The organism is Halorubrum sp. Atlit-8R (genome assembly GCF_003666025.1).
In the GTDB taxonomy this organism is placed as follows: Archaea; Halobacteriota; Halobacteria; order Halobacteriales; family Haloferacaceae; genus Halorubrum; species Halorubrum salinarum.
In genome coordinates this window covers 1-55,518 of record NZ_QPLV01000006.1, presented here as the reverse complement: position 1 = coordinate 55,518, position 55,518 = coordinate 1, and the positions used below count along the sequence as shown (strand labels likewise).

Below are 55,518 nucleotides of genomic sequence, written 5' to 3'. Positions count from 1 at the left end.
GCCCGAACGGTCGGGTATGCAACCCTCCAAGGAGCGCGAGTCGTCCGACGACGACCCGATGGACGACCTCGACGACCTCCTCGACGACGACCTCACCGGCGGCGAGGGGGCGTCCGACGTCGACGCCGGCGGCGCCGCGGCCGCCGAACCGAGCGCACGGAGCGCCGGGAAGGCCGGGGACGCCGGCAGGGTCGGCGTCTCGGGCCGGTGGTTCTCGGCGAAGGCGTTCGGGCTCGCGCTCGCGACCGTCGCGGTCGGCGTGTTCGTCGGCGGGCTGATCCCGCTCATCGGGGGGACGATCGGCACCGCGGGCGGCGTGTTCGTCGCCGCGTTCCTCCTCGGTCTGGTGCTCTCGACGCGCCGGTACGTCGAGACCGGGATCGCCGGCGGCGCGGCGGGCGCGGCCAGCGCGGTGACGAGCGTCCTCGGCGTCGGCTTCCTGCCCATCGGGATCGACTACCTCTCGCAGTGGGGGCTCCCGCTGGTCGCGGTCGGCGGGGGCGTCGGGCTGGCGCTCGCGCTGCTCGGGCACTACTTCGGCCGCGACCTCCGCGCGGGGCTGAGCCGGGACATCGAAGAGTGAATCCCCGCTGACGGCGCGGAGCTTTTCGGCCGGTCGCTATCCGGTCAGTCGGTCGGCGCCGACGTAGTCGGCGATCTCCCGGCGCTCCAAGACGAGGAAGCCCGCGAGGATCGCGACGAAGCCGACCAGCGCCGACGCGTCGACGAGGTGGCCGAGCAGGAGCCAGCTGCCGACCGCGGCGACGACGGGCTCCGCGTAGCCGACGAGGTGGAGCTGCGACGGGCCGACCGCGTCGAGCAGCGCGAAGTACAGGAGGAACGCGACAACGCCGGACAGCACCGTCAGGTACGCGAGCGACGCGATCGACGTCTGGTTCCAGACGATCGCGGCGGGCGACTCCCCGATCGCGGCGGCGGCGACGAGGAGCTGGCCCGCCCCGATCACCATCGCCCACCCCTGAAGCGCGGCGATCGGCAGGTCGGTGCGGAGGGGTCGCAGCAGGACGGCGCCGAGCGAGAAGGCGACCGCGCCCGCGAGCGCGAGACCGACGCCGACGACCGCCGCGCTGCCGAGCCCGGCCGCAGCCGGGTCGGCGACCACGGCCACCCCGAGGACGCCGAGCGCGAACCCGCCGATCTCGACGGGGCCGAGGCGCTCGTTCGGGAGGAACGCGGCCGCGAAGACCGCCGTCAGGACCGGAGAGAGGCTCACGACGACCGCGGCGACCGCGCCGGAGATCCGGATCTCGCCGAGGTAGAGGAGCCCGTGGTACGCCGCGATGACGAACGTGCCCGCGACGGCGACGCCGAGCCACTCGTCGCGGCCCCGCGGCGTCCACCGGTCCGCGGCGACCGCGGCGTAGCCGAGCACGATCGCGCCCGCGACGGCGTACCTGACTCCCGCGAACAGCAGCGGCGGGAAGTAGTGGAGGCCGGCCTCGATGGCGACGAAGGAGGTCCCCCACAGCGTCGCGAGGAGGAGGAACGCGGCGACAATCGATTCCGGAGTAGAGAGGAAGTTTCTGAGATTCACTGGCTGCTCGTTCAAAATACGCGACTGTAGTTAAATTATACTCTCGAAACAGCCAATATCTAGGATGAAGAATCAGACATACGAATCAGATTCGATTCGACACTCGAACCGAGTTCGGATCTTAGAGGAGACTTCAACCCTGTCGGGCGACATATACAACCGATCGGGGGTCGATCCGGGGGTATGGACGAGCGCGACGTGCGGCTGTTGAAGGCCATCTCCGACCTCGGCACCGGGAGCCCCGAGCGGCTCCACGAGGAGACCGGGATCCCGGTGTCGACGATCCACTACCGGCTGAACAACCTGCGCGAGGCCGGCGTCATCGAGAACGACCTGTACGACCTCGACCACGAGGCGCTCGGCCTCGGCGTCACCGTCATCGTCGAGGTGCTCGCCAGCTACGAGGGCCCCTACGAGGAGTTCGCCGAGGGGCTGCTGGCGGTCGAGGGCGTCACGGAGGCGTTCTTCACGATGGGCGAGACGGACTTCGTCGTCCTCGCGCGGCTCTCCTCGTCGGACACCGTCGAGCGGCTGATCAGCGACTTCGAGGCGATCCCGCAGGTCGAGCGCACGAACTCCACGTTCACCATCGCGACGCTCCGCGACGAGTCGCGCGCGCCGGCGACGTACGACGTCGACACGCTGATCGAGGAGCTGACGGACTGACGGCCCGCTCGGACGGCGACAGCGGTCCCCGTACCGGCGCTCAATCGGACAGCAGCGAGTTGCCGACCGAGCGCTCGACGAACAGCAGCGCCACGAGGCCGCCGATGATGATCGTGTACGACACCGCCGCGAACAGCGCGTCCTGCGTCGTCGAGTACTCCGTGGTGCGGAAGATGATCACCTTCCGGACCATCGCAATGACCCCGGTGTAGATCACCAGCCTGACGATCCGGCGCGTGTCGCTCTGCTCGATGTAGGCGACGACCGTCTCGTACACCTCGACGATGATGAGGAGCAGCAGCCCGGTCTCGATGAAGCCGATGACCGTGTTCGGGTCGGTGATCGCGCCGGTGGGGACGGACTCGGCGATCTGGATCGCGAGGTCGATCACACCGATACCGAACAGCAGGGCGAAAAGCGCCGCCGCGGCCAGTTCGACGCCGTAAATGAACCAGTTCGTCGCGTCCGAGACGCGGTCGCCGCGTGTCTTCGCGACGGCCGGGTCGGGCGTGCTCCCCGGCTCGGGCGAGTCGTCGGACGGGTCGGCCGCAGACGAGTCAGCCATCTGTAGTTCTCGGACGGAAACAGGCGCTCCCGCCACGTAAAGAACGGGCCTAACCGGCGGCGAGCGCGCTACGTGCGCTTGCCGATCTCCTCGCGGAGCACGTCGGAGACGACCTCGCCGTCCGCCTTCCCGCGGAGCGCGCCCATGGCCTCGCCCATCAGCCCGGAGAACGCGCCCATCCCCTCGGCCTCGACCTGATCGGCGTTGCGCTCGACGACCTCGACGACGGCCTCGCGGACCTCCGCCTCGCTCACGCCGGAGAGCCCGGCCTCCTCGACCGCCTCGCTCGCCGTCAGGTCGGGGTCCTCGGCGAGCGTCGTCAGCACCTCGGGGACGCCCTCCTTCGCGAGGTCGCCGCCCTCGACGAGGTCGAACAGCGCGAGGAAGTGGTCGTCGGTGAGGTTCTCCACGGGCGCGCCGTCGCGCCGGATCTCCGTCGTCGTCGACTCCAGCGTCGACGCCGCGAAGGTCGGGTCGACGCCGCGCTCCACGGCCGCCTCGAACAGCGGGAACCGCTGGCCGAACGCGACCTGCTCGGCGAGGCCGGCGTCGAGGCCGAACTCCGCCTCGTACCGCTCGGCCTTCTCGTCGAGCAGCTCGGGCGTCTCCACGTCGGAGGGGTCCGGCTCGACCGGGGGCACGTCCGTCTCGGGGTACATGCGCGCCGCGCCCGGCAGCGGCCGGAGGTAGCGCGTGGTCCCGTCGTCGTTCGCGCCGCGGGTCTCCTCCGGGACGCCCTCGATCGCGGTCTCGGCGCGGTCCGCGGCCGCCTCGATCGCGAGGTCGGCGGTCTCCGGGTCGGCCGCGACGATGGCGACCGCGTCGCCCTCGCCCGCGCCCACCGCGTCGCGGAGCGCGTCGACCTCCGCCTCGGTGACGCCGTACGCGGGCAGCTCGTCGGTGTGGAAGATGCCGCCGGCGCCGTGGCGCTTCGCGTGGTCTGACAGCTCCGTGCCGAGCCGGCGGTCCGTCTGGATCTCGCGGCCGACGAGGCCGTCGAAGCCGAACAGCGGGACCGCGGTCACCTTCCCGCCCGAATCGAGCGCGCCGCGGATGACCCCGGACTCCGTGTCGGCGAAGACGTCGGTCACGTCCGAGACGTCGCCGACGCTCGCGTCGCGCTCGCGGAGCTCATCGCGGATTTCGAGCAGCTCCGCCTGCCGCCCGACCTCGCCGCGGACGATGTCCTCGATCCCTTGGAGGTCCTGGACCCCCTTCACCTCGACGCGGGCGCCGTCCGCGATGGAGACGTTCACGTCCTGGCGGATCGTGCCGAGCCCGCGCTTGACCGCGCCCGTCGAGCGGAGCAGCATGCCGATGCGCTCGGCGGCCTGCCGGGCGCCCTCGGGGCTGCGGATGTCCGGACCCGTCCCGATCTCGACGAGGGGGACGCCGAGGCGGTCGAGCGAGTAGACGACGCCGTCGTCGGTCTCCTCGACGCGCTTCGCGGACTCCTCTTCGAGCATGAGGTCGACGACCGACACCGAGCCGGACTCGGTCTCTATCTCGCCGTCCTGCCCCAAGAGAATGGAGCGCTGGAAGCCGGAGGTGTTCGAGCCGTCGATGACGAGCTTCCGCATGACGTGCGCCTGGTCGACAACCGAGAGGTCGAGCAGGTCGGCGATCTGGAGCGCCACCGATAGCGCCTCGCCGTCGACGCGGCGTGGGGGCTCGTCGTCCTCCTCGACGAGGCAGGTGGTGTCGTACGCGAGGTAGGTGAACTCGCGGTCGACCCGGCTCTCCTCCATCGCCGCGTCGTCGAGTTCGCCCAGTTCGCTCTTCGTCGGGTGGAGCTGGCGGGTGATCGACCGGTCGGCCTCGTCCGGGTCGCGCTCGACGGTCGGGGAGTCACAGAACAGCTTCGTCTCCGTGTCGAGCTGCTGGTGGATCTCCAGCCCGGCGACGAGCCCCAGTTCCTCGTAGTCGTACTCGGGGGTCGCGTCCGTACTCATTACGCCTCACTCCGACGGCGCGCGACTAAAAGGGTGGCAGTTCGCGCGAGCGACGAGAGTCCAGACCGCTGCTGCTGATTATAAGTGACTGAGCGGTGGCGCGTGCCTGCGAGCGGCCGCCGAAGGCGGTCGCGAGGAGCACGCGCGAGGGAGTCGCTGGCTCCCGGAGCGAAGCGGAGGGTGCCAGCGACGAGGCTGGGGAGGCGCGAGGCTGCGGTCCTGGGTGGGACTCAAAGGGGCAGCCGCGAGGGCGAAGCACGACGACGCAAGCACCGCAAGGAGCGAGCGGAGCGAGCGACTGAGGAGCACAGCGAGTCGCGCGAGTCCTCGCGGCTGGGGCTTTGGAGGTCCCAGTGATCGAACTGAGACCGACGGCTCTGTTGAGATCCTCAAACGGCGACGTGGCCTCAGCTCTCGGGTGACTACAGAGCGCAGAGCCAACACGTAGTGGGAAGTCAGCGAATGGCGGTGAGTAGTCAATACAGGCAGCAATTACTCAGTTGGAATCGATTGCTGACTCGAGATCGAAGGATCTAACATTACTTTCAGATATCGCTTGAGTTCGTGGTTCGGTGTCGTGGACTCGCAGATGGCGGAACTCCTTCTCCCCGGATCTCGTACTGACCGTGGCACGACCGCCGAGGGAAAGTTCGTTGAAGTCGGCCCGTGTGGCCGCCATATTGACCGGCCTCTCATTTCCGCCAACCGGAGCTACGTTAACGAGATACCGAACGTCCCCGAACCGGTTTTTCAGATTCTCATGGAGACTGTCGGAGACGGTAACGGTTCGGTCGTCAAAAGCAGACCCTACGTATTCGGGATCATATTGCCCGTGAAGGATATTTTCCAAGCGTTCGAACAGCACGGTGAGTAGGTCAATTCTGGTCGTGTTCCCATCGTAGGAGGTCGCCTCGACATTGATTGATTTCACGAAAACACGTCCTGTCGTTGTGTCGACCGAACTGACGCAGCCTGTCACCCCGACAGCACCTACGACGCTCACTCCTGCGAGGAAATTCCGGCGGGAGGGCATATTCGGAACGTGTGACATACTGGGAAAATATCTTGTGCCTATTTTTTCAGAATATCCGGGGTGCGGACATGCTATAGTAGAAGCGATTCAGCCGCTCGTAAGGAGGCGGCTGAAGCTTTGAGGCTATAAATGAAGCCGTTGCGTTACCGGTCACAACCGAGCACAGTCGTCACTCCCAGCATAACGTCCGAAAGGAATTGTGCGTGGGTGCTGTCGTAGAGACAACACCGGCATCGTTGGGGGTGTGCCCCGAGCGATGCGTGGGACCGGATTTGAACCGGCGGACCTCTACAGGACAGCGCCCTCAACGCTGCGCCGTTGGCCTGGCTTGGCTACCCACGCTCGCGGTGTTCTGTCGCGTCTCCACCTACCTTTCCCCTGATTAAAAGCCCTTCCATTCGAGGGAGCCGTGCCGGAGTTTCGCAGACTGTCGGGCGGCCCCCGCCGCGACGGGTCGACCGCAACCGGCACGGGTTTGGGGGTCGCGTCCCACCGCACGGACATGACCGACTGGGCCCGCGAGAACGTCTCCGTCCTGACCGCCGTCGCCTCCGTCGTCGCCCTCGCGCTCGTGTTCGGCGCGGTGGGCGGCGTGATCCCGAGTTCGCTGCTGCCGCGCGCGAGCGACGCCGTCCTCGCCGCGATCCCGCACTTCAACGCCGCCGTCTCCCTCACCGCCATCGCGACGATCCTGCTCGGCTGGCGGGCGATCTCCCGGGGGAACGTCGAGCGGCACCGGAACTTCATGGTGACCTCCTTCGCGCTGTTCGCCGCGTTCCTCGGCGCGTACCTCTACCGGCTGATCCACGTCGGCACCACCGAGTTCCCCGGGCCGGAGCTCGTCTACTCGTACGTCTACCTCCCGTTCCTCGCGGTCCACATCCTGCTGGCCATCGTCTGCGTCCCGTTCGTCTTTCACGCGCTCTTCCTGGCCGTGACCCGCCCGTACGCGGACCTCTATCAGACGCGACACTCGCAGGTCGGATTCGTCGGCGCCGTCCTCTGGCTGATCTCGTTCACGATGGGGATCGGCGTGTACCTGCTGCTGTACCACGTCTACTGACCGAAACCGCGACGAGAAGATCGGGGCGGCTACGCGTTCCGCTCGGCCTTCTGATGGGCGGCGTAGAACAGCGGGACGAGCAGCGCGCCGGCGAAGCCGAAGCCGAGCGCCAGCGTCCCGATGTCGCTCGCGGAGAGTCCGCTCCCGCCACCGGAGCCGCCGCTTCCGGAACCGCCCTCGCCGCCGATGAGCTGGTCGTCGACGGAGCCGACCGCGACGGCGCCTTTCATGCCGACCGACTGATGCGGGCCGCAGGCGTAGCGGAACACGTCGCCGTCGCCGGCGTCGTCGAAGGTGTACTCGAAGGTGGTGCCCTCCTCCGCCACCGCCGAGCCGCTGTCGAAGACGCCGTTCTCCTCGACGACGTTGTGGCCGCCGCCCCGGCCGGTCCACTCCCAGACGACCGTCGTTCCCGGGTCGACGAGGATTGCGGGCGGGTCGAACAGGAGGCCGTTCTCGCCCGCGCCGACCGAGACGGTGACCTCGCTCTGCCCGCGGAGGTCGCGCGTCCCCTCGTAGTTGCCGACGTTCGAGAACCAGTCGCCGTAGCCGGCTGCGCCGCCGCTTCCGGAGCCGCCGTCGCCCCCGTCGCCGCCCTCCGCCTGCGGATCGACGAGGTCGTCGTCGACGGAGCCGACCGCGACGGACCCCTTCATCCCGATGGACTGGTGCGGGCCGCAGTAGTAGTTGAACACGTCGCCGTCGCCGGCGTCGTCGAAGGTGTACTCGAAGGAGGTCCCCTCCTCAGCGACCGCCGACCCGCTGTCGAAGGTGCCGTCGTCCGCGACGACGTTGTGGCCGCCGCCCCGACCGGTCCACTCCCAGACGACCGTCGTGCCCGGGTCGATCAGGATGGCGGCGGGACCGAACAGGAGGCCGTTCTCGCCCGCGCCGACCGAGACGGTGACCTCGCTCTGCCCGCGGTAGTCGTGGGTACCGTCGTAGTTGCTCACGTCGTCGAGCCAGCCGTCGTACTGGGCGGCCGCGGTGCCGCTTCCGGCGGCGACGCCCGCGGCGACCGCCGCGCCGGCGGCCCCGGCGCGGAAGAACCCGCGGCGGCTCATCGACGCGGCGTCGTCCTCGGCAGCGTCGGCGTTCCGTGTCATACTCGCACGTCTAACCGTGATCGTATTTAAGCCCCCGATACGTCCCGAGCGGTCGGACCGCCGCCGAACGTGTGCGGGGTCGCGTTGGAAAAGGCGCGGCTCGCGACCGAGCGTTCGAGGCGTGATCCGGTCGTCGAATCCGGGCGTTCGCGGCCGTTAATCGTCGGCCGGCGTCGGGTCCGAGACCGGCGCGTCGACGTCGCGGTCGGTCGCTTCGCCCTCCACGTCGAAGGGATACTCGCCGGTGACGCAGCCGAGACACAGGTCGGCCCGGCTCTCGCCGAGCGCCTCCGCGACTGCGTCGATGGAGAGGTACGACAGCGAGTCGGCGCCGACCTCCTCGCGGATCTCCTCGGTCGAGGCGTCGGCCGCGATCAGCTCCTCCCGGGTCGCCATGTCGATGCCGAAGTAGCAGGGCGCGAGGATCGGCGGCGCGCCGATCCGGAGGTGAACCTCCTCGGCGCCCGCCTCGCGGACCAGCTCGACGAGCTGGGTCGATGTCGTCCCGCGGACGATGGAGTCGTCGATGATGGTGACCGACTTCCCCTCCACCGTCGAGCGGATCGGGTTCAGCTTCAGGCGGACCGCGCGCTCGCGCTCGTCCTGGGTGGGCATGATGAACGTCCGGCCCACGTACCGGTTCTTCATCAGGCCCTCGGCGAACTCCACGCCGCCGTCGTCGGCCGCCCTGGGCTCGCCGTCGGCGGTCGTCTCGGCCGCGGCGTCCGCGTAGCCGGAGGCGAAGGCGCGCCCGGAGTCGGGCACGGGCATCACCACGTCGGACTCGACCGCGGACTCTTCCCAGAGCTTCCGGCCGAGCTTCCGGCGCACCTCGTACACGAGGCTCTCGTCGATGACGGAGTCGGGGCGGGCGAAGTAGACGTGTTCGAAGAAGCAGTGGGCGGTCGACTCGCGTTCGACCAGCTGGTACGTGTCGTAGCCGGTGCCGTCGGGGTCGAGGACGACGAGCTCGCCGGGGCGCACGTCGCGGATCAGCTCGCCGTCGAGCGTGTCGATGGCGGCGGACTCGCTCGCGAGGACGTAGCCGCCGTCGAACTTCCCGAGACACAGCGGGCGGTTGCCGAGCGGGTCGCGGACGCCCAGCACGGTGTCGTCGTGGGTGATCGCCAGCGAGTAGGAGCCGTGGATGCGGTTCATCGTGTGCTTGACCGCCCGCACGAGGTCCTCTTCGAGGAGGTTCCGCGCGAGGTCGTGGGCGATCACCTCGGTGTCGCCGTCGGAGGTGAACGCGTGGCCGGCGGCCGCCAGCTCCTCGCGCACCTCGTCGGCGTTGACGAGGTTGCCGTTGTGCGAGAGCCCGAGCGAGCCGGACTTGAACGAGACGGAGAACGGCTGCGCGCAGCTCTTGTCGAGGCTGCCGGCGGTCGGGTAGCGCACGTGGCCGATCCCGGTGCCGCCCGACAGCGACGCGAGGTCCCCCTCCTCGAAGGCGTCGCCGACGAGGCCGCGCTCGACGTGGCTGTGCTGTTGGAACCCGTCGTGCGTGACGATCCCCGCCGACTCCTGGCCGCGGTGCTGGAGCGCGTACAGCGCGTAGTACAGCGGTCGCGCGGCCTCCCGGTCCTCGAGCGAGACGCCGACGACGCCGCACTTCTCCCGCGGTTCGTCGCCGCCGTAGTCCCCACCGGCGTTCATGTACGCGAGGGTGAGGCGGGCGGCGATAAAAATCCTCGTGTTCGTGGCGTATCCCCCCGCTCCTCACCGCGAGTTATACACCATTGTGGATACTTTCGGCGAGCGGCCCCGCGCGGTCGGGCGGTCCGACCGACGGGACTCACGCCGTCCCGCCGCTCCCGACGAACTCGTCGAGGCGCGCGAAGTACTCCTCTCTGGGCACCTGGTACGCCCCTCGGTAGTCCACGTCGCCGTCGACGAATCGCTCCGCGACATCGACCGCGCCGGCCGCGCCCGCCTCCCGGCTCTCGTGGGTCTCCGTGACCGCCTCGATTTCGGGCTCTAAGAAGAGGACGACGTGCCACTCGTCGGTCGCGTACTGGCCCGATCCGGGCCGGGCGTTCCGGGCGCCGTTCGTCAGGTAGATGGTCGGGAGACACTCGTCGGGGAGGTCGCCGCTCCCGAAGACGTCGGGGCGGTAGACGAGGATCGCCCGCCCGCTGGGCTCCTCGTTCCACAGCCGCCAGCCGTCCGGCAGCGATTCGAAGGCCATGCGCCCCCTCGGTCGCGGAGGCTTGAAAACGTCGCGCTCGGGCCGACGCGGTGCCGCTCCGTCGGCGACGGGATCCGGTTGACGACTGACCTCAGTCGACGATGTCCGACCCGCCCGGCGGCAGGAACTCCTGTAGCCGGTCGGCGCTCGCGACCTTCCGCACGAACGACTGGTCCGCGAACCGCTCTTTCAGGCTCCGGTAGGCCATCATCGCGGCGTCGTTCTGCGCGTACATCCCCGGCTCGAAGGTGACGTGCGCGGCCGCGCGGTCGACGATCGCCGACGGCGGTCCCCCGATGGCGCGGGTGACCGGCTCGCACTGGACGCCGACCGCGATCCGGCAGGGGACGTCCTCGAAGTACGTGCGGTCGCCGCGGATCACGAAGCTCCCCTTCTCGATGTACTCGCCGCTCTCGGGCGTCTTCGACACTTGGTCCGGCTCGACCATGTACGCGTCGCCCGCGCCGCGGCCGTCCTTCCAGTCCGACGAGTAGGAGACGGCGAACTGCGCGGCCTCGCGCAGGGTCTCCTCGGAGAAGTCGACCGGGTCGGCCGACTCCGACGGCCCCGACGCCTTCAGGATCGTCACCGGTCCCCCGTGCGCCTGGGTGTGGAAGAACCGGTCGTGCTTGCTCATGTACTTCTTCACCAGCTCCTCGTTCTGGTCGGCGTTCCGGCCGCCGATGACGAGGTACCCCGTGGAGGTGCGGAACCAGCGGAACCGCTCGAACCAGTCGTCCGGGCTGCGGATCGGGATCGACGACCGCGAGAGCCAGTCGGTCTCGTACTCCTCCTCGTCGGCGTCGCCGTCGTCGTCAGCGTCGTCTCCCTCGTCGGCTGCCTGCTGTTCCTCCCACTCCCGCTTCCGCTCCTTGACGGCCTCCAGCTCCTCGCGGGTCGACTCGATCGCCTCCTTCGCGCCCGCCTTCTTCTCCTCGACACGCTTCGCCTCGCGGTAGAGCCGGTCGGCGTTGACCTCGACGCCCTCGCTGGCGTCGAGTTCGACCCGAGTCGTCCCGCCGTCGTCACCCTCCTCGTCGAGCTCGACCGTCACGGTCCCCTCGCCGCCGTCGACGCCGACGACGGCCTGCGCCGCCTCGATCCCGCGCTCGGCGCCGGCGTCGAGCGTCGCCTCGATCTCGTCCCACGGCACCTCGTTCTCGCGGGCCTCGCGCACGGTCGAGATCACCTCGTCGACGAGGTCGTAGTTCGCGTACAGCAGCTCGGCGCGCTCGCGCTCGGCCTGCGCCTGCTCCTCGAACCCCTCGATCGCCCCCTTCTGCTGTTCGATGATCCGCTCCTGTTTGGCGATCTCCTCCTCAAAGTCCGGGCGGGCGCTGCCGGCGTCGGCGGGCGCCTCGCCGTCGTCGGTCGCCTCGCTCCCCAGCCGGTGGAAGTACTCGTCGACGGCGTCGTTGAACGAGTCGAAGCCGACGCTCGGGAGGTCCTCGTGTTCGGCCAGCGGGAACGGCGTCACGTCGACGACCCGGGGCTCGCCGCCGTCGCCGTCGGTCCCGTCGCCCTCGACCGACTCCTCGTACACGCGGGGGTCGACGTCGCCGGAGCGGAGCCGCTCGTCGATGCGTGCGAGCGCGTCGTGGAGCGCGCGGAGCTGCTCGTCGGTCGCCTCCTCGATGGGCGTCTCCTTCGGCACGCCGGCCCGCGTACACACCTCCTCGGCGTACAGGCCGCCGAGGTTCAGCTGCGTGGCGAGCGTGCGCACCACGTCGCTGTCCGACTCGCGCATGTGGCGCTCGAACCCGCCGTAGCTCACGTCGAGCGGGTTCAGCCGCGACGCGGGGTACTCGTACTGCGAGCCGGGCGCGACGGTGCGGGACTTGAGCCGCACCGTCGACAGCGCCCCGATCACCTCGCCGGTCTCGTCGAGCGCGGCGACGTTCCCCTGGCCGAACAGCTCCGCGACGAGGGTGGTGTTCTGGTCCTCGCGCTCGAACTCGAAGGTGAGGATGCGGTCGAACTCGTACTGCTCGACGCCCGCGAAGTCCGCGCCGGACATGCGGTTCCGCAGCATCTTCGCGAAGTTCGGCGGGCGACCCGGCGCGTCCGCGACGTGATCGGGATCGGCGGCGTGCGCCCGTTTCACGTCGCCTACCTCGATCATGAGCTCGACGCGGCCGCGGTCGAAGTCGCGCAGCTTCAGCCGGAGCAGGTCGTCGTCGTAGAGGTACGCCTTATCGACCTTCGCGCCCTCGTACCGATTGAGCTCGGTGACGAGCGCGGCGAGGTCGATGCTCGACAGCTCCCGCTTCTGGTCCATACCCAAGACAGACCGGCGGGCCGGAAAAAGGCGTGTCGTTGTGAAGACGGCCCGTGACGCGCTCAACGGCGTCGCGTCGTCGCTACTTCTTGCCGTTCTTCTTCGCCAGCAGCTCGACGGTGTTCAGGGCGTTGATGATCCCGGCGCCGAACTTGGAGCTGCTCTTGCCGTTCGCGCCTTCGGCTCCCTTCTGGATGGCCTGCTCGACGCGGCTCGCGTTCGCGTTCGGTTCGAGTTCGCGAACGAGCGCGGCCAGCCCGGCGACCTGCGGTGCGGCCATGGAGGTGCCGGCGATGGCATCGTAACCGGGCAAGCCGATCTCCGATTCCAGATCGGTCGGCCACGTCGAAACGACGGCGTTCAATGGGAAGGGGATGTCATCGGGCTCCCCGGTTACACCCAGCGTCCGTTCGACTGTCTCGTAGTAGCCGCCCGGCGCGGCGATGTCGATGTCGCTCGTGCCGAAGTTCGAGTAGAACGAGAGCGTGTCGGCGGGCGAGGTGGCGCTGACGGTGAACGCCGCCGGAACGCTGTTCGGGAGGGTGAAGCCGCTTCCCTGAAGACTACCCGAGTCGTTGCCCGCGCTCCCGGTGATCACGGTGCCGCGCCGGACCGCGCTCTGGAATACCGTCTGGACCTCCGCCTTCAGCTTGTTCAGGGCCGACCCGGGTTCCTGGACCCCAGGAATGCCGAGGCTGAAGTTCGCGGCATCAGCGCCGATCTCGGCCGCGTAGTCGATCCCGGCGAGGATGTCCCCGAACGTCGCGCCGCCGTCGGCAGGGAAGACGCGGACCGGGATCAGCTCCGTGTCCGGCGCGGTCCCGACGACGCCGACCTCGCCGGTCGCGCCGACGGTCCCCGCGACGTGGGTGCCGTGGTAGCCAGAGTCGTCGGGGCCAATTTCCGGTACGTCGTCGTTGGCGACGAACGCGCGGCCGAGCTCCTCGTTCACGTTGCCGAGGTCCGGGTGGTTGAGATCGATCCCCGTGTCGACGATCGCGACCCGCGTCCCCTCGCCGGTCGCGTACTCGTGGGCCTCAAACACGTCCGTGGTCTGCTTGTCCCACTGGAGGTCGCTGTAGGCGGCGCCGTCGCTCGGAAGCTCTTCGTCGTCCGGCTCGGCGTCGATCTCCGGCTCGTCCAACTCGACGGTCACGTCCGGGTTCGCCGACGAGACGCCGCCGATCGACTCGATGTCGGCGGCCGCGGCCGCCGGACCGGTGACGACGAGGACCGACCCCTCTGCGAGTTCGTGCCGGACCGAAAAGCCGGCGTCCGCGACAGCCTCACGCGTCCCGGTTCCGCCCGCCCCGACGATGTACTGCGTCTCTCCGTTGGCGGCCGAGGCCGTGCCGGTGATAGTCGCCGTTACGCCGATGCCCGCGGCACCTTTGATGAAGGTGCGTCGTCCGAATTTCATGATAACATCCCTCGTGAAACGAGGTACCATTCGTCAGGTATGACGCGTAATAAAAGTTAGAGAACGACACCGACCGTGCCGGTTCCTCGGCGTTCGATCCGCCGACACCGACTGTCAGTTTCGGATCGCCGTCACTTCGCCGCTCGCTTCACCGGTCCGATCAGAGTCGCTTCGACACGTACGGGCCGTCCTGCCGGTAGCCGAGCTTATTGCGGTAGTACTCGCGGGCGCCGATGCCAGAGATGACCGCGATTTTCTCGTAGCCGGCCCCGCGGGCGAGTTCCTCGGCGCGTTCGAGGAGCCGCGTTCCGTACCCCTGGTGCTGCCAGTCGCCGTCGCCGCCGATGCCGACCTCGTTGCCGTACACGTGGAGCTCGCGGACCAGGGCGGCGTCTTCGAGCTCCGGGCGGATCGGGTCGCTCTCGGTCCCGGGCGCGCCGGGCTGGTCGGGCGCGAAGGAGGGGAACCGCAGCCGGCAGAAGCCGACGAGCAGGTCCCGGACGGGGTCCTCGAAGGAAATGAAGTGCTCCGTGCCGCCGCCGGCCTCGTAGGTGAGCACGTCGAGTTCCACGTCGTCCGGGTCCGGGTCGGCGTCGTTGTGCCCGACCTCGCGGGCGCGGATGTCGCGCTGGACGATCCCCTTCTCCTCGGCGCGCTGGGCCGCGAGCTGGCGGAGGTTCGACTTCTGGACGCCGGCGTCGATGAAGTCCGCGGGGATGTCGCGCTGGACGCGCTGGAGCCGCGTGTACTTCGGGATCTGGTCCATCACGTCGGCGACGAGGTCGGCCGCCTCCTCGCTGGTGAGCGGGTCGAAGTCGTCGCGGCGCCAGCGGTCGTACACGCGGGTCCCCTCGACGACGAGGGTGGGGTAGATCTTCAGGTAGTCGGGGCGCCAGTCGGGGTTCTCGAACAGCTGGCGGAAGTCCTCCAGACACATCTCGCGGGTCATCCCCGGCTGGCCGGGCATCATGTGGAAGCCGACCTTGAACGCCGCGTCGCGGAGGCGGCGGTTCGCGTTGCGGGAGGCCTCGTTGCCGTGCCCGCGGTGCATCTCGCGGTTGATCCGCTCGTAGGTGGTCTGGACGCCGACCTCGACCTTCGTGCCGCCCAGGTCGAGCATGCGGTCGATCTGCTCGGGGTCACACCAGTCGGGCTTCGTCTCGAACGTCGTCCCGATGTTGCGGATCGCGTTCGTCTCGTTCTCGGCGATCACGTCTTCGAGGTACTCGAACTCCGTCTCCTCGGGGTCCGGCGCGAACGACTCGCCCTCGGCGGGCTCCGGCTCCTCGTCGAGGTCGTAGTCGTTCATCGCCTGGAGCGCGCGCTTCACGAACCACTCTTGGTAGTCGTGCGAGCGCGCCGTCATCGTCCCGCCCATCAGGATGAGCTCCACCTTGTCGACGGGGTGACCGATCTTCCGGAGCTGTTCGAGCCGGAGCGTGACCTGGCCGTACGGGTCGTAGTCGTTCTGCTCGCCGCGCGCCGCCGCGGGCTCGTGGCCCGTGTACGACTGCGCCGAGGAGAACTCGGAGGCCGGGCCGCCCGGACAGTAGAGGCACTTCCCGTGCGGGCACAGCTTCGGCGAGGTCATGATCGCGACGGGGGAGACGCCCGAGGCGGTCCGGACGGGCTTGCGCTGGACCACCTCGATCACGTCGTCGCGCGCCTCGGCGGGGGCGTGGTCCAGTATCTCGGTGTTCTTCGGCACCTTCGGGGAGCCGAACTCCGAGCAGGCGTCGAGCTTGGCGCGTTCGAGGTCGTCGCGCTCGATCTCGCCCGCGAGGATGCGGTCGACGAGGTGTTCGCAGGTGCGGACGAACGCCTCCGAGTCGGTTCCGTCCCCGGAAGCGGCGTCGTCGGCGTCGCCCGCCGCGTCGGTACTCATTACGCCTCGATCGACGGGTTTCGGAGTTAAGCGTGTCGCACCCGGGAAACCGGCCGGTTTTAGGCCGCCACCCGCGTAGGCGCGGCCGTGCTACGGAAGGACCTCCTGCGCGTCTCCCGGGCGGGCGGCGGCTACCGTCCGCGGTTCGCCGGCCGGGAGCACCGCCCGCTCGCGGCCCGCGTGCTCGGGACGTTCGAGTCGCACGTCGGCGAGCGCCGCGGCGACCTCGACGACGCGCTGGCGGACCTGGAGGCCGACGCGGCCGCGCGGAACGGCGACTTCAAGCTCGTCCGCGGGCTCGCGGCGCTCGTCGAGCGCGAGTGCGAGTTCGAGACGCGCGCCCCGGTCCCGCCGCGCCGCGTCCGGCGCGCGGCGTTCGAGGCCGCGGAGACGGTCGGCGTCGCGAGCGAGGCGGACCGGGAGGTCGCGGTCGACCGCGCCGCGGACGCGCTGGGGATCGAGCCGGGCGACGTGGCGGCGTCGCTGTACGCCGACCGCGACGTAGAGCAGGTGCTCGTCGACGCCGACGTGCGCTGGGGCCCGGACGCCCTGCTGGAGCAGTACGACCTCTCCTTGGCCCAGACGGCGCTGTTCGACGCCACCGAGGTCCGGGTGCGGTCGAACGACCCGAAGCGCCTCGTTTCGGCCGTCAAGCGCCTGCGGTTGATGTACGAGGTCGAGCGGACGCCCGAGGGGAGAGAGCTCGTCGTCACCGGCCCCGACGCGCTGTTCTCGCGGACGAGGCGGTACGGGACCGCCTTCGCGCGGCTGCTCCGGACGGTCGCGGAGTCGGCGGAGTGGTCGCTGGAGGCGACGATAGACGACCGCGGCCGCGAGCGCACGATGCGCCTCTCCGACGGCGACGTGACGGTGCCGGCCGTCGAGCCCGTCGCGGAGCCCGACTTCGACAGCGGGGTCGAGGCGGACTTCGCCGGCCGGTTCCGCGGGCTCGACCTCGACTGGACGCTCGTCCGCGAGCCGGAGCCGCTGGAGACGGGCGCGAGCGTGATGATCCCCGACTTCGCGTTCGACTACGCCCACGCCGACTTCCGGCTGTTCTTCGAGGTGATGGGCTTCTGGACCCCCGAGTACGTGAACAAGAAGCTCGGGCAGCTGGCGGACGTGGAGGACGTGGACCTGCTGGTCGCCGTCGACGAGAGCCTCGGCGTCGGTGAGGAGGTGGCCGCCCGCGACCACCGCGTCGTCACCTACTCCGGGACGGTGCGGGTGAAGGACGTGGTCGACGTGCTCCGCGAGTACGAGGCCGACTTCGCCGCGGACGCGGCCGCGGACCTCCCGGACGCGCTGTCGCCCGACGCGGACGTGATCGGGCTCGACGACCTCGCGGACGAGCACGGGGTGAGTGTCGGCGCGATCGAGGGCAAATCGTTCCCCGACCACGTGCGGATCGGGCGGACACTCGTCCGGCCGGCGGTGCTGGAAGCGATCGAGAGAGAAATCGACGCCGGGATGGCGCTCTCCGAGGCCGAGTCGGTCCTCGACGAGTACGGCGTCGACGACGCGAGCGCCGCGCTCTCGCGGCTCGGCTACCGGGTCGAGTGGGAGGGCCTCGGCGGGGGGACCGTGCGGGAGAAGGAGTCGTGACGGCGGTCGGTCACTCCACGACCGGCAGGTCCGCGCGGCTGCCATTCGGCACCACCGAGCGCAGTTCGTCGTAGAGGTACAGCCCGACGCCGATCGGCACGCTCTCGCCCGCGACCTCGTGGGTCGCGATCAGGTACCCCCAGTCGCCCTCCCACTCGGGGAGGTCCTGGTCGTCCCCGGCGGCGAAGGCGGCCGCCCGTTCCGGGCCGAGCTCGATCACGTTCTTCGTCGCGCGCGACCCGAACCGCGAGACCGCCCGCCCGGTCGGCTTCCAGTGCTCCTGTCGCGTCCGGAGGAACGTCATGCCGACCGCCTCGACCTCGCTGGGGTCGGTCGCCTCGCCGTTGAAGATCCAGATCTTCCCGGCGCCCTTCTCCCAGAAGGAGTACCCGGCGAAGGTGTCCCGACCGATCCCGAACCGCTCTTCCCACCAGTCGAGGACCTCCTCGCGGCTCGCGCGGCCCTCGACCGCGCGGTCGGCGGGAGTCTCCGGGAGCCGGTCGAACTGCTGCCCGTCGTTGGTGGGGGCTGCCGCCGACCCCTCGGCGTCGTCGCTCATGCGGCCACCTCGCCGCCGTCGGCGGCGTCTCCGCTCTCGTCGTCCGTTCCGCCCACGCGCAGCTTCGCGCAGAAGAACCCGCCCGTGTCGTTGCGGTGGGGGTAGATGCGCTTCGCGCGCGTCACCGACTCGTCGTACGTCTCGCCGTCCCACTCGGTCACGCCGGGGTCTGTGTCGAGCGGCAGGTCGAAGTCGACCAGCTCGCAGTCCTCGCTCGCGAGGACGTGGTCGAGGACGGCCTCGTTCTCCTCGGGCGCGAACGTACACGTCGAGTAGACGACGACGCCGCCCCGGCGGGTCGCCTGGACCGCCCGCGCCAGGACGCCCTTCTGGATCCCCGCGACCGCGTGGACGTGGTCGAGCGTCCACTGGTCGAGCACGTCCGGGTTCTTGCGACAGGTGCCCTCACAGGAGCAGGGCGCGTCGACCAGCGCGCGGTCGAACTCGTCGAACGCGAGCGGCTTCGTCGAGAAGTTGCGGGCGTCCTGGTTCGTGACGATCGTGTTCGTGATCCCGAGCCGCTCGGCGTTGTGCCGGAGCGCGGAGAGCCGCCCGAGGTTGTTGTCGTTGGCGACGACGGTGCCCTCGTCGTCCATGGCGTCCGCGATCTGGGTCGTCTTGCTGCCGGGCGCCGCGCAGGCGTCCCAGACGCGCTCGCCCGGTTGCGGGTCGAGCGCGAGTCCGGGCAGCACGGACACCTCCTCCTGGCCGTGCGTCCAGCCGTGGACGTACGGCCAGTTGCCGCCGGGGTTGCCGTCCGGGAGCCGGAACAGGCCGTCGTGCCAGTCGACCGGCTCGTATGCGACGCCCGCCTCGTCGAACGCCTCGCGGACGCGGGCCGGCGTCGCCGCGATGCCGTTCGTGCGCACGACCGAGGGGAGGGGCCGGTCGCACGCCGCCCGGAACGCGTCGACGTCGTCGACGAGCGGCTCGTAACGGTCGAGCGGATTCATAGCCCTCCTTTCGCGTCGGGGCGTTAGACGGTTTCGGGACTCAGGCGCGGAGACTCCTGCGGGACCCGCCCTGCGCCGCACCTTTAGGTCCGCCCCGGGCGTAGGGGCGGCCATGGCACGCATCTCCGTCCTCGACGACGGCGTCTCGCTGGACGCCCCCACCCTGATCGAGGGGTTCCCCGGCGTCGGCCTCGTCGGCAAGATCGCGACCGACCACCTGATCGACGTCCACGGGATGACCCACTACGCGAACGTCCACTGCGACGGGCTCCCGCCGGTGGCCGTCTACCACGAGTCCGAGACGGCCGCGACGACGCCGGTGCGGCTGTACGCGGACCCGGAGAACGACCTCGTCGCGCTCCGCAGCGACGTGCCCGTGAACCCGAACGCGGCGACGGAGGTCGCGGCGTGCCTCGGCTCGTGGTTCGACGAGGTCGACCTGTTCCCGGTCTTCCTGTCGGGACTCGGCCGCGAGAAGGACGAGGCGCCGCCGGAGCTGTACGGGATCGCCACCGGCGACGGCGGCGAGGCGCTGGCCCGGGCCGAGGTGGCCGAGCCCTCCGAATCCGGGCTCGTTTCCGGCCCGACGGGGGCGATGCTCGCGGCCGCGCTGGAGCACGGCCGCGACGCGGTCGGCCTCGTCGTCGAGTCCGACCCGCGGTTCCCCGACCCGGAGGCGGCGCGGATACTCATCGCCGACGGCATCGACCCCATCGCCGAGATCGAGACGCCGACGGACGGGCTGGTCGAACAGGCGACCGAGATCCGGGACGCCAAACAGCAGCTCGCCGAGCGGATGCGGGATGCGAACGAGGAGAGCTCGCAGGCCGAGCCGCTGAAGATGTTCCAGTAGCGGTTCGCGCTCGGGCGGCTACCGGCCGCCCGCGCCGCCGTCGTCGCCCTCCAGCTCGTCGAGTATCGGCCGGTACTTCAGCTGGACCTCGTCCCACTCCCGGTCTGGGTCGGAGTCGGAGACGATGCCGACGCCCGCGAACAGCGTGGCGCGCCGGCGGGTCGCGACCGCGGAGCGGATCGCGACCGCGAACGCGCCGTTGCCCGCGGCGTCGATCCAGCCGACCGGGGCGGCGTACCAGCCGCGGTCGAACGGCTCCGTCTCGCGGATCGTCGCCAGCGCGCGGTCCGGCGGCAGCCCGCCGACCGCCGGCGTCGGGTGGAGCGCCTCGACCAGGTCGAGCACGTGGCGGTCCGCGTCCAGCTCGGCGGTGATCGGCGTGTGGAGGTGTTGGACCGTCGCGAGCCGGCGGACGCGACGCTCGCCCGCCGAGATGGACGCCGCGAACGGCTCCAGCTGGTCCCGGACCGTCTCCGCGACCAGCTCGTGTTCGTGGACGTTCTTCTCGTCGTCGAGGAGCTCCCGCGCGAGCCACTCGTCCTCGCTCGGCGTCTCGCCGCGGCCGGTCGTCCCGGCGAGCGCGTCGGTCTCGACGGTGCGGCCGCGCAGCGAGACCAGCCGCTCGGGCGTGGCGCCGAAGAAGGCGCTCTCGCCGGCCTCGGGCTCGAACCAGTAGCGGTGGCAGTCCGGGTACTTCTCCGCGAGGCGTTCGAGCGTCGCCGCGCGCGGGAAGTCGGCCGCGAGGTCGGCCTCCAGCGCCTGGGCTAACACCACCTTCCGGAGGTCGCCGTCGCGGATCCGGTCGACCGCCGCGACGACGCTCTCGCGCCACGCCTCGGGGCTCGTGGTCCGCCGGCTCTCGCTGATTCCGGGCCGGGGCGGCCGGTCCGCGCGACCGTCGGCGTCGGCGTCGCCACTCGGCGCCTCGCCGACGCCGTCGAGGGCGGCGAACCGGTCGACCTCGCTCGCCAGCCGGTCTTCGACCGCGGGGACGTCGGCGTCGTCGCCGACCGCGTTGACCGTCAGCCACGCGCCGTTGTCCGCGACGGTCAGCTGGACGCGGGGGAGCACGAACCGGGCCTCCGGGAACGGCGCCCACGGGTCGCCGTCGCAGGCGCCCTCGTGGAAGGCGAACCCGCCGAAGACCCTGGGGCGGGCCGCCTCGGTGCCGGCGTGGACGTCGCCGGACTCGAACAGCTCGGTCGTCGCCTCGCGGATCGCCGCGAAGCGGTCGCCGCCGGCGGCGGTCAGCGTCGCCGCCGCGCCGCCGCCGATCACCAGCGCGTCGCCGGGCGCGCTCCAGGTCGTGCGCGGCGCCGGAAGCGCGTCGAACGCCGCCGCGAACGCCGGTTCGTCGATCGCCGTGGTCCGGCTGACCAGCGGCGGTGACGACCGAGAGCGCGCCCCTTTCATACGTACCGAGTCGGGGCCGTGGACCCTTTATCCTGACTATCGGGGCGGAGCGGACCGGGGAGATCCGAGCGGCGAGACGAGCGGGGCGACGGACGCCGCGCGATCAGCTGTAACGCTCCTCGTTCCAGGGATTCGCCGTGTCGCTGTACCCGCGCTTCTCCCAGTAGCCGAGCTCGGGCTCCGTGAGGAACTCCACGCCCGAGACCCACTTCGCGCCCTTGTACGCGTACTTGTGCGGCGTGACGACGCGGATCGGGCCCCCGTGGTCCGCCGGGAGGTCGTCGCCGTCGAAGCCGTACGCCAGCTGGACGCCCGGTTCCGTACACTCGTCGAGCGGGAGGTCGGTCGTGTAGCCGTCGAGCGAGTGGAACATGACGTGTTCGGCGTCGTCGCGGACGCCCGCGAGGTCGGCGAGGTCCGCGAACGCGACGCCCGTGAACTCGCAGTCGAACTTGCTCCACCCCGTCACGCAGTGGAAGTCCTGCCGCTGGGTGACGGCCGGGAGGTCGCGGAACTCGTCGAGCGAGAACGAGCGCGGCTCCTCGACGGCGCCCCACACCTCCAGTTCGAACGTCTCCGGGTCCCACGACGGCGTGCCGCTCTTCGAGAGGACGGGGAAGCCGTCGGTCTCGCGCTGGCCCGGCGGGAGCCGGTCGTCGCCGTACTCGCGGTAGAGGTCGGTGAGGTCCTCGACGGCCTCGACGCCGGATTCGGTCATGGAAACCGGTTCGGCCCGGACCGACGTATGGATGTCGCTCTCGGAGCCGGTCGGGCGACCGACTGCGCCGCGTTCGGCGGGACCTCCCGTAGATGGAGGAAGATACCGCGCGGCGTTCGCACAACTCCAAGGCGAATTTTGAAGACGCAAAATGAACTTTTGTGTCGTCGTTTTGCGTTTTCGTATCGCCGGATCTGCGACGCCAATTTTATATACGCCATGCCACAAGAGCCGGACAGCAAATGCCACGAGTGAAGATAACCGTGCCGGAGCATCTGGAGATGCAGATAGCCCAGATGGTCGAGGAGGGCGAGTTCCTCAACCGGGAGGAGGCGGTCGAGGAGCTGCTGTCGACTGGCATCAAGGCGTACAAGACGAGCGGCCCGCGGGACGACGACGACTCCAACGGATTCGAGGATGAGGGGATGATGGGCCACGAAGACGAGTACGTCTTCTGAGCGAACGACTCTCCTCGGCGGCGGTCCCCGCGGCGCGGAACCGTGCGTACCCCCCTCAACAACCCTTATAGGGCCCACATCCCGTATCCGTGGGTATGCACAAGGACGAGCTGCTCGAACTCCACGAACAGATGGTGACGATCATGGAGCACTTCCGCGCGCAGGAGTCCGTCGACGGCTCGCTGTTCGACCCGTACGACGAGCTCGACGTCGACCCATCGCACGTCCACAAGTCGAAGAGCGAGCACAAGCACGCGGTGTTCGTCCTCGGGAACGCCCTGGCGAACGCGATGAGCGAAGACGAGTTCTCGCCCGCCGGCCGCGTCGGCAAGCGGATGGAGGAGCTCGCCGACGACGCCGAGAACAAGATCTGAGGCCCCGTTCCGGGAGCCTCGGCCCGAGCACGCCCCTTCCAGACTCCCCGGCTCCGCGCCGACGCCCGGACGCCGCTCCCGAGTTCCGTCCGTCGCCGCCGACCCCCGACCCCCGCTCCCGACCCCCGTATTGATGTGTGCGCGGCCCCGTCGAACCTGACATGGTCGCAGAGGCGCTGACGGCGGACGCCGCTCACCTCGCCGCCGGGGGCGTCGCGCTCGCCGTCGCGACCGCCGTCGTGTACGCCGTCGACCGACCGAGCGGCGACTGGACGCGGGCGCTCCGGTCCCGGCTTCTCCTCGGCGTCCCGTGGGGGACGCTGGTCGTGATGGCGGGCGTGGTCGGGGTGTACCTGTTCGTCCAGTCCGGTCTCGACAACCCGAACCGGCCGGTCGTCATCCCGTTCCGGTCGTGGTCGTACTTCTACCCCGAGGGGATCGTCTGGTCGAGCTTCGCGCACGCGAGCCGCGGCCACATCACCGGCAACCTCCTCGCCGCGGTGGTCGCCGGCGGCCTCTCGGAGTACGCGTACGGCCACTTCCCCGACGGCCGCGAGGTCGGGGACGCGGACCGGCTCGCCGTCCGCCTCCGACGCCTGCCGAGTCGCCTGCGCGCGCTCCCGAGCCGAGCGCGGCGCCTCCCCGAGCGGATCCGAGCGATTCCGGGCCGGATCGCCGCCGTCGAGTCGCCCGCGGCGAACCCGTACGTCCGGGCGTTCCTGATCGTGCCCGGCGCCGCGGTCGCGTTCGGCCTCGTCTCCGCGCTGTTCGCGCTGGGGCCGGTGATCGGCTTCTCCGTCGTCGTGTTCGCGTACTGGGGGTTCGCGCTCGTCTCGCGCCCCGTCGCCGCGGTCGTCGCGATGGCCGGAACGACGCTCGTCGGCGTCCTCTACGACGCCGTTCGGGTCCCGGTGGCGTTCGCGGAGGCGTCCCCCTCCTACGGCGTGCCGGGGTGGGCGAACGTCGCGATACAGGGCCACGCGCTCGGGCTCATCGGCGGCGCGCTGGTCGCGGTCGTCCTGCTCCGGCGACGCAGCCGAGCCCGGAGCGGCGAGGATCGGAGTGCCGACTCGGACGCGGCCGCGGGGCGGTGGCGGCACCACCCGGTCGCGACCGCCGACGGCGGCGGGGCCCGTACGGACGCGACGGAGCGGTCGGCGATCGTCGTCTTCGGCGCGTTACTCCTCTTCGGCGCGTCGCGCCGGCTGTGGGCGGTGTACTGGTACCTCGGCAACGAGCGCTACGAGCTGTACCGCGCGGTCGGCGTCGGGCTGCTCGCCCTGCTCGCGGCGATAGTCGCCGTCGCGGCCGTCTCGCGGGACGAGCCCATCTGGCCGGCCCGGGCGGTCCCGGACCCCGAGACGATCCGAGGCGGGATCCGGTCGGCGACGCCGGCGGCGGTCGGCCTCCTGCTGCTCGTCGCGGCGCTGGCGGTCGTCGCCGGGCCGGCCGTCGTCCCGAACCTCGTCGCGGTCGACGACGGCGAGCTCCCCGGCGACCCGGTCGAGGTGGAGGGGTATCAGGTGACGTACGCGGAGGACGTGGAGAACCGGCTCGTGGGCGTCGTCGACGTCGAGGCGTTCGGCCGGTCGACGTCGGTCAACACCTCGGGGGTGATCGTCAGCAACCCCGACCGCGAGATATGGACGACGGCCGTCTCGAAGGGGAACCTCGCGTTCTGGGGGTACCGCGCGGTCGACGTGGGCGGGACCGGCTGGCGCGAGACCGTGTGGGTCCAGCGGGTCGGCTGGGTGGCGGCGAACGGCGGGCCGACGTACCGGGTCGACGCGGTCCGGAACGAGACCCGGCGGACGCTGTTCACGAGCGAACCGGCGCGCGCCGAGCCCCGGATCGACGGCCGCAACGTCGTCGTCGCGGCCGCGCGGGGCGGCTTCGAGCTGTCGGTGATCGGCGGCAGCGGCAACAACGTCACGGCGCCGCTCCCGGCCGCGAACGAGTCGGTGACGGTCCGGGGGATCACCCTCGTGCGCGAGGGCGACGTCCTGTTCGCGGAGCGCGGCGAGACGCGGGTCCGGATCGCGCAGCGGGAGCGGTACGAGGGGCGCCAGTAGTCGAGGCCGACGGTACCGGAGCGACGAGGCAGGGACCTACGACCACTCGATCCGGTACACTTCGGTCTCGATGTCGCGCGCCGCGTCGGTGTGGTGGTCGAACTGCGCGTCGATCCGGAACTCGGCCGCGAAGGCGTGGGTCACCTCGCCGCCCTCGTCGGCGGCGAACGCCTCAACGAACTCCCGGCTCCCGCCGTTGTGGACCGAGTAGGAGACGTCCGCGAGGTCGCTCGCGACCGCGAGGAACTCCCGGTCGGCGTTGCGGTTCCCGTCCTGCGCGCCGAACGGCGGGTTCATCACGACGGTCGCCGGCTCGGCGACGGCGAGCGGGGGGCGCGTGGCGTCGCCGCGGACCCAGTGGACCGGCGCGCTGGCGGCGACGCGACGCTCGTTGGCGCGGGCGGTCGCGAGCGCGCCGCCGTCGAGTTCGAGGCCGACGACGCGGGCGGGGCCGCGCAGCGCCGCGGCCAGCGCGAGCATCCCGGTCCCGGCGCCGAGGTCGATCACGGTCCGGCCGTCGACGTCGCCGTGGAGGTCGGCGAGGTGGACGACGTGGGCGGCCAGCTCCGGGGGCGTCGGGTACTGTTCGAGGGCGGCGTCCGGCCGCTCGAAGCCGGCGACGACGCCGAGCTTGGCCGCGAGCGACCGCTTCGTCGCCATCGGTCAGGCGGCGCCGTCGACGCGGACGAACTCGACGCCCTCGCGGTCGGCTCGCTCGGCGAGCGCCGCGAGCGCCGTGCGGGTCTCCTCGCACGGCTCCTCTTCGACGGTGACCTCGATCCGCCCGGCGCCGAGGAACGACGCCGCCCGGACGAGCCCGCGGAGGCGGTCAGCCTCGCGCTGGCGTTCGAGCGTGCTCTCGGCGTCGAACGCCGCCTCGGTCGCGACGGCGGCGGGCTGGTAGCCCCGGGCGGCAAGCCCCTGCTTGAGGTCGCGGAGGTGGTCGGGCGCGGTGCTGTCGAGGTCGGCGGCGTCGATGACGACCGGGTCGATGTCCGCGGGGCGACAGCCGCGCAGCGTGCGTTCGATGCCGGACGAGGAGGTGGTGCTCATACATGCCTATTGGTATAGGTTATACAAAAATCTTTATACATGTCTAGTAGTAATAACCGGAGATCGGGGGACGAGACGCGACGGCGACGAGCAGGTCGAGTGCGGCGTGTGACCGTCTCCGAGCGCCGGGATTCGCTCGCAGTAGGGCCGCGATCTCGGGCCCTGAAACCTGGTGGTGAATCCGACCCCGGACCGCGGTCACGTTTCGTGCGTCGCGGCGGCGGAGCAGGACGGGTCGCGGCCCGGCCCGATCCGACTCCGTATTCCCGGATCCGTCGGCAAACGCGCTCTCCGAGCGGTTAACCGGGTGACCGAGGGCCCGCGGACCATCAGGATCGTTGATGGGGGTGGACAAGGTTTAAATGTGCGACTGACCACAAACCTTTTAATGGAACGTCCGAGTCGCCAGCGGCAACAGGAGCGGGACACGGAGCAGGAAACGGACGAATCGACGGTCTCCTGTCCGGAGTGTGACTCGGAGGACATCGTCACCGACGCCGACCAAGAGCTCGTCTGCGAGGACTGCGGGCTCGTCTTGGACGAACGGAACATCGACCGCGGGCCGGAGTGGCGCGCGTTCAACCACAACGAGCGGCAGTCCAAGTCGCGCGTCGGCGCCCCTATCACGGAGACGATGCACGACAAGGGGCTGACGACGACCATCGACTGGAAGGACAAGGACGCCTACGGCCGGTCGCTCTCCTCGGAGAAGCGCTCGCAGATGCACCGCTTACGGAAGTGGCAGGAGCGGATTCGAACCAAGGACGCGGGCGAGCGAAACCTCCAGTTCGCGCTCTCGGAGATCGACCGCATGGCCAGCGCGCTCGGCGTGCCGCGCTCGGTACGCGAGGTCGCCTCCGTCATCTATCGCCGCGCGCTCAACGAGGACCTCATCCGGGGGCGCTCGATAGAGGGCGTCTCCACCGCCGCGCTGTACGCCGCCTGCCGACAGGAGGGGATCCCCCGCAGCCTCGACGAGGTCGCCGACGTCTCGCGGGTCCCGCAAAAGGAGATCGGCCGGACGTACCGCTACATCTCCCAGGAGCTCGGCCTGGAGCTGAAGCCGGTCGACCCCAAGCAGTTCGTCCCGCGGTTCGCGTCCGCGCTCCAGCTCTCCGAGGAGGTCCAGTCGAAGGCGACCGAGATCATCGACGTCTCCGCGGAGCAGGGGCTCCTCTCCGGGAAGTCGCCCACCGGCTTCGCGGCCGCCGCCATCTACGCCGCGTCGCTGCTCTGTAACGAGAAGAAGACCCAGCGCGAGGTCGCCGACGTGGCGCAGGTCACCGAGGTCACCATCCGCAACCGGTACCAGGAGCAGATCGAAGCGATGGGGTTCCGGTAGAGGGGCGGCGCCGCCGCGGCGCTATCGCGGCGCGAGACAGTTGATCGGGTTTTTAATCGCTACCCGTCGAACCACGGGGTGAGATGTACTCAGAGATCCTCGTTCCGACCGACGGCAGCCCGGCGTCGGACGCCGCGATCGAACACGCGATCGACCTCGCGGACCGGTACGACGCTCGCCTCCACGCGCTGTACGTCGTCGACGGCGCGGCGTACTCCAGCCTCGAGGCGGGCGCGGAGGTCGTCGTCGAGGCGCTCGAATCGGAGGGCGAGGAGGCGACGACCCGCGTCGCCGAGGCCGCCGCGGACGCCGGCGTCGAGTGCGTCACCAGCGTCACGTCCGGGACCGCCTACCGGTCCATCCACAGCTACGTCGACGACCACGACATCGACGTCGTGGTGATGGGGACCCACGGGCGGAAGGGGATCGACCGCTACCTCCTCGGGAGCGTCACGGAGCGGGTCGTCCGCACGTCGGACGTACCGGTGTTGACCGTGCGACAGTCGACGGATGAGTAGTCGCACCGCACTCGGCGGACGCGGGTGACACCGATGCGCGACTGGCTCTCCCACCGGGTGGTCTCGTCGCCGGACGACACCGCCCTGATCCGCGCCGAGGACGGCGAGGCGTGGAGCTACACCGACCTCGACCGGCTGGTCGCCGAGACGGCCGGTCGGCTCGTCGCGCACGGGCTCGGCGAAGGCGACCGGATCGGCGTGCTGACGCCCCCGTACGTCGGCACCGTCGGCCTCGTCCACGCGACGATGCGGATCGGGGCGACGTTCGTCCCGCTCGGCCAGGAGCTGACCGCGCGCGAGATCGCCGCGCGGATCGACCGGACCGACCTCGACGCCGTCGTCTGCGCGGAGCCGACGGAGCCGACGGCGACCGACGCGGCGGCGGAGATAGAGGGGGTCCCCGTCTACTCGGTCGACGACCCGACGAGCGCCGAGGTCACGGGGATCCACGACGTCGACCCGGCGGCGCTCGACCCGCCGACGTGGTCGTTCGACGACCCGCTCTGCGTGCTGTTCACCTCGGGGACGACCGGCGAGCCAAAGCCCGTGCCGCTGACCGCTGGCAACGTGTACAGCTCCGCGGTTGCCTCGGCGTTCCGGCTGGGGGTCGAGGCCGACGACCGCTGGCTCGTGTCGCTGTCGCTCCACCACATGGGCGGGCTCGCGCCGGTGTACCGGTCGGTCATGTACGGGGCGACCCTCGTGTTGCGCGAGGGGTTCGACGCCGGCGGCACCGCCGACGACATCGACGCCTACGACGTGACCGGCGTCTCGCTCGTCCCAACGATGCTCAAGCGGATGCTCGACCGACGGGGGACGCTGTCGGACTCGCTCCGCGTGGTCCTGCTCGGCGGCGCGCCCGCGCCGGCGGAGCTGTTGGAGCGGTGTCGCGACTACTCGATCCCCGTCTACCCGACGTACGGGATGACCGAGGCGGCCTCGCAGATCACCACCGCGACGCCGCGACAGACGAGGGACCGGATCGGGACGGTCGGCCGGCCCCTCTTCGGCACCGACGTGACGGTCGTCGGCGACGACGGCGACCCGGTCGAGCCCGGCGAGACCGGCGAGGTCGTCGTCAGGGGCCCGACGATCACGCCGGGGTACCTCGCGCAGCGCGACGGCGACGGGTCCGAGGCGGACGACGACGGCGGCGAGTCGGTCCCCGACACCGTCGACCTGAACGGGATCGACCCCGCGGACCTCGACCGGTCGGACTTCGGCCCCTACGGGCTCCACACCGGCGACGTGGGACGGTTCGACGAGGAGGGGTACCTCCACGTGCTCAACCGGGTCGACGACCGGATCATCACCGGCGGCGAGAACGTCGAGCCGGGCGAGGTCGGGGACGTGCTCCGGGGGTACGCCGAGGTCGAGGATGTGGCGGTCGTCGGCCTCGACGACGAGGTGTGGGGCGAGCGCGTCGCGGCGCTCGTCGCCGTCGGCGACCGGTTCCCGGACGGGACGGGCATCGCGGGGGACGCCGCGAACGGTGAGCCCGATCCGACGGAGACCGAGGTATCGGAAGGGGAGCCGGCCGATCCGACCGACGAGGCGGCGGGCTCCGACGACGCGACGGGCCCCGACGACGCGACGCCGGTCGTCGGGGGCGAGAGCGTCGGCCCCGCACCGATCGACGAGGGGGCGTTCGTCGACTACGCCCGGGAGCGCCTGGCCGGCTTCAAGATCCCGAAGACGGTCGCGTACGTCGAGGACCTCCCCCGAACCGTCTCGGGGACGGTCGACAGGGAGGCGACGCGGGCGCTCCTCCGCGAGCGCGGGACGGACCCCCGGAAGAGCACCGACGCGGACCTGGAGACGGCGGGGTTTAAGCCCGCGGACCCCGCCGAGCCGGTCGAACAGGCGGAGGCGACGGCTCCGGACGGCGCGAGCGCATCGGAGTCCGGCGCCGAGCGCCCCGAAGAGGTCGACATCGCCGACGCGGAGGAGGTCGCCGGCGGACCGACGGACGGGGACGACGAGACCGAGCGGGAGACAGCGGAGACCGGAGGAGAGAGCGGCGCGGACGCCGATGAGTCGGGTGATGGGGACGCCGACGAGTCGGGCGACGCGGACGCGGTCGACGGCAGATAAACTCACCCGACGTTCTCCGTTGTTCCACCGACGTTTTGCCCGCGGAGTTCTGACGGGTCGTATGGAGCTGCTCGACGACAGCATCGTGCCGGAGCGCGCGCGAGAGGTCAAACAGGAGGCGCGGGAGTTCGCCGACGAGTACATCGCCCCGAACGCCGAGGCGTACTACGAGTCGGGCGAGTACCCGTGGGAGGTGCTCGAAGCGGGAATGGACGCCGGGCTCGTCGCCCAGGACATCGGCGAGGAGTACGGCGGTAAGGGGTTCGACCTGGCGCAGGTGCTGGCCATCGCGGAAGAGTTCTACCGCGCCGACGCCGGCATCGCGCTCACGCTCCAGCTCGCCAGCTTCGGCGCGGAGATGGTCGAGCAGTACGGCACCGAAGAGCAGAAGGAGGAGTACCTCCGGCCCGTCGCCGAGAACGACCAGATCTCCGGGCTCGCGGTCTCCGAGCCGCAGACCGGCTCCGACCTGGCGGGCATGACCACGAAGGCGGAGAAGGTCGAGGGGGGCTACGAGCTGACCGGCGAGAAGTACTGGGTCGGGAACGCGGTCGAGGCCGACTGGCTGACCGTCTACGCGAAGACCGGCGAGAGTGACGACCGCTACTCCAACTACACGCTGTTCATCGTCGAGACCGACTCCGACGGCTACGAGGCCGAGCACATCCCCGAGAAGATGGGGATGCGCGCGTCCAAGCAGGGCCACATCGTCTTCGATGACTGCTTCGTGCCTGAGGAGAACGTCGTCGGCAGCGAGGGCGGCGGCTTCTACGTACTCGCGGACTTCTTTAACCACGGCCGCGTCATCGTCGGCGGTCACGGGCTCGGGCTCGCCGCCGCCGCCATCGAGGAGGCGGAGGCGTTCATCGACGAGCGCGAGGCGTTCGGCCGCACCATCGACGACTTCCAGGCCGTCCAGCACACCATCTCGGACATGCGGATCGGGTTCGAGTCGGCGCGGGCGCTCAACTGGCGCGCCTGCGAGAAGGTCGCGAACAACGAGAACGCGGGCTACTGGGCCGCGTTGGCGAAGACCAAGTCGACGGAGGTCGCCACCGACTGCGCCGAGCAGGGCATGAAGCTCCACGGCGGCCGCTCGATCCTGACCGAGCGCCGGATCGCCCGCGTCTACCGCGACGTGCGGATCCCGGTGATCTACGAGGGCGCCAACGACATCCAGCGCAACCTCATCTACCGGCAGTCGCGGTAGGCGGGTAGATCAGACGGTCGCCGCCAGCCGCCGCAGCGCCTCGCCGCCGCCCGTCGCGAGCGGGTCGCCGTGCCCGACGCAGGCGACCTCGAACGGCGGCGCGCGCGCCGAGAGCGAGCGCGCGCTCGCCGCGACTTCGTCCGTGTCGTAGCTGATCAGCCAGCCGGAGGGTTCGAGGTCGCCGTCCGACGCCGAGGCGAGGTCGCCGAGGAGGCCGACCCCGAGTTCCTCGCTGACGTACGCGACGTGACCCGGGGTGTGGCCGGGCGTGTGGTACGCCGTGAACGACCCGATCCGCTCGCCGTCGCGGACGCCGACGACGTCGAGGTCGGCGCGGTCGGTGACGAGCCCGCCGAGCCGCTGGATCAGGCCCTTGTGGTTCCGAAGCGGCGGGGAGCGCGCTCCGCGGAGCAACTGGGCGTCGAAGCCGTACGCGCGGACCGGCGCGTCGAGGTCGGGCGCGAGCGCCGCCAGCGTCCCGACGTGGTCGAGGTCGTAGTGCGTGAGCAGGACGCGGCCGACTTCCGAGACGGCGACGCCAGCGTCGTCGAGCCCGTCCCGGATCGCGGCCTCGTCCCACGGAGTCCCGGCGTCGACGAGCGTCGGCACGTCGTCGAAGACGAGATACGCGTTGACGCCGCGACACTCGATCCGCCAGACGCCCTCGGCTATCTCGGTTGCCATGGCCTCCCGTACGGGAGCCGGAGGCAAGAGCGCTCGCGTGCCGGATCGCGCCGCCGGGACGGCGGGGGGAAATCGGAACGGCGGGAGAGACATCGGGACGGCGGGGCCGCCGGGACGATCGACGAAAACGCCAAGGCGCCGGGGCGACACCACGGGGTATGCGACTGGAGGACTACTGGGGGATCGGCCCCAAGACGAGCGAGCGGCTCACCGAGGCGCTCGGGACCGAACGGGCCGTCGAGGCGATCGAGTCGGCCGACGTCCGCGCGCTCGTCGACGCCGGCCTCCACCGCGGCCGCGCGACCCGCATCCTCCGCCGGGCGAACGGCGAGGCCGGGATGGACGTCCTCGCGACGGGCGACGCGCGCTCGGTGTACGACGACCTCCTCGGGCTCGCGGCCGACGCGGCGCTGACCGCGCACGCGGCCGACCGGATCAGGGTGATGACCCCTCTCCTCGACCGCGACGCCGTCGAGGAGCGGTTAGACCGGGTCGTCGCCGCCCGCGACGCCTGGGACGGCCTCGACGACGACGCGCGCGAGGCCGTCGCGGAGGCGTTCGCCGCCTACGACGAGGCCGACGGCTCGGACCTCGCCGCGGTCGAGACCGCCGTCGCCCTGCGCGAGGCGGGGCTGACTGACGGCCCCTTCGCCGACGTGGGCGCGCTCGACGGCGATCGCCTGCGCGACGCGGCCGACGCGCTCGCCGACGTGCGGGGCTCGATCGACCCCGCCGGCGACCTCGACGGCGACGACATCGAGATCGCGTCCGGCGCCGACGCGGAGCTCGACCGCCTTCGCGGGCAGCTGTCGGCCGCGCGCGACCTCGCGGACTCCGCGTTCGACGTGCTCGAAACAGTCCGCGACGGGAGCCTCCGCGACTTCGAGGCGCTGGAGGCGGCGACGGTCGACCACGTCGCGCGCGAGACCGGCGTCGAGCCGGCGACGGTCCGGTCGGCGGCGCCCGACGAGGCGCTCGACGCGGCCGACTTCGTCTCCGGGACGCTGCGCGACCTCGTCGGCGAACTGGAGGCGGCGGTCGACGAGCGCGAGGCCGCCGTCGCGGCCGACATCCGCGAGCGGCTCGGCGACGAGTCGGGCGCCGACGAGGACACCGCGGTCGCCCGCGCCGCGACGGCGGTCTCGGACGCCGCGTTCCTGCTCTCGCTGGGGCGGTTCGCGGCCGAGAACGGGCACGTCAGACCGACGCTCGTCGACGACGGCATCGCCGTGCGCGGGGCGCGGAACCCCTTCCTCGGCGGCGACGTCCAGCCGGTCTCGTACGGCGTCGGCTCCCACTCGCTCGCGGGCGAGGCGGGCGTCGCGAGCGCCGACGCGCCGCCGACCGGCGACCGCGTGAGCGTCCTCACCGGGGCGAACTCCGGCGGGAAGACGACCCTTCTGGAGACGCTCTGTGCGGTGGCGCTGCTCGCGTCGATGGGGCTGCCCGTGCCCGCCGACGCGGCCGAGGTCGGGACGTTCGACCGGGTCGTCTTCCACCGCCGGCACGCCTCCTTCAACGCCGGCGTGCTGGAGTCGACGCTGAAGTCGGTCGTCCCCCCGCTCGTCGCGGACGGCCGCACGCTCATGCTCGTCGACGAGTTCGAGGCGATCACGGAGCCGGGGCGGGCCGCCGACCTGCTGAACGGCCTCGTCACGCTGACGGTCGACCGCGGCGCGCTCGGCGTCTACGTCACCCACCTCGCGGAGGACCTGAGCCCGCTGCCCGACGCCGCCCGGATCGACGGCATCTTCGCGGAGGGGCTGACGAACGACTTAGAGCTCCGCGTCGACTACCAGCCGCGGTTCGAGACGGTCGGGAAGTCCACGCCGGAGTTCATCGTCTCGCGGCTGGTCGCGAACGCCGGCGACCGCGGGGTCCGCGCGGGCTTCGAACACCTCGCCGGCGCGGTCGGCGAGGAGGCGGTCCAGCGAACGCTCTCAGACGCCGAGTGGGCGGCGAACGATGACTGACGACGAGGGCGGCCGGGGCGCGGGCCCCGACCGGATCCGGTCGGTCGCGGTCCACCGCGAGGACGTGGCGAACGCCCTCGAAGCGACGCTGCGGAGCGATCGCGAGGTCGTCCTCCGCGCGACGCCGCCCTTCTCGGGGCGGATGCGGGCGCGGCTCCACGCGCTCGACGCGGGAGGCGGCGACGGGGACGCGGACGCCGGCGACGGGGGGCCCGCGCCGCTCCACATCGACCCGCGGGCGCTGGTGGCCGACGCGCCGCCGTACCCCGAGGTCGACGACACGGCGGCGGAACACCCCGACACGGACCTCGCGGCGCGGCGGAAGCGACACGCCGAGGCGGTCGAGGACTGGCGCGAAACGGTGCGCGAGCGCGTCGCCGAGACGGTCGAGATCGAGGTCGACGGCGAGACGCGCACCGTCGACGTCACCGCGCTGGGATAGAAGGAGTCCGCGGTTCGTGACCTGACGCGGCTGCGGCGCGCTACAGGCGGAGCCGCTCGACGGCGGTCCCCGCCACCTCGAAGTCGTCGTCGGTCGCGGCCGCGACCACGACCGTGTCGGCGTCGGTATCCGCGTCGAGGTCGACCTCGAACGCGCCGTCGGCGTCCGGGGCGACGAGCCGAGAGGTCTGCCGCGTGTGAACTGCCACGCGCTCGGCGTCCGTCTCACCGGCGATGACGACGGCGTCCTCGACGAACTCGGCGGTGGCCGTCAGGTCGGGACCGGCCGGGCGGTCGCGGTCGACGTAGCGGTCGCGAACGACGGTCGGCGTCTCGACCGGCTCGCCCGCGTCGACGCCGTGCGCCAGCCGGACGAAGCCGGCCATCGACCACGCGAGGGGGGTCGCCCCCCCGGTGCCCTCGCCGAACTCCCAGCCGTACTTCGTCGGGTGCTCGCGGTCCCACACCTGCTCGGGGAGCATCAGCCCGGAGTTGCCGAAGCCCGCCATCGTCTCCAGCAGCGTCTCGGGTTCGAGCGCGTCCTCGTCGGTGCCGCCGAAGGCGTCGGGGCCGTCGCCGCGGGCGCGGAGCTCGTACTCCCCGCGCTCGCCGGTGAAGATGGGCCACAGGCGCCCCCGGCCGTCGCCGGTCCCGGCCCACGGCGCGCCGGGGTCCCCGACGGCGATCTCGCCGTACGCGTCGCCGACGTAGCGGTACCACGCGGCGCCGTGGGGGGTGTCGACGCGGATCGAGTCGTCGACGACGGCGACGGAGTTCCGGACCACCGGGTCGTCGGCGGGCTTGATCCCCAGCCGGACGAGTTCGAGGAAGCCGCCGTCGACGATCTCGCGCTCGTCGTACGTCGGGCCGTCGTTGGCGATGGTCCGGGGGCGGCCGGACTCGGGGTCGCCGTCGGCCGTGATCCGGAGGTAGTACGGCGTCCGCTCGTGGCGGTCGGTGCCGGTCGCGGTCGCGCACCAGTCCTCGACGCGGGCGGTCCAGTCGTCGGCGAGCGCGAGCCACGCGAGCGCGTCGGCGCGGAGCGACTCGGGCGACTCGGCCGCCCCGCTCCCCACCTCGTCGGCTCCGTCGCGCCGGTCGGCCTCGGCGAGCGCGAGCGCGGCGCCGCAGACGAGGCCCGCGATCTCGGCCGCGATACTCGACGGCGAGTAGCCCGCCTCCTCCTCCCAGCGCTCCTGGGCGGTCTCGGGGCCGTTCTCGGCGATGTAGTCGAGCGAGCGGGCGACCTGGTCGTAGGTGTACCCCGCGTCGTCGAGCGTCACGCCGCGCTCGTACAGCTGCCACGCCATCACGGAGGGGAAGCCGATGTTGTCCATCTGCTCGCCGCCCCACCGGGTCCGGCCGTCGATGTAGGTGTTCTGCGGGAGGAAGCCGTCGTCGTCCTGCTGGGTGTTGTAGAGGTACGCCAGGGCGTCGGCGCCACGCCCGAGGTCGTCCATCTCGATCAGCGCCGTGAACACCTGGTAGAGGTCCCGCGACCAGACGAAGTTGTAGCCGTAGCCCCGGTCCTCGGCGGCGTACTCGGTCTCGCCCCACGGGACGGAGGGGCTCGCGATCCCCGCGCCGTCGTGGGCCTTGTCCTCGACGGCCGCGAGCGTCATCAGCGCGAAGCGGTACTGCGCCGCGAGGTCCGGGTCGTCCGCGACCGAGTCGGGGAGCTCGCGGTCCGCGAGCCACGAGCGCCACGTCTCGGCGTACGCGTCCGCGGCGTCGTCGAAGCCGCGCGCGAGCGCCCCCTCGGCCTCGCCCAGCGCGGCCGCGGTGTCGGTGTCCTCGGCGAACCCGAGCGCGACCGTGTCGACGACGCGCTCGCCGCTGCCGACGAGGCCGGCCAGGACGACGTTGCCGACCGCTTCGGCCGACTCCTCGCCGCGCTCGCCGTCGCCGAACAGCGCGTCGACCGCCTCGCCGCCGGCCGCGAGCGCGCTCGCCCAGTCGAACCCGTCGCCGCTCGCCAGCGCGAGCGCGGGGTCGAACGGCTCGCCCTCGTCGTCGACGAGCTTGCCCGCGTCGCGGTCGGGGTCGTCCTTGCGCGCGAGCAGGTGCGCGCCGCCGTCGCCGTCGACGCGCTCGGCGCGGTCGTTCGTGCCGACGTTGGCGATGGTGACGTCCGCGAGCGCGTACACGTCGTACTCGCGGCTCCCCTCGAACCGCACGTCCGCGAGGATCGCCGTCCCGTCGGTGTCGACCGCGTACTCGACCCGGAGCGTCCAGGAGTGGCCGTGGCCGTCGCCGGTCTCGCGGATCCGCTGGACGTAGGCGAGCGCGTCGTCGGCCGCCGGCTCCGTCGTCCGCTCTATCGTCTCCGTCGCCGAGACGTGGCCCGTCTCGTCGAACGTGCGGATCGCGTACTCGGAGTCGGGGTCGGCGACGAGGAAGTCGAACGTGCGGACGTTCATCACGTCGATCCGCGGGAACCGCGCCTCGGTGAGCGCCCCCTCTGTGAGCGTGAACCACACCGGGACCGGGTCGTCGGCCTCGTAGTCGGCCGGCGTGCCGAGGCCGAACTTCCGGCCGGTCGTCCAGTGCGGGGCCGCCTCGGGGCCGCTCTCGCGGTCGTGCGGGACCGGGAGCTCGCCGTGGCTCGCGAGCGTCACCGTCGCGTCGATGCGAAGCGCGTGCGACCACGCGATGGGCGTCGCGCTGTCGAGGTCGCCGTCGTCGAACGCCTGCTCCGCGAACAGCCCCGCCTCGTTGACGAAGGGGCCGTCCGGGCCGCACAGCGCGTACAGGTCGCGGGCGTCCGCGAACAGCGGCCCGGCGGCCCCGCCGCGCTCGTCGACGACGCCCGCGAGCGTCGCCGCGGCCGTCGCGCCCCACAGCGTCGCGATGGACCACACCTTCGCGGCGCCCTGTTCGGCCGTGCGCCAGTCGTCGCCGGTGAACCTGACGAGCCCCTCGACCGAGGCGGTCTCGCGCCGGAGCGCGTCTATTGTCTGCCGGACGTGCGTGTTGACCCGGTCGAGGAAGCGGTCGAACTCCGTCGTCGCGACCGAGTCGACGCCGGCGGGCCCGGAGCCGTCGGTGGCGGCCGCGGCGTCGCCAGGCGCGGCCTCGTCGTCGAGCAGGGCGGCGTACTCGGCGGCCGCCGTCGCGAGCGCGAAGGTGCTGGCGTCGGCGCGGGCGTCCTGCCCGTCGTCGCTGGCGCGCTGGAGGAACCGCTCCGTGTCCGGGTTCCAGCGCGCGTCGAGCCCCGACAGCGCCGCGTCGGCGGCGTCGGCGGCGTCGGCGCGGAGCCCCTCGTCGACCGGCGCGCGCGCCACGGCGGCGAACGCCCGGAGGTACTCGGCGCCGGTGTGAGTGAACCGGCCGAGCGCGTTCTCCCAGCAGTTCTGACAGCGGCGCGGCAGCCCGTCGTCCTCGGTCGTCTCGAGGAGGAAGTCGACGGCGTCGGCGATCGTCTCGTCGATCCGGTCGCGCCACTCGGCGGGGAGGTCGGCCTCGCGGCGCAGCGTCGCGAGGAACGCGACAACCGTGGCCGGCTGGTCGAGCTGGTCGTTCGGGCCGGGCGTCGCGTTCGCGCCCTCGATCCGGGCGTTCGCCCAGCCGGGCGCGACCTTCCCGGAGTCGGCCCACACCCGGTGGGGCCACGAGCCGTCGGCGTCCTGCGTCCGGCAGAAGAAGCTCGCGGCCGCGAGCAGCTCCTCGTCGGCGTCGAGGCCGAGCTCCTCGCTCGCGTCGAGCAGCGCGGTCGACACCGTCGCCTCGTCGCGGAACCAGGTGTAGCCGTAGCCGCCCGAGGTGGAGTAGAAGGGGTCGAACTCGGGCGCGGCGATCCGGGCGCCGGACTCCGCGGTGAGCAGGTCGAGCGCGCGAAGGTCGCTCGCGATCACCGAGCGCCGGGGGGCGTCCTCGGGCACGTCCGGCCCGCGGCCGTCCGCGGCCTCGCGGAGGTCGTCGGCGTCGGGGTAGGCGGTCGCGATGTTCGACACCGCCTCGATCCGGCGCTGGCGGTCGATCCCGTCGGTGAGGGCGTCCTTCGCGTCGTCGCCGGTGTCGCGCGCGGCGCGGCGGTCGACGACGGCGCGGCCCGCGAGCGTGACGCGCTCGGTGCGCCCGTCGCGCTCGAACGGGGCGCGGACGACGACGTCCGGGGTGAGCCGGGAGTCCTCGCGCCGGTCGATCTCGCCGCGGTGCGGGAACCCGTCGCCGCCCTCGCCGAGCAGCTCGGGGATCGTCCGCAGGCGCTGGCCGTGGGCGTTCGAGAGGCCCGTCGAGGCCGTGAGGAAGTCGTGTTCGGTCCGGTGGTACACCTCGACGACGCCGCCGTCCTCGGGGCCGGCGCCGTCGTGGACCATGTTGCCGACGCGCCCCTCGACCATGTCGGGCGAGAACGCGTAGGCGGCGACGAGCTCGGCGTCTGCCGGGGGCGAGCCGCGGAGTTCGACGTGCGTGAGGTGAGTGTCGCTCACCACGAGGTCGAACTGGTGGATGGTGTAGCGGCCGGCGTCGTACTCGGTCTCGACGAGGGGGGTGTCGCCGTCGTAGTGCTGGCGGGTCGTCTCGAGGTCGTCGAACCAGCGGACGCCGCGCCCGGCGGTTATCCCCATCCGGAGGCGGTCGGCGCCGCCGACCTCGGAGAGAGAGTACGAACAGTCGTGGACGGTCCCGTCCGGCCCCACGTGGACCAGTCGGCCGTCGTCGCCGGTGAACGCGCCGGCGGTCATCGAGTGCTCCGCCGGGTAGCGCTCCCCGCGCCGACGTTCGTGCTCCGTAAGGGCGGTACGCAGTCGCATACCCGCCCTGCGCCTGCCGGAGTAAAAGCCTTGACGACCGCGGCGGGTAACCGCGCGGCCAGCGGCACCGCGGCGCAGTCACCGTCACAAGAGCAACACCGAAGGCCCCGGGCGTCGATGGCCGTCACATGCACCACCCCGGACCCCCGCGCTTCCTCGCGACCGGCGAGCGGACGGAGCTTGCGCCGAGAGATCCGAACCCGGACGGCGCGTACGCGTGGCGCGTCGCCGACGCGCCGCCCGACAGCGAGGCGACCGTCGGCGACGGCCCCGTGACCGGGTTCACGCCCGACGTGCCGGGACGCTACCTGCTCGGCCTCGACGCCCCGGACGGCGACCACCTCCTCACCGTCCGCGCGTTCCCGGCGAGCTACGAGGGCGTCGACGTCGCGGGCGGGAGCGGGACCGCGATCCGCGACCGGGACGCGGACGACGCGCCGCGCGATTACGCCGCGCAGGAGCAATACGAGGGAGTCGACCGGCCGCGCGTGCGGGTCGACGCGAGCGTCGCGTTCGACGGGGACCCGGGCGAGGAGGGCGAACACGCCGGGGAGGCGGTGTTCACCGCGGTCCCCTCGCCGAACCCGGAGTCCTCGCTCGACGCCGACGACCTGACCGTGACGTTCGTCGTCGACGACCGCGACGTGGCCGACGCCGTCGCGGCGGGCCGCACGAACCCGCGGGACGCGCTCCGCGCGAGCGACGACGGTCGCGAGCTCCGCGTGCCGCTCGACGCGGTGCCGGACCGGCTCCGGGTACACGCCGTCGCGGTCGCGCGGGACCCGGGCGAGGACCCGCGCGTGAGCGTCGCCGACGCGGCGGCCGTCGAGCGCGCCGCGGGCGACCGGGCCGCGGCCGACGAGGCCGGGGGCGGCGAGCCCGTGCGGGTCCCGGACGCGCCCGACTTCGAGACGGTGCGGCTCAACGACCCGCCCGAGTGGACCCGCGAGGCCTCGGTCTACGAGGTGTTCGTCCGCACCTTCGCGGACGCCGACGAGGGCGAGGCGTTCGACGCCATCGCCGAGCGGATCCCGCGGATCGCCGACCTCGGCGTCGACACGCTGTGGCTCACCCCGGTCCTCGGCCACGACGGGAAGCCGCACGGTTACAACATCGTCGACTTCTTCGACACCGCCGAGGACCTCGGCGAGCGCGAGGACTTCGAGGCGCTCGTCGAGACCGCCCACGACCACGGGATGCGCGTGCTGTTCGACTTCGTCGCCAACCACACCGCGCGCGAGCACGAGTGGTTCCGTGACGCCTACCAGAATCCCGAGTCGCCGTACCGCGACCGCTACGAGTGGCAGGAGTCGGGCGAGCCGGGCACCTACTTCGACTGGGAGCTGATCGCGAACCTCAACCACGCGAACCTCGACGTGCGGCGGTTCCTGCTCGACGTGGTCGACGAGTGGGCGCCGCTCGTCGACGGGTTCCGCTGCGACATGGCGTGGGCGGTCCCCGACTCCTTCTGGCGGGAGCTCCGCGACCGCGTGAAGGACGTCGACCGGGAGTTCCTCCTGATGGACGAGACGATCCCGTACATCCCCGGCTTCCACGAGGGGATGTTCGACGTCCACTTCGACGCGACGCTGTACTTCCAGCTCCGGCAGATCGGACGGGGGGCGGCGCCCGCGGAGTCCGTCCTCGACGCGGTCGGCCAGCGCGCCGAGATCGGGTTCCCGGACCACGCCGAGTTCCTCCAGTACATCGAGAACCACGACGAGACGCGCTACCGCGTCGAGTGCGGCGACGCGGCCGCGGCCGCCGCGGGCGCGGCGATCATGACGCTGCCGGGCGTCCCGATGGTGTACGCCGGCCAGGAGATCGGGCAGCGCGGGCGCCGCGACGCGATCGCGTGGGACCACGCGCGCGAGGAGGTCCGCGAGCGCTACGAGCGCCTGCTCGCGGTCCGCCGGGACCACCCCGCGCTCGGGCCGGCCGGCGACCTCGCGCGCGTCGACTACCACTTCGCGAGCGGCGACCTCTCGGAGAAGCCGGTCGTCGCCAGCGGCGACGCCCACCCGGACGACGTGGTCGCGTTCCGGCGCCGCGACGGCGACGACGACCTCGTCGTCGTCCTCAACTTCGCGCCGGTCGACGCGAGCGTCGCGGTCGACCTCGACCACGGGGAGCGCGACCTCGTCACCGGCGAGGACTGCCTCGTCGAGGACGGCGAGGGCACGGAGCGGATCCGCGTCGACGAGGTGGCGGTGGTGCCGGTCGTCGGGGAGTGAGCGAACGCCCCGCCGCCGGTTCCGCCCCCGGCAGTCGCACCCGGGGGCGACCCGGCCGGACGCAACGCTTGAGTCGGTGGGGATCGCAGGGGGCCGTATGCGATTCGACCGCTCCGACGCCGTCTTCTGTCACGTCACCTCGCTGCCGGGGGCGTACGGGATCGGCGACCTCGGCGAGGGCGCGCGCGACTTCCTCTCGTTCCTCGGCGACGCCGGCGTCGACCACTGGCAGATATGTCCGTTCGGGCCGACGCTCTCCGTGGCCGGGGAGTCGCCGTACCAGTCGCCGTCGGCGTTCGCCGGCAACCCGCTGTTCGTCGACCCCGACGGGCTCGTCGCGGACGGGTGGCTCGACGAGGGCGACCTGACGCCGGTCCCCGACTTCCCGACCGACCGCGTCGACTACGACGCGGTCCGCGAGTACAAGCTCCCGCTGTTGCGGACCGCCTTCGACCGGTTCGAGGAGCGGGCGACGGAGGCGGACCGCGCGGCGCTCGACGAGTTCCGCGAGCGCGAGCCGTGGCTCGCCGACTACGCGCTGTTCCGCGCGCTCTCCGACGCGCGCCCGGAGGACGTCTGGACCGACTGGCCCGCGCCGCTGCGGACGCGCGATCCCGAGGCGCTGGCCGAGGCGCGCGACGAGCACGCCCGCGAGATCCGGTTCCGCGAGTTCGTCCAGTGGACGTTCGACCGCCAGTGGCGCGACCTGCGGGCGGTCGCGGCCGAGGAGGGGGTGTCGATCGTCGGCGACGTGCCCATCTACGTCGCGCTCGACTCCGCCGACGTGTGGGCGAGCCCGGAGGCGTTCCGGCTCGACGAGGGGAACCGCCCGACCGCGGTCGCGGGCGTCCCGCCGAACGCGGGCGACGACGGGCAGCGGTGGGGGAACCCGCTGTACGACTGGGAGCACCTCGCCGAGTCGGGGTACGACTGGTGGCTCGACCGGTTCCGCCGGCTGTTCGAGTTGGCGGACGTGGCGCGGCTCGACCACTTCCTCGGGTTCGCGAAGTACTGGGCGATCCCGGCCGACAGCGACGACCCCGCGGACGGCGAGTGGCGCGACGGGCCGGGACGGGACCTGTTCGAGACCGTCGAGCGCGAACTGGGCGAGGCCCCCTTCATCGCGGAGGACCTCGGGTTCGAGGAGCCGGCAATGGAGGAGCTGATGGCGGAGTTCGGCTTCCCGGGGATGCGCGTCCCGCAGTACGCCGACTGGTGCGCGGAGGGTAACCAGTACCAGCCGATGCACTACGGTGAGGGCGTCGTGGGCTACACCTCGACGCACGACACGAACACATGGGTCGGCTACTTCGAGGACCTCCCGTCCGAGCAGCGCGACTGCTTCCGGTACAACGTCGGGTCAGACCCCGAGGAGCCGCCCGAGTGGGCGATCATCGACGCGGTGTGGGGGTCGGACGCGATCCTCGCGGTGACGACGCTCCAGGACCTGCTCGGGCTCGGCAGCGACGCGCGGTTCAACGAGCCCGGCACGCTGGCCGGCAACTGGGAGTGGCGCGTCACCCGCGACGCGCTCGACGACGAGATAGCGGACCGGCTCTGGGAGCTGGGCGGGCGACACGTTCGGTAGCCCGTGACGGGGATCCTCCCCGACGCGCCGGTCGTCCACGTCCTCGTGATCGCCGCGGCGACCGGACTGATCTGGGTCGGGAGCGGCTGGCTTGAGGAGGCCGCCGAGACCCTCGCGGGCTACTACGGGCTGCCGGCCGTCGTCCAGGGGTCCGTCGTGGTCGCGGTCGGGTCGAGCTTCCCGGAGCTCGTGAGCGTGCTCGTCACCGCCCTCACCGGCGTCTTCGACATGGGTGTCGGGGCGCTCGTCGGGTCGGCCATCTTCAACGTCCTCGTGATCCCCGCGGTCGCCGGCCTCGGCGCCGAGGAGGACTTGGAGGCCAACCGGGCGATCGTGTACAAGGAGGCGCAGTTCTACATGCTCGCGGTCTCGGCGCTGGTCGTGACGTTCGCGCTCGCGGTCATCTACTTCCCGGTGTCGACGGAGCCGATCGTCGGGGAGCTGCCGCGCTCGCTCGCGGTCATCCCGCTCGGCCTGTACGGGCTCTACCTGTTCATCCAGTACCAGGACGTCGACGACGCGGCGGAGGAGCGCGTGCGCGAGGGGGTCGACCTCCGACGAGAGTGGGTGAAGCTGGCGGCCGGCCTCGGGCTCATCGTCGTCACGGTCGAGCGGCTCGTCGCGTCGGTCGAGTCGCTCGGCGCCGCCTTCGGCGTCCCGGAGTTCCTCGCCGGCGTCACGGTCGTCGCGGCGGCGACGAGCCTGCCGGACGCGCTGGTGAGCGTCCGGACGGCGCGCGACGACCGCGGCGCGACGAGCCTCGGCAACGTCCTCGGCTCGAACACCTTCGACCTGCTCGTCGCGATCCCGCTCGGCGTGCTGATCGTCGGCGCGGTCGAGGTGAACTTCTCGACGGCGGTGCCGATGTTCGGGGTCCTGACGGCCGCGACCGTCCTGCTGTTCGTGACGCTTCGGACGGAGCTCGCGCTCGGCGAGCGCGAGTCGTACGCGCTGCTCGCGGCCTACGCGCTGTTCGTCGCGTGGGTCGTCGCCGAGACGGTCGGAGCGACGAGCGTGCTGAAGGGCGTGTGAGGTCCGGCGCGGGCGGTCACGCGACGACCGTCGCCGGACGGCGATTCCTCAGTAGGAGTTCCGGCCGATGATGAGGTACAGCAGGAGGCCGAGGATCGGCGCGAAGAACACCACGAGCGCCCAGAGCACGGGCGGGTGATCGCTTCGCGACTGCGCGTCCGAGTACGTCCACACGATCATCGCCAGGTGGACGACGAGGAACACGAGGCTGATCAGCAGGGCGATCCCGGCGGCCGCACCCTGGAGGAGCAACGGGGACATGCCGCCCGAAACCAGAACGGCCCCCGACAAGTGCTTTCGGATCCGCGCCCGGCGAAACCGCTTTTCGCGTCGAGTGCGAACCGTTCGCATGGTGAACGCGGTGCGCGCGCTCGGCGCCGCGAGCGAGTGCCTCGGCGTCGGCGTCCTGCTCGCGTGGCGGCGAGCGGCCGGCGACGAGGTCCGGGCCGCCCCGTTCGCGGTCGGCTTCGCGGCCGGCTACCTCTACCGGCACACGCGGACGGTCGCCGGCTGTCGGCGACTTCGGGGCGGCCCGGGGCGGACCGCCGGCGTCGCGCTGGCGTGGGCGGCGCTCGGGGTCGCCGTCGCGCGCTCGGTCGACGGCCCGGCGGCGAAGCGCTCGTTCGCCGCCGGCCTCGGAGCGGGATCGGCCAGCTACTGGCTCGCGCGGCGGAACGAGTGACGGCGCGGCGCCGGTGGCGAACGGCGGCGCCGCCGAGCGCCCGGCCGGAGCCCGAACCGTTTTGATCCCGCGGCACCCGGTGCCGGTATGAACCTCCCAGTCGACGCGGACCGGCTCCGCGCGGACATCGAGGCGAACGCGGCGTTCGGCCGGGTCGAGACGGACGACCCTGACGCGCACGCGCGGACGAACCGAACGGGGACCGAGGCCAACCGGGAGGCCCGGGACCGGCTGGTCGCGCGCCTCCGCGACGCCGGCCTCGACGTGACCGTCGACGCCGTCGGAAACGTCCTCGGCACGTGGACCCCCGAGAGCGCCGACCCGGACGCCGCCCCGGTCGTCTCCGGGAGCCACCTCGACAGCGTCCCCGAGGGCGGCATCTTCGACGGGCCGCTCGGGGTGTACGCCGCGCTGGAGGCGGTCCGCGCGATGCGGGACGAGGGCGTCGAACCGGAGCGCCCGGTCGGGGTCGTGAGCTTCACCGAGGAGGAGGGCGGCACCTTCGGCAACGGCCTGTTAGGGTCGACCATCGCGACCGGCGAGCTGGCGCTCGACGAGGCGCTCGCGCTGTCGGACGGCGACGGGGAGACGCTCGGCGAGGCGCTCGACCGGATCGGCTACCGCGGCGGGGACGCGGTCGACGCCGCCACGCCGACCGACGCGGAGGGCGCGCCGACGACGCTAGACCCCGCGTCGTGGGGGGCGTTCTACGAACTCCACGTCGAGCAGGACACGACGCTGGAGGCGGCGGGCGCGGCGGCCGGCGTCGTGACGACGATCACCGGGATCACCCACTGCGAGGCGACGATCGACGGGGAGGCGAACCACGCGGGCGCGACCCCGATGGACGACCGGACGGACGCGCTGGCGGCCGCGAGCGAGTTCGTCCTGGACGTCGAGCGCGCCGCGAACGAGATCGTGGCGTCGTCGTCGCCCTCCGCGGTCGGCACGGTCGGGTCGCTGTCCGTCTCCCCGAACGCGACGAACGTGGTCCCCGGGCGCGTCGAGGCGGGCGTCGACGTGCGCGACGTGGAGGCCGAGTCGATGGAGGCGATCGTCGACGCCGCGCGCGAGTCGCTGGCGCGGTTGGAGCGCGAGCGGGGGGTCGAGACCGCGTTCGAGCGCCCGTTCGACGTGGCGCCGACGCCGATGAGCGACCGCCTCCGCGAGGCCGCCCACGAGGCCGCCGCCGCCGCGGGCCGCGAGGCGATCGACCTCCACTCCGGCGCCGCCCACGACGCGATGCGGGTCGCGCGCGTCACGGACGCGTCGCTGCTGTTCGCCCCGTCCCGGGACGGGATCTCGCACAACCCCCGCGAGTGGACCGACTGGGCCGACTGCGCCGCCGCGACCGAGGTGCTCGCCGGGGCGATGGCGCGCGTCGCCGTCGGCGACCGGTGACGGCCGCGGCCGAGGGAGACGCGCGGGACCGCGGCGGCACAACCGTTTTGCCGGTCGGCCGCGAGCGACGAGCGTGAGACGTCCACTCGGGCTCGCGTCGGTCGCGGTCGGGCTGCTCGCCGGGATCGCCGGGACGGTCGCCGGCACGACCGACGCGCTCGCGACGTGGCCGCCGATCGGGGGGTACCCCGCTCCGGTGGTCGTGAGCCGGGCGCTGCTGGTCGTCGCCGTCGCGGGACCGGCGTACGGGAGCTACCTGCTCGCGGTCCGCGTGCTCACGCGGTCGGCCAGCAAGCGCCGGGCGCACAACGTCCGGAACCTGCTGCGGCTGGCGTTCGGGGTCGTCGGGACGGTTGCGACGCTCGCGGTGGCGACGGAGAACTGGCTCGGCCTCCTGTTCTCGCTCGGGGTCATCGGGTTCGCGATCACCTTCGCGCTCCAGCAGCCGCTCTTATCGCTGATCGCGTGGGTGTACATCGCCGTCAAGCAGCCGTTCGGCGTCGGCGACCGCGTCCGAATCGACGACGCGAAGGGCGACGTAATCGGCGTCGACTTCCTCGTAACGACGCTGTGGGAGATCAACGGGGAACTGGTGACGACGAACCAGCCCTCCGGGCGGGTGGTCACCGTCCCGAACAGCGTGGTCCTCTCGTCGAACGTCGTCAACTTCGGCGGGGGCGGGTCGCCGTACGTCTGGAACGAGGTCTCGGTTCAGGTCGCCTACGAGACGGACCTGGAGTTCGCGCGGTCGGTGATGATCGAGGAGGCGTCCGACCTGGTCGGCGAGGACATGGCGGAAGGCATCGCCGCCTACCGCGAGGCGCTCGCGGAGACGCCCGTCGAGCTGGAGGTCCACGACGGGCCGACGGTCAACGTCCGGCAGGAGGAGTCGTGGGTCGAGCTCCGGGTCCGGTACCTCACCCACCCGCGCCGCGGCCAGCGCGTGAAGAACCGCCTGTACGAGCGGATCCTCGACCGGTTCAACGACAGTCCGGACCGCGTCGCGTTCCCGGTGAGCCGCAATCGATAGGGGGCAGTTGGCCCCCCTTTCGGCTCGGACATATCGGCCACGGCGGTCGGGGAGTGAAGTATAAGTACGATCGCGCGTTTCGAGCGGCGGGTCGGGCGTCGTCGCGATCGGGCCGCCCAGGGCACCGTGACGGCCGTTTTGCCCCCTCCAGAGGCGAATTTTGTCCTTCGCCGGCCGCCGCCAGCAGCGATACGTTTATATTCTCTCGGTACTAACTATACGTTAACAGACTGGCGATTGCGGACCTCGCTGTATTTTCGTCGGGGGATCGTCGGAGCAAGCCCATGACAGAGACATACACCTACAGCGACGGCGGCACGGAACGAGACCGACTCGCGGACCGGGGCGACGCGTCCGCGACCGGCGAGCGCACCCGAACGAGGGACGCGGCGGGAGCGGAGTCGACGAGCGTCGAGGAGCGCACGGAGAGCGAGCGCGAGCGGATCACCACCTGTCCGGAGTGCGACGGCCGGCTCGCCACGGACACGGAACACGGCGAGACGGTCTGCAGCGACTGCGGGCTCGTCGTCGAGGAGGACTCGGTCGACCGCGGCCCGGAGTGGCGCGCGTTCAACTCCGGCGAGCGCGACAGCAAGTCGCGGGTGGGCGCCCCCACGACGAACATGATGCACGACAAGGGGCTCTCGACGAACATCGGCTGGCAGGACAAAGACGCATACGGCAAGTCGCTCACGGGGCGACAGCGGCGCCGGATGCAGCGGCTGCGGACCTGGAACGAGCGCTTCCGCACCCGCGACTCCAAGGAGCGCAACCTCAAGCAGGCGCTCGGCGAGATCGACCGGATGTCCAGCGCGCTGGGCCTCCCGGACACCGTCCGCGAGACCGCCTCGGTCATCTACCGCCGCGCGCTGAGCGAGAACCTCCTTCCGGGTCGTTCGATCGAGGGCGTCGCCACCGCGTCGCTGTACGCCGCCGCCCGGCAGGTGGGGAACCCCCGGAGCCTCGACGAGTTCACCGCGGTCTCCCGAGTCGAGAAGATGGAGCTCACCCGGACGTACCGCTACGTCATCCGCGAGCTCGGACTGCGCGTCCAGCCCGCGGACCCGACGAGCTACGTCCCGCGGTTCGTCTCGCGGCTCGACCTCTCCGAGGAGACCGAGCGGCGCGCGCGCGAACTGCTCGACGACGCCGCGAACGCGGGGATCACCAGCGGCAAGTCCCCCGTCGGGCTCGCCGCGGCCGCCGTCTACGCCGCGGCGCTGCTGTCGAACGAGAAGGTGACCCAGAGCCAGGTGTCCGACGTCGCCGACGTCTCGGAGGTCACCATCCGGAACCGGTACAAGGAGCTGCTCGACGCGAGCGGCGCCGTGAGCGCCTGAGCGGGCGACAACGATCGAACCGACCGCGGGATCGACCCGCCGACAGTCGCGGATCGCCCGCCACACACGTTTTTAACGCGGCCGCCTGTACTGGGTGACATGGTTGACGCGTTCGTCAGACTCGTCTGTCCGGAGTGCGGGAAGGAGTGGCAGGACAACCCCGCCGAGCTTCAGGATCTGCGATCCAACTTCAGCTGTTCGGCGTGTCACGCGACGCGCCGCCTGACGGAGTTCATGCGGACGGAACGCGACCTCGAGGCCGTCAAGCAGTTCCAGTAGCGCACGCCGGTACCCCCGGCCGGCTCGCGACGCCCCGCTCTCCGATCGCCCGGTGACCGACCGCGTAGCGACGCCCGTCGCTCGCGGGCCGGCGACCGCTCCGGACGGTCGCAAACGATCCTGATCGATCTATCGAGAATCCACTTCTCCGCGCCGCTACTCGCGAAATACGCGAACAGTATGGTAACGTGACTCAAGATAATAATATAAACCTCCGGTAGCAAAGGATGGGTACTCATGAAGAAGCAGGAGCTCATCCATCTTCACGGTCTCCTCGCGGAGGTACGAAAACAGTGCGAGTTCTGGGACGACGACGTCGACCTCGAAGCCTACGAGGAACTGGGCGTCAAGCCGACATCGATTCACAAGTCGAAGACCGACCACAAGGCCGCCGTTTTCAAGCTGACCGAAGGAATCACCGAGCCGATGGAGTCGTCCGAGTCGGAGCCGCTGGCCCCGACGGCCGACTGAACCGCTTACTGCGCGCTGCTCCTCGCCGACCGACCGTTCACCGACCAGCGACGCCGCCGTCTCTCGTCCCGCGGCGTTCCCGCCCGCGGACCGGCGGTGCCGGAACCGCTCTCGGGGCTCAGCGACCGTCAGCCGGCCCGTCGCCACCGGGTTCGAGTTCGCCGTCCTCCGACTCCGACGTTCCCTCGGCCGTCGGGGGGTCCTCCGGCCGGTCGCTCTCCTCGGGGTCTATCTCCGTCACTGAGAGCACCTTCAGCGGAATGTTACGGAGCCGCTTGCCGATCTCCTTGCGCGCGACGCGGCTGGCGTGTTCGTCGCGGTCGACGTTGAACACGTCCATCCGGAGTTCGAGGGCGACGAGCGCCTCGTCGGCCGCGACGAACGCCGGGTCGAGCTGCTCGCCGCTGGGCGACGTCCGCGTGCCGGTGTCGATCTCGACGTAGTTGAGGTCCGGGTTGAGCATCTCGCCGGTCTTCGAGATGGCGATCCGGACCGCCTCGTCGGGGGTCTCCACGTCGTACACCGGGACCGCGGCCTCGACGACGACTCGACAGTCCATCACGGCCGAGCGTACCACGCGAACGAGTATCAAACTTCGGCCGGGGCCGCCTCTCGGCGGCCGACGCGGTCGGCGAGCGGGCGTCTCGCGGCCGCTCGCTCCCGCGGAGACGCCGGCCGTCCGCGGACGCGGGCCCGTCGGTCACTCCCCGCCGGCGCGGAGGTAGTAGAACACGTACGTCTGCGCGTAGCCGGCGAACTCGCCGCCGAACCGCTCGCGGATCGCGCGGGAGGTCGCCGCGTAGCTCCCGCGGTCGCAGTCGGGGTAGTACTCCTCGATGGTCGTGCGGATCCAGGTGTCGAGCGGCACCGCTTCGAGGAACCCCAGCGAGAACAACAGCACGCAGTCGGCGACCTTGTCCCCGACGCCGACGAACCGCGTGAGCGACTCGCGGGCCTCCTCGTAGGGGAGGTCGGCCGCCGCCATCGGGTCGGCCTCGCCGCTCGCGACCATCTCCGCGGTGCGCTGGACGTACGGCGCTCGGTACCCCAAGGAGAGGTCGCGGAGCTCCGCTTCGGTGCGCGCGGCCAGCTGGTCCGGCGTCGGGAACGCCCGGTACGTCTCGTCGCCGAGCCCGACCGCGTCGCCGTACGTCTCCCGGAGCCGCCGCTGCATCCCGTGGATCCGCGCGACACGCATCTGCGCCGAGCAGATGAAGGAGATCAGACAGGGGAACACCGGGTCGCGGGTCAGTCGCATCCCCTCGTAGGCGTCGTAAGCCCGTTCCAACAGCGGGAGGTCGGGCGTCGCGTCCAGGATCGCGTCGAGGTCGTCGTCGAGCCGGAGCAGGTGCGTCAACAGCGGCTCGGCGTCCGTCGACGCCTCCCAGCGGAGCGTGCCGTCGTGGACGCCGCCCTCCTGTCTGACCCGGACCGCGACGCGCTCCTCCGTCACGCCGGGAATCGGGTCGACGGCGGTCTCGTACCACGCGTCGCCGCCGTGGGCGTGAAGCTCGTCGTAGGTCTCGCCGTCCGCGCGGTTCCAGAGGTAGCTCTGTCCGCTCTCCAGGGTCGCCTGGAGGTCGAACGGTCCAGCCAGGTCGCCGACGTCGATCGCCCCGCGTTCCATCATCTCGTTTCACGCCGCGCGCAGGCATGCGGGTTTCGGTCCCCGAACCGCCGCCGAGGACGGCTTTTTGTCCGCCCGCACCGTACCGCGAGTATGCCGACGTACAGGCGGACGACTCGGGTGCCGGCCCCGATCGAAGACGTGTGGGATTTTCACTCCACGGTCGACGGACTGCGAGAACTCACCCCGGACTGGATGCGTCTCCGCGTCGACGGCGTCGCGGGGCCGGACGGGTCTCCCGACCCCGAGGTCCTCGTCGCGGGCTCGGAGATCGAGATGTCGGTCCGCCCGTTCGGGGCCGGCCCGCGCCAGCGGTGGACCTCGCGGATCGCCGAGCGCGAGCCCGACGGCACGGCGTCCCCGGAGCGCTCCGCCCGGTTCGTCGACGTGATGGAAGGCGGCCCGTTCCGTCGCTGGGAGCACACCCACGCGTTCTACGCCGACGGCGACGAGACGCTCCTCGTGGACACGGTCGACTACCGGCTGCCGCTCGGGCCGCTCGGCGACGCGGTCGGGCCGATGGCGAAGGTGGGATTCGAGGGGATGTTCCGCGACCGGCACCGCCGAACCGTCGAGCGGTTCGCCGAGAACTGAGCGCGCCGCGCCAACGGGACCGACGCCCGTGCGTCAGGGCGCCGCGACCCGCGTCGCGTCCGCGTCGAAGGTGAGTTCGAAGACCGCGCCGCCGTCGTTCCGGACGTCGATGTCCCACTCGTGCGCCTCAACGATTCGGTCGACGATCGCCAGGCCGATGCCGGAGCTGTCGGCCGAGGAGACGCCCGAGTCGAACACCGTATCGACGAGTTCGACCGGGATGCCCGGCCCGTCGTCGGCGACGTACATCCCGCCGACGTCGCCGCCGTCGGTGATCGGGCCGATCTCTATCGAGACTTCCGGACCGCCGTGGTCGATCGCGTTCCGGAAGAGGTTCTCGAGGGCCTGCCGGAGCCGGCTCGGGTCCGCCTCGACGCGCCCGATCTCGTCGGCGATCGTGAGCGTCGCGTTGGGCGCGCGCACCGAGTCCCAGGCGTCCTCGGCGACGGCCGCGACTGGCACCGGCTCCGTGTCGCCGATCGCCTCGCCGCGGCGCGCGAGCATGAGCAGGTCGTCGATCAGCGTCTCCATGCGGTCGACCGCGCCGCTCATGGCGTCGTACCGCGACGGGGTGAGTTCGTCCTCGGAGAGCGACAGGTAGCCCGAGAGCACGTTCAGCGGGTTCCGGAGGTCGTGCGAGACGACCGCGCTGAACTGTTCGAGCTGTTCCGCCTGTCTGCGGAGCGCCTCCCGGCGGTCGTTGCGCGCGATGGTGTGCGCGATCAGGTCGCCGAGGGTGCGGTACAGGCCCACCTCCTCGTCCGCCCAGACGCGGCAGTCGTCGGACTCGAACGCGACGATGCCGCTGAGCTCCCAGTCGACGACGAGCGGGACGTGGACCGTCGCCGGCGACCCCGCGAGCCCCGCGTCGTCGTCACCCTCGGAGTCGTCGGCGGCCGGGGCGGACCCGCGCGCGACGTTACCGAACGTCGACAGCAGGTCCGGATCCGGGAAGTCGTCGAACGGCCTCGGCGCCGGGTCGAACCCCTCGGGACACCAGTCGTAGGCGGGGACGAACTCGCCGTCCTCCTCGCGGTAACAGACGATCCGGTCGAGTTCGGCGTGTTCGCCGACGTTCTCCATCGTCCACTCGATCTTCGTGCCGACCTCGTCGGTGCGCGTGCTCATGAGCGTCGTCCCGGCGTCGAGCAACACCTCCGAGAGCCGGGCGACGCCGTCGTCCCCGAGCTTGACGCGGTCGGGGGTCATCTGACTCCGGATCCGCTCGGCGAGCGGGTCGACCGCGTCTTCTCCGGCGTGGCGACCGCGGTCGTCGGCCTCGACCACGTCGTCCACGTCGGCCGCCAACAGCGTTCGGATCGTCGCCGTCGACGCGTCCTCGACGAGCGCGATCACCGGCACGTGGGACGGGAGCGCGGCGAGTCCGTCCGCGACGCCGCCGTCCGTCGCGGCCGAGGCGGTGACGACGACTCCGCAGGTGCCTTCTAACGGCTCCTCGCCGTCTCGGTCGTCGCCGAAGTCAGTGGGAGCGAGCGTCCGAAGTGACGGCCCGCCCGCGCCGTTCCACGCGGCCTCGACCGCACGGGCCACGCGTTCGCTGGCGCTCTCGTCGTCGCCAACGAACGCGACGACCGTTCGCCGGTCCATACCCGACCCACCCGTTCCGCGGTCTTGAACGTTTACCCCAAAATATCGGCGCTGAAAACGCTACGACGAGTTCGCCGTCGCGGTGACGTAGATACCCACGAGGACCACGCAGCCGCCGGCGACCGTCGCCGGAGTGGGCGTCTCCGACAGCAGCGCGGCCGCGAGCAGCGTCGCGCCGACCGGCTCGCCGAGCAGCGAGACGGAGACGACGCTCGACTCCAGGTGCGCGAGCGCCCAGTTGAGGACCGTGTGGCCGAGCAGCCCCGGCCCGACCGCGAGCCCGGCGAACAGGAGCCACTCCCGGGCGGGGTACCCCGTCAGCGGGTGGCCGGCGGCGAGCACGAACGCGAGCAGGACCACCACGCAGACGCCGTACACGACGGTGACGTAGGGGACCAACGAGATCCGCTGCCGCAGCGAGCGACCGGCCAAGACGTACCCCGCCGCGGCGACGGCACCGGCCAACGCCAACGCGTTGCCGTACAGCGGGCGCGGCCCGACCGCCACGCCCCCCAGGAAATCGCCGAGCGACATCGACGCCATCCCCGCCACGGCGACGGCGATGCCCGCGGCCATTCGCCGCGTGACGCGCTCGCGCAACAGCAGCCACGCGCCGACCGCGACGAACACCGGCTGCGCCTGGACGAGCGTCACGCTCGCGGCGACGCTCGTCCACCGGAGGCTCTCGAACCAAGCCGCGAAGTGGACCGCGAGCGCGACGCCGGACAGCACCGCGAACGCGAGGTCGCGCGACCGGATCCGGCCGAACTCCCCGCGGTACCGCCACGCCGCCACCGCGGCCAGCGGGAGGGTGGTGAACAGCACTCGGTAGAACGCGGCGACCGAGCTCGGCGCGTCGCTCAGGCGGACGAGGATCGCGCCCGCGCTCACCGCGACGACCGCCGCCGCGAGCCCCGCCTTCGGCGACACGGCTGGCTTCGAACTCATCGAGTTTCCGACTCTTCGAGCGGGGGGCGCTTACCGGTTTCGAGAGCCGAGCGATCGACCCGACGCGGTCGCCGTCTCGGCCCTCGCCGGACCGACGCCGACGGTGATTTCACCCCTCGACGCGAACGGCCGTCCATGTGTGCGGACACGTTCGGCGTCGGCATCCGCGTCGCCGAGACGGAGCTCCGGGTCGTCGTCGGCGTCCCCTCAGACATCGACGCCGGGTGGACCGACCCCGAGGCGTTCCAGTCGCTCGTCGCGGAGGCCGTCTGGGACCGGCTCGACAGGCGCCGGACGCTGGCGGCGGTCGACGCCCGGTACGACACCGGCGAGACCGCCGCCCTCGGGAGCGTGACGCTGGAGCCCGACGGCACCGTCGTGGAGACCGATCTCAGACGCATCGCGGAAAACGACGAGCGGGACGAAACCGACGGCTGACGCACCGAACCGGGAGGCGATGTCTCACTCCTCGACGCCGTCCGCTTCGAGCGCCGCGCCGATGGCCCACGTCCGGTCCGGCCGGTACGCGGTGAGGTCGTACCGGGTCGGTCCCACCGTGTCTCCCCACGTTTCCAGCGCGCCGAGCGTGACCAACCCCGACAGGGTCGCCCCCAGCGTCCGCGGCGTCGTCTCCGGGTCGGTCAGCGCGGCGTGGACCTGCTTCGACTGCGGGTAGTTCCGGTCGCACGCCTCGATACCGCGCCTGGCCTCGGCCCAGTGACGACGGACGTACCCGAAGGTGGTGGGGTCGTCGCGCGAGAGCCGTTCGACCGCCGCCGTCGCGGCCGCGTCGGCGTCGACGAGGGCGTCGAGGCGGGACAGCAGCTCGGCGGAGCACTCGGCGGAACAGCCGAGTAGGACGCGGTTCGCCTCGTCGGCGAAGCGTTCGCGGAGACGATCCGCAAACGCGACCGCGGCGTCGACTCCCTCCCGCGCGGCGAGGGGCGCGAGATCGTCGACCAAGAGATCGACCGTCCCCTCGGGAACGCCGTCGAGGTGATCGGCGACGGCGTCGAGCACGCGCTCGCCATCGGCGTCACGGCCGAGCACCGTGTACGCGAGCCCGTTGTTCGGTACCACCTGCGTCGACGCGGCGGCCCCGCTCCGAGCGATGTCGTTCACGTCCACGGCCGCCTCCCGTACCGGCGGTCCCGCCGTCGTCCGACCCCAGCCCCTTCGCCACGCCTCGACGTCGGTGCCGAACAACACGGAGACGACGCGGTCCGCGGCGACGCCGTCGCGAAGCGAGGGCTCGTCGCCGCAGCACAGTCGAACCGCGTCGTCCGACCCGCCCATGATACGTTGACTTCAGCGACAGAACTGATAAACTTACGGACGAAAGTATTAGTACTGATACGGTTCCGTCGAGACAATCTTCGATTCAGCTCTCGGACGGCGCAGTCGCCGACCGACGGTACCCTGACCCGACCGCCTCGATGGACGCGGGCTACACTGGCGAGTCAACAGTTGCCGAATCGGACGCACCGCTATCGGTCGTTAGATATGAAGAAAGCCCACGGACAACGCGTCCGTGGGCTGTCGTGGGAGTATTCCCGTATGAGTGGGTAGGCGGCGACTCGCGGTTCCCAGAGGATCGCTCACTCCAGTACTTCACGATACGCTGGTGGGCTTAACTTCCGTGTTCGGAATGGGTACGGGTGTTTCCCCACCGCTCTGGCCGCCTTCATGCCGACTCTCGGAGTCGAACCGAGACGCTCTCATTATAGAGAGCGACTCCTGTGTCGGTCGTGGTTCGAAATAACCGTGTGTACGTGCGATCCAGATACCGCCTGAACTCATGCGAGTTCGTGGCGCGTCAGCGCCAATGAATGTGGCTCGGTCTGTTAGTTCTCGTGGGCTTAACACCTCGTTGCCTCGGTGCGTACACCCCGAGTC

49 protein-coding genes, 1 tRNA gene and 1 rRNA gene are annotated in these 55,518 nt (G+C 71.4%); 25 read left to right on the top strand and 26 right to left on the bottom strand.

All coding sequences use genetic code 11. The annotated features are described in order from the left end of the window. Nucleotides 1-16: 16 nt before the first annotated feature. Nucleotides 17-583 carry a hypothetical protein gene (locus DVK05_RS14320; RefSeq protein ID WP_121564404.1) on the top strand — a complete coding sequence of 189 codons (567 nt, stop codon included), beginning with the start codon at nucleotides 17-19 and terminating at the stop codon, nucleotides 581-583. Between the two features lie 36 nt (nucleotides 584-619). Here the strand turns inward: DVK05_RS14320 and DVK05_RS14315 are convergent, their stop codons facing one another. Beyond that, nucleotides 620-1,555 (bottom strand): DMT family transporter, encoded by a 936-nt coding sequence (locus tag DVK05_RS14315; RefSeq protein WP_121564402.1) that lies wholly within the window; start codon nucleotides 1,553-1,555, stop codon nucleotides 620-622. 183 nt (nucleotides 1,556-1,738) lie between these two features. Between DVK05_RS14315 and DVK05_RS14310 the strand changes: the two genes are divergently transcribed. Next, nucleotides 1,739-2,221 carry an Lrp/AsnC family transcriptional regulator gene (locus tag DVK05_RS14310; protein ID WP_121564400.1) on the top strand — a complete coding sequence of 161 codons (483 nt, stop codon included), beginning with the start codon at nucleotides 1,739-1,741 and terminating at the stop codon, nucleotides 2,219-2,221. A 40-nt stretch (nucleotides 2,222-2,261) separates the two neighbouring features. Here the strand turns inward: DVK05_RS14310 and DVK05_RS14305 are convergent, their stop codons facing one another. The 4 genes from DVK05_RS14305 to DVK05_RS14285 form a co-directional block, all read right to left on the bottom strand. Then, a complete protein-coding gene (locus tag DVK05_RS14305) occupies nucleotides 2,262-2,786 on the bottom strand; it encodes a phosphate-starvation-inducible PsiE family protein (RefSeq protein ID WP_121564398.1) in 525 nt (174 codons plus the stop codon). A 68-nt stretch (nucleotides 2,787-2,854) separates the two neighbouring features. Beyond that, entirely contained in the window at nucleotides 2,855-4,738 is a 1,884-nt protein-coding gene (gene gatE, locus DVK05_RS14300) for a Glu-tRNA(Gln) amidotransferase subunit GatE (RefSeq protein WP_121564396.1), read from the bottom strand. 496 nt (nucleotides 4,739-5,234) lie between these two features. Continuing rightward, nucleotides 5,235-5,771 (bottom strand): twin-arginine translocation signal domain-containing protein, encoded by a 537-nt coding sequence (locus DVK05_RS16975; RefSeq protein ID WP_158598865.1) that lies wholly within the window; start codon nucleotides 5,769-5,771, stop codon nucleotides 5,235-5,237. Between the two features lie 257 nt (nucleotides 5,772-6,028). After that, nucleotides 6,029-6,113, bottom strand: a tRNA-Leu gene (locus tag DVK05_RS14285). A 160-nt stretch (nucleotides 6,114-6,273) separates the two neighbouring features. Between DVK05_RS14285 and DVK05_RS14280 the strand changes: the two genes are divergently transcribed. Further along, nucleotides 6,274-6,834 (top strand): DUF420 domain-containing protein, encoded by a 561-nt coding sequence (locus DVK05_RS14280; RefSeq protein ID WP_121564392.1) that lies wholly within the window; start codon nucleotides 6,274-6,276, stop codon nucleotides 6,832-6,834. 29 nt (nucleotides 6,835-6,863) lie between these two features. Here the strand turns inward: DVK05_RS14280 and DVK05_RS14275 are convergent, their stop codons facing one another. The 6 genes from DVK05_RS14275 to DVK05_RS14250 all read right to left on the bottom strand — a co-directional run bounded on the left by DVK05_RS14275 (nucleotide 6,864) and on the right by DVK05_RS14250 (nucleotide 15,711). Further along, a complete protein-coding gene (locus DVK05_RS14275; RefSeq protein ID WP_121564390.1) occupies nucleotides 6,864-7,940 on the bottom strand; it encodes a halocyanin domain-containing protein in 1,077 nt (358 codons plus the stop codon). 156 nt (nucleotides 7,941-8,096) lie between these two features. Next, nucleotides 8,097-9,596, bottom strand: a complete 1,500-nt coding sequence (gene purF, locus DVK05_RS14270) for an amidophosphoribosyltransferase (protein ID WP_121564388.1) — start codon at nucleotides 9,594-9,596, stop codon at nucleotides 8,097-8,099. Nucleotides 9,597-9,735: 139 nt separating this feature from the next. Next, nucleotides 9,736-10,128, bottom strand: a complete 393-nt coding sequence (locus DVK05_RS14265) for a DUF5820 family protein (RefSeq protein ID WP_121564386.1) — start codon at nucleotides 10,126-10,128, stop codon at nucleotides 9,736-9,738. Nucleotides 10,129-10,219: 91 nt separating this feature from the next. Then, nucleotides 10,220-12,406 (bottom strand): ribosome rescue protein RqcH, encoded by a 2,187-nt coding sequence (rqcH, locus tag DVK05_RS14260; RefSeq protein WP_121564384.1) that lies wholly within the window; start codon nucleotides 12,404-12,406, stop codon nucleotides 10,220-10,222. Nucleotides 12,407-12,488: 82 nt separating this feature from the next. Continuing rightward, the gene (locus DVK05_RS14255; protein WP_121564382.1) at nucleotides 12,489-13,826 is read right to left on the bottom strand and encodes a S8 family serine peptidase; all 1,338 of its coding nucleotides are present in this window, start codon (nucleotides 13,824-13,826) and stop codon (nucleotides 12,489-12,491) included. A gap of 160 nt (nucleotides 13,827-13,986) precedes the next feature. Then, nucleotides 13,987-15,711: a tRNA uridine(34) 5-carboxymethylaminomethyl modification radical SAM/GNAT enzyme Elp3 gene (locus tag DVK05_RS14250; protein ID WP_121564380.1), complete on the bottom strand. Its 1,725-nt coding sequence runs from the start codon at nucleotides 15,709-15,711 to the stop codon at nucleotides 13,987-13,989. Nucleotides 15,712-15,798: 87 nt separating this feature from the next. Here DVK05_RS14250 and DVK05_RS14245 point away from each other — a divergent pair, with 87 nt between their 5' ends. Next, complete coding sequence (locus tag DVK05_RS14245) at nucleotides 15,799-17,316, top strand: DUF790 family protein (protein ID WP_121564378.1); 1,518 nt, start codon at nucleotides 15,799-15,801, stop codon at nucleotides 17,314-17,316. Between the two features lie 10 nt (nucleotides 17,317-17,326). On the opposite strand, the gene DVK05_RS14240 is transcribed toward DVK05_RS14245, so the two are convergent. Together DVK05_RS14240 and DVK05_RS14235 are read right to left on the bottom strand one after the other, a co-directional pair. Continuing rightward, nucleotides 17,327-17,875 carry a hypothetical protein gene (locus tag DVK05_RS14240; RefSeq protein WP_121564375.1) on the bottom strand — a complete coding sequence of 183 codons (549 nt, stop codon included), beginning with the start codon at nucleotides 17,873-17,875 and terminating at the stop codon, nucleotides 17,327-17,329. Further along, nucleotides 17,872-18,828: an RsmB/NOP family class I SAM-dependent RNA methyltransferase gene (locus DVK05_RS14235; RefSeq protein ID WP_121564373.1), complete on the bottom strand. Its 957-nt coding sequence runs from the start codon at nucleotides 18,826-18,828 to the stop codon at nucleotides 17,872-17,874. The genes DVK05_RS14240 and DVK05_RS14235 overlap by 4 nt, the downstream gene beginning before the upstream one ends. Nucleotides 18,829-18,940: 112 nt before the next feature. Between DVK05_RS14235 and DVK05_RS14230 the strand changes: the two genes are divergently transcribed. Beyond that, on the top strand, nucleotides 18,941-19,681 hold the full coding sequence (locus DVK05_RS14230) for a proteasome assembly chaperone family protein (protein WP_121564371.1): 741 nt from the start codon (nucleotides 18,941-18,943) through the stop codon (nucleotides 19,679-19,681). An 18-nt stretch (nucleotides 19,682-19,699) separates the two neighbouring features. Here the strand turns inward: DVK05_RS14230 and DVK05_RS14225 are convergent, their stop codons facing one another. Both DVK05_RS14225 and DVK05_RS14220 read right to left on the bottom strand, forming a co-directional pair. Next, nucleotides 19,700-21,094, bottom strand: a complete 1,395-nt coding sequence (locus DVK05_RS14225; RefSeq protein WP_121564369.1) for an isochorismate synthase MenF — start codon at nucleotides 21,092-21,094, stop codon at nucleotides 19,700-19,702. A gap of 103 nt (nucleotides 21,095-21,197) precedes the next feature. Continuing rightward, entirely contained in the window at nucleotides 21,198-21,812 is a 615-nt protein-coding gene (locus DVK05_RS14220) for a sulfite oxidase-like oxidoreductase (RefSeq protein WP_121564367.1), read from the bottom strand. A 242-nt stretch (nucleotides 21,813-22,054) separates the two neighbouring features. On the opposite strand from DVK05_RS14220, the gene DVK05_RS14215 reads away from it, so the two are divergent. The 3 genes from DVK05_RS14215 to DVK05_RS14205 all read left to right on the top strand — a co-directional run bounded on the left by DVK05_RS14215 (nucleotide 22,055) and on the right by DVK05_RS14205 (nucleotide 24,716). Next, nucleotides 22,055-22,270 (top strand): ribbon-helix-helix domain-containing protein, encoded by a 216-nt coding sequence (locus DVK05_RS14215; protein WP_004598554.1) that lies wholly within the window; start codon nucleotides 22,055-22,057, stop codon nucleotides 22,268-22,270. A gap of 95 nt (nucleotides 22,271-22,365) precedes the next feature. Beyond that, on the top strand, nucleotides 22,366-22,644 hold the full coding sequence (locus DVK05_RS14210; RefSeq protein WP_053771458.1) for a UPF0058 family protein: 279 nt from the start codon (nucleotides 22,366-22,368) through the stop codon (nucleotides 22,642-22,644). Nucleotides 22,645-22,805: 161 nt separating this feature from the next. Then, nucleotides 22,806-24,716 (top strand): rhomboid family intramembrane serine protease, encoded by a 1,911-nt coding sequence (locus DVK05_RS14205; RefSeq protein ID WP_121564365.1) that lies wholly within the window; start codon nucleotides 22,806-22,808, stop codon nucleotides 24,714-24,716. Between the two features lie 36 nt (nucleotides 24,717-24,752). On the opposite strand, the gene DVK05_RS14200 is transcribed toward DVK05_RS14205, so the two are convergent. After that, the gene (locus DVK05_RS14200; protein ID WP_053771460.1) at nucleotides 24,753-25,376 is read right to left on the bottom strand and encodes an METTL5 family protein; all 624 of its coding nucleotides are present in this window, start codon (nucleotides 25,374-25,376) and stop codon (nucleotides 24,753-24,755) included. A gap of 3 nt (nucleotides 25,377-25,379) precedes the next feature. After that, a complete protein-coding gene (locus tag DVK05_RS14195) occupies nucleotides 25,380-25,769 on the bottom strand; it encodes a hypothetical protein (RefSeq protein ID WP_121564363.1) in 390 nt (129 codons plus the stop codon). Nucleotides 25,770-26,157: 388 nt separating this feature from the next. Here DVK05_RS14195 and DVK05_RS14190 point away from each other — a divergent pair, with 388 nt between their 5' ends. The 4 genes from DVK05_RS14190 to DVK05_RS14175 all read left to right on the top strand — a co-directional run bounded on the left by DVK05_RS14190 (nucleotide 26,158) and on the right by DVK05_RS14175 (nucleotide 30,933). Further along, on the top strand, nucleotides 26,158-27,111 hold the full coding sequence (locus tag DVK05_RS14190; RefSeq protein WP_053771462.1) for a transcription initiation factor IIB family protein: 954 nt from the start codon (nucleotides 26,158-26,160) through the stop codon (nucleotides 27,109-27,111). A gap of 83 nt (nucleotides 27,112-27,194) precedes the next feature. Next, nucleotides 27,195-27,629, top strand: a complete 435-nt coding sequence (locus tag DVK05_RS14185; protein WP_121564361.1) for a universal stress protein — start codon at nucleotides 27,195-27,197, stop codon at nucleotides 27,627-27,629. 33 nt (nucleotides 27,630-27,662) lie between these two features. Beyond that, nucleotides 27,663-29,723 (top strand): AMP-binding protein, encoded by a 2,061-nt coding sequence (locus tag DVK05_RS14180; protein ID WP_121564359.1) that lies wholly within the window; start codon nucleotides 27,663-27,665, stop codon nucleotides 29,721-29,723. 61 nt (nucleotides 29,724-29,784) lie between these two features. After that, nucleotides 29,785-30,933 (top strand): acyl-CoA dehydrogenase family protein, encoded by a 1,149-nt coding sequence (locus DVK05_RS14175; protein ID WP_121564357.1) that lies wholly within the window; start codon nucleotides 29,785-29,787, stop codon nucleotides 30,931-30,933. Nucleotides 30,934-30,942: 9 nt separating this feature from the next. Here the strand turns inward: DVK05_RS14175 and DVK05_RS14170 are convergent, their stop codons facing one another. Next, nucleotides 30,943-31,617 carry an MBL fold metallo-hydrolase gene (locus tag DVK05_RS14170; RefSeq protein ID WP_121564354.1) on the bottom strand — a complete coding sequence of 225 codons (675 nt, stop codon included), beginning with the start codon at nucleotides 31,615-31,617 and terminating at the stop codon, nucleotides 30,943-30,945. 158 nt (nucleotides 31,618-31,775) lie between these two features. Between DVK05_RS14170 and DVK05_RS14165 the strand changes: the two genes are divergently transcribed. Further along, a complete protein-coding gene (locus DVK05_RS14165; protein ID WP_121564352.1) occupies nucleotides 31,776-33,590 on the top strand; it encodes a DNA mismatch repair protein in 1,815 nt (604 codons plus the stop codon). Further along, nucleotides 33,583-34,032 (top strand): hypothetical protein, encoded by a 450-nt coding sequence (locus tag DVK05_RS14160; protein ID WP_121564350.1) that lies wholly within the window; start codon nucleotides 33,583-33,585, stop codon nucleotides 34,030-34,032. The genes DVK05_RS14165 and DVK05_RS14160 overlap by 8 nt, the downstream gene beginning before the upstream one ends. 40 nt (nucleotides 34,033-34,072) lie before the next feature. Here DVK05_RS14160 and DVK05_RS14155 read toward each other — a convergent pair whose 3' ends face one another. Beyond that, complete coding sequence (locus DVK05_RS14155) at nucleotides 34,073-38,788, bottom strand: glycoside hydrolase family 15 protein (RefSeq protein ID WP_199712336.1); 4,716 nt, start codon at nucleotides 38,786-38,788, stop codon at nucleotides 34,073-34,075. A 128-nt stretch (nucleotides 38,789-38,916) separates the two neighbouring features. Here DVK05_RS14155 and malA point away from each other — a divergent pair, with 128 nt between their 5' ends. The 3 genes from malA (at nucleotide 38,917) to DVK05_RS14140 (ending at nucleotide 43,642) form a co-directional block, all read left to right on the top strand. Beyond that, on the top strand, nucleotides 38,917-41,022 hold the full coding sequence (gene malA, locus DVK05_RS14150; RefSeq protein WP_121564348.1) for an alpha-amylase MalA: 2,106 nt from the start codon (nucleotides 38,917-38,919) through the stop codon (nucleotides 41,020-41,022). A 97-nt stretch (nucleotides 41,023-41,119) separates the two neighbouring features. After that, nucleotides 41,120-42,610: a 4-alpha-glucanotransferase gene (gene malQ, locus DVK05_RS14145; RefSeq protein WP_121564346.1), complete on the top strand. Its 1,491-nt coding sequence runs from the start codon at nucleotides 41,120-41,122 to the stop codon at nucleotides 42,608-42,610. A 3-nt stretch (nucleotides 42,611-42,613) separates the two neighbouring features. After that, a complete protein-coding gene (locus DVK05_RS14140; protein ID WP_121564344.1) occupies nucleotides 42,614-43,642 on the top strand; it encodes a sodium:calcium antiporter in 1,029 nt (342 codons plus the stop codon). Between the two features lie 48 nt (nucleotides 43,643-43,690). Here the strand turns inward: DVK05_RS14140 and DVK05_RS14135 are convergent, their stop codons facing one another. Next, nucleotides 43,691-43,903 (bottom strand): PLDc N-terminal domain-containing protein, encoded by a 213-nt coding sequence (locus tag DVK05_RS14135; protein WP_053771473.1) that lies wholly within the window; start codon nucleotides 43,901-43,903, stop codon nucleotides 43,691-43,693. Nucleotides 43,904-43,991: 88 nt separating this feature from the next. Here DVK05_RS14135 and DVK05_RS14130 point away from each other — a divergent pair, with 88 nt between their 5' ends. The 6 genes from DVK05_RS14130 (at nucleotide 43,992) to DVK05_RS14105 (ending at nucleotide 48,845) form a co-directional block, all read left to right on the top strand. Next, a complete protein-coding gene (locus tag DVK05_RS14130) occupies nucleotides 43,992-44,324 on the top strand; it encodes a hypothetical protein (RefSeq protein ID WP_121564342.1) in 333 nt (110 codons plus the stop codon). Nucleotides 44,325-44,411: 87 nt separating this feature from the next. Next, a complete protein-coding gene (locus DVK05_RS14125) occupies nucleotides 44,412-45,725 on the top strand; it encodes a Zn-dependent hydrolase (RefSeq protein WP_121564340.1) in 1,314 nt (437 codons plus the stop codon). Between the two features lie 73 nt (nucleotides 45,726-45,798). After that, nucleotides 45,799-46,755 (top strand): mechanosensitive ion channel family protein, encoded by a 957-nt coding sequence (locus DVK05_RS14120; protein WP_121564338.1) that lies wholly within the window; start codon nucleotides 45,799-45,801, stop codon nucleotides 46,753-46,755. Nucleotides 46,756-47,039: 284 nt separating this feature from the next. Further along, nucleotides 47,040-48,095 (top strand): transcription initiation factor IIB family protein, encoded by a 1,056-nt coding sequence (locus DVK05_RS14115; protein WP_121564336.1) that lies wholly within the window; start codon nucleotides 47,040-47,042, stop codon nucleotides 48,093-48,095. Nucleotides 48,096-48,194: 99 nt separating this feature from the next. Then, nucleotides 48,195-48,374, top strand: a complete 180-nt coding sequence (locus tag DVK05_RS14110) for a hypothetical protein (RefSeq protein ID WP_096392845.1) — start codon at nucleotides 48,195-48,197, stop codon at nucleotides 48,372-48,374. A gap of 237 nt (nucleotides 48,375-48,611) precedes the next feature. Next, nucleotides 48,612-48,845, top strand: a complete 234-nt coding sequence (locus tag DVK05_RS14105) for a UPF0058 family protein (protein WP_004598519.1) — start codon at nucleotides 48,612-48,614, stop codon at nucleotides 48,843-48,845. 118 nt (nucleotides 48,846-48,963) lie between these two features. Here the strand turns inward: DVK05_RS14105 and DVK05_RS14100 are convergent, their stop codons facing one another. Together DVK05_RS14100 and DVK05_RS14095 are read right to left on the bottom strand one after the other, a co-directional pair. Beyond that, on the bottom strand, nucleotides 48,964-49,404 hold the full coding sequence (locus tag DVK05_RS14100) for a DUF555 domain-containing protein (protein ID WP_121564334.1): 441 nt from the start codon (nucleotides 49,402-49,404) through the stop codon (nucleotides 48,964-48,966). A gap of 141 nt (nucleotides 49,405-49,545) precedes the next feature. Then, nucleotides 49,546-50,472: a DNA-3-methyladenine glycosylase gene (locus DVK05_RS14095; RefSeq protein ID WP_121564332.1), complete on the bottom strand. Its 927-nt coding sequence runs from the start codon at nucleotides 50,470-50,472 to the stop codon at nucleotides 49,546-49,548. A 93-nt stretch (nucleotides 50,473-50,565) separates the two neighbouring features. On the opposite strand from DVK05_RS14095, the gene DVK05_RS14090 reads away from it, so the two are divergent. Further along, a complete protein-coding gene (locus DVK05_RS14090; RefSeq protein WP_121564330.1) occupies nucleotides 50,566-51,066 on the top strand; it encodes an SRPBCC family protein in 501 nt (166 codons plus the stop codon). 33 nt (nucleotides 51,067-51,099) lie between these two features. Here DVK05_RS14090 and DVK05_RS14085 read toward each other — a convergent pair whose 3' ends face one another. Both DVK05_RS14085 and DVK05_RS14080 read right to left on the bottom strand, forming a co-directional pair. After that, complete coding sequence (locus DVK05_RS14085) at nucleotides 51,100-52,674, bottom strand: HAMP domain-containing sensor histidine kinase (protein ID WP_121564328.1); 1,575 nt, start codon at nucleotides 52,672-52,674, stop codon at nucleotides 51,100-51,102. A gap of 60 nt (nucleotides 52,675-52,734) precedes the next feature. Further along, a complete protein-coding gene (locus tag DVK05_RS14080) occupies nucleotides 52,735-53,622 on the bottom strand; it encodes a DMT family transporter (RefSeq protein WP_121564327.1) in 888 nt (295 codons plus the stop codon). Nucleotides 53,623-53,757: 135 nt separating this feature from the next. On the opposite strand from DVK05_RS14080, the gene DVK05_RS14075 reads away from it, so the two are divergent. Further along, entirely contained in the window at nucleotides 53,758-54,060 is a 303-nt protein-coding gene (locus tag DVK05_RS14075; RefSeq protein WP_121564325.1) for a hypothetical protein, read from the top strand. A gap of 24 nt (nucleotides 54,061-54,084) precedes the next feature. On the opposite strand, the gene DVK05_RS14070 is transcribed toward DVK05_RS14075, so the two are convergent. Both DVK05_RS14070 and rrf read right to left on the bottom strand, forming a co-directional pair. After that, entirely contained in the window at nucleotides 54,085-54,918 is an 834-nt protein-coding gene (locus tag DVK05_RS14070) for a hypothetical protein (protein ID WP_233559426.1), read from the bottom strand. 268 nt (nucleotides 54,919-55,186) lie between these two features. Beyond that, nucleotides 55,187-55,308 (bottom strand): 5S ribosomal RNA (rrf, locus tag DVK05_RS14065). Between the last annotated feature and the right edge of the window lie 210 nt (nucleotides 55,309-55,518).

Excerpts from the sequence above, each read along its gene's own strand:
- DVK05_RS14195 (WP_121564363.1), bottom strand. The coding sequence starts at position 25,769 with ATGAGCACCACCTCCTCGTCCGGCATCGAACGCACGCTGCGCGGCTGT.
- DVK05_RS14220 (WP_121564367.1), bottom strand. The coding sequence starts at position 21,812 with ATGACCGAATCCGGCGTCGAGGCCGTCGAGGACCTCACCGACCTCTAC.
- DVK05_RS14235 (WP_121564373.1), bottom strand. The coding sequence starts at position 18,828 with ATGAATCCGCTCGACCGTTACGAGCCGCTCGTCGACGACGTCGACGCG.
- DVK05_RS14105 (WP_004598519.1), top strand. The coding sequence starts at position 48,612 with ATGAAGAAGCAGGAGCTCATCCATCTTCACGGTCTCCTCGCGGAGGTA.
- DVK05_RS14160 (WP_121564350.1), top strand. The coding sequence starts at position 33,583 with ATGACTGACGACGAGGGCGGCCGGGGCGCGGGCCCCGACCGGATCCGG.
- DVK05_RS14110 (WP_096392845.1), top strand. The coding sequence starts at position 48,195 with ATGGTTGACGCGTTCGTCAGACTCGTCTGTCCGGAGTGCGGGAAGGAG.
- DVK05_RS14240 (WP_121564375.1), bottom strand. The coding sequence starts at position 17,875 with ATGAGCGACGACGCCGAGGGGTCGGCGGCAGCCCCCACCAACGACGGG.
- DVK05_RS14310 (WP_121564400.1), top strand. The coding sequence starts at position 1,739 with ATGGACGAGCGCGACGTGCGGCTGTTGAAGGCCATCTCCGACCTCGGC.
- DVK05_RS14125 (WP_121564340.1), top strand. The coding sequence starts at position 44,412 with ATGAACCTCCCAGTCGACGCGGACCGGCTCCGCGCGGACATCGAGGCG.
- DVK05_RS14250 (WP_121564380.1), bottom strand. The coding sequence starts at position 15,711 with ATGAGTACCGACGCGGCGGGCGACGCCGACGACGCCGCTTCCGGGGAC.
- DVK05_RS14255 (WP_121564382.1), bottom strand. The coding sequence starts at position 13,826 with ATGAAATTCGGACGACGCACCTTCATCAAAGGTGCCGCGGGCATCGGC.
- DVK05_RS14180 (WP_121564359.1), top strand. The coding sequence starts at position 27,663 with ATGCGCGACTGGCTCTCCCACCGGGTGGTCTCGTCGCCGGACGACACC.
- DVK05_RS14135 (WP_053771473.1), bottom strand. The coding sequence starts at position 43,903 with ATGTCCCCGTTGCTCCTCCAGGGTGCGGCCGCCGGGATCGCCCTGCTG.
- DVK05_RS14070 (WP_233559426.1), bottom strand. The coding sequence starts at position 54,918 with ATGGGCGGGTCGGACGACGCGGTTCGACTGTGCTGCGGCGACGAGCCC.
- DVK05_RS14225 (WP_121564369.1), bottom strand. The coding sequence starts at position 21,094 with ATGAAAGGGGCGCGCTCTCGGTCGTCACCGCCGCTGGTCAGCCGGACC.
- DVK05_RS14205 (WP_121564365.1), top strand. The coding sequence starts at position 22,806 with ATGGTCGCAGAGGCGCTGACGGCGGACGCCGCTCACCTCGCCGCCGGG.
- malA (WP_121564348.1), top strand. The coding sequence starts at position 38,917 with ATGCACCACCCCGGACCCCCGCGCTTCCTCGCGACCGGCGAGCGGACG.
- DVK05_RS14165 (WP_121564352.1), top strand. The coding sequence starts at position 31,776 with ATGCGACTGGAGGACTACTGGGGGATCGGCCCCAAGACGAGCGAGCGG.
- DVK05_RS14265 (WP_121564386.1), bottom strand. The coding sequence starts at position 10,128 with ATGGCCTTCGAATCGCTGCCGGACGGCTGGCGGCTGTGGAACGAGGAG.
- DVK05_RS14190 (WP_053771462.1), top strand. The coding sequence starts at position 26,158 with ATGGAACGTCCGAGTCGCCAGCGGCAACAGGAGCGGGACACGGAGCAG.
- DVK05_RS14075 (WP_121564325.1), top strand. The coding sequence starts at position 53,758 with ATGTGTGCGGACACGTTCGGCGTCGGCATCCGCGTCGCCGAGACGGAG.
- purF (WP_121564388.1), bottom strand. The coding sequence starts at position 9,596 with ATGAACGCCGGTGGGGACTACGGCGGCGACGAACCGCGGGAGAAGTGC.
- DVK05_RS14185 (WP_121564361.1), top strand. The coding sequence starts at position 27,195 with ATGTACTCAGAGATCCTCGTTCCGACCGACGGCAGCCCGGCGTCGGAC.
- DVK05_RS14215 (WP_004598554.1), top strand. The coding sequence starts at position 22,055 with ATGCCACGAGTGAAGATAACCGTGCCGGAGCATCTGGAGATGCAGATA.
- DVK05_RS14200 (WP_053771460.1), bottom strand. The coding sequence starts at position 25,376 with ATGGCGACGAAGCGGTCGCTCGCGGCCAAGCTCGGCGTCGTCGCCGGC.
- DVK05_RS14085 (WP_121564328.1), bottom strand. The coding sequence starts at position 52,674 with ATGGACCGGCGAACGGTCGTCGCGTTCGTTGGCGACGACGAGAGCGCC.
- gatE (WP_121564396.1), bottom strand. The coding sequence starts at position 4,738 with ATGAGTACGGACGCGACCCCCGAGTACGACTACGAGGAACTGGGGCTC.
- DVK05_RS14130 (WP_121564342.1), top strand. The coding sequence starts at position 43,992 with ATGGTGAACGCGGTGCGCGCGCTCGGCGCCGCGAGCGAGTGCCTCGGC.
- DVK05_RS14210 (WP_053771458.1), top strand. The coding sequence starts at position 22,366 with ATGCACAAGGACGAGCTGCTCGAACTCCACGAACAGATGGTGACGATC.
- DVK05_RS14275 (WP_121564390.1), bottom strand. The coding sequence starts at position 7,940 with ATGACACGGAACGCCGACGCTGCCGAGGACGACGCCGCGTCGATGAGC.
- DVK05_RS14080 (WP_121564327.1), bottom strand. The coding sequence starts at position 53,622 with ATGAGTTCGAAGCCAGCCGTGTCGCCGAAGGCGGGGCTCGCGGCGGCG.
- DVK05_RS16975 (WP_158598865.1), bottom strand. The coding sequence starts at position 5,771 with ATGCCCTCCCGCCGGAATTTCCTCGCAGGAGTGAGCGTCGTAGGTGCT.
- DVK05_RS14320 (WP_121564404.1), top strand. The coding sequence starts at position 17 with ATGCAACCCTCCAAGGAGCGCGAGTCGTCCGACGACGACCCGATGGAC.
- DVK05_RS14095 (WP_121564332.1), bottom strand. The coding sequence starts at position 50,472 with ATGGAACGCGGGGCGATCGACGTCGGCGACCTGGCTGGACCGTTCGAC.
- malQ (WP_121564346.1), top strand. The coding sequence starts at position 41,120 with ATGCGATTCGACCGCTCCGACGCCGTCTTCTGTCACGTCACCTCGCTG.
- DVK05_RS14155 (WP_199712336.1), bottom strand. The coding sequence starts at position 38,788 with ATGCGACTGCGTACCGCCCTTACGGAGCACGAACGTCGGCGCGGGGAG.
- rqcH (WP_121564384.1), bottom strand. The coding sequence starts at position 12,406 with ATGGACCAGAAGCGGGAGCTGTCGAGCATCGACCTCGCCGCGCTCGTC.
- DVK05_RS14170 (WP_121564354.1), bottom strand. The coding sequence starts at position 31,617 with ATGGCAACCGAGATAGCCGAGGGCGTCTGGCGGATCGAGTGTCGCGGC.
- DVK05_RS14230 (WP_121564371.1), top strand. The coding sequence starts at position 18,941 with ATGGCACGCATCTCCGTCCTCGACGACGGCGTCTCGCTGGACGCCCCC.
- DVK05_RS14280 (WP_121564392.1), top strand. The coding sequence starts at position 6,274 with ATGACCGACTGGGCCCGCGAGAACGTCTCCGTCCTGACCGCCGTCGCC.
- DVK05_RS14100 (WP_121564334.1), bottom strand. The coding sequence starts at position 49,404 with ATGGACTGTCGAGTCGTCGTCGAGGCCGCGGTCCCGGTGTACGACGTG.
- DVK05_RS14175 (WP_121564357.1), top strand. The coding sequence starts at position 29,785 with ATGGAGCTGCTCGACGACAGCATCGTGCCGGAGCGCGCGCGAGAGGTC.
- DVK05_RS14115 (WP_121564336.1), top strand. The coding sequence starts at position 47,040 with ATGACAGAGACATACACCTACAGCGACGGCGGCACGGAACGAGACCGA.
- DVK05_RS14090 (WP_121564330.1), top strand. The coding sequence starts at position 50,566 with ATGCCGACGTACAGGCGGACGACTCGGGTGCCGGCCCCGATCGAAGAC.
- DVK05_RS14305 (WP_121564398.1), bottom strand. The coding sequence starts at position 2,786 with ATGGCTGACTCGTCTGCGGCCGACCCGTCCGACGACTCGCCCGAGCCG.